The sequence below is a fragment of the Pseudoruegeria sp. HB172150 genome (assembly GCF_013184805.1).
Lineage (GTDB): Bacteria > Pseudomonadota > Alphaproteobacteria > Rhodobacterales > Rhodobacteraceae > Psychromarinibacter.
In genome coordinates, this window is record NZ_JAATNG010000002.1 from 440,169 (window position 1) to 495,849 (window position 55,681).

At 63.7% G+C, this 55,681-nt stretch carries 55 protein-coding genes (2 of these 55 only partly in view); 23 read left to right on the forward strand and 32 right to left on the reverse strand.

Annotation, left to right across the window (positions count from 1 at the left end; translation table 11 throughout):
• The 5 genes in view from HCO70_RS13930 to HCO70_RS13950 are tightly spaced (at most 34 nt apart) and all read left to right on the forward strand, a layout consistent with a single transcriptional unit that may run on beyond the window.
• Positions 1-21: the end of an ABC transporter substrate-binding protein gene (locus HCO70_RS13930; RefSeq protein ID WP_172297103.1), read on the forward strand. The gene continues 1,164 nt to the left of window position 1, outside the view; 21 of the gene's 1,185 nt are visible here — the last part of the coding sequence; its start codon lies beyond the left edge, outside the window; the stop codon is at positions 19-21.
• Between the two features lie 34 nt (positions 22-55).
• Positions 56-922, forward strand: coding sequence for a branched-chain amino acid ABC transporter permease (locus HCO70_RS13935; RefSeq protein ID WP_172297105.1), 867 nt, complete (start codon positions 56-58; stop codon positions 920-922).
• Complete coding sequence (locus tag HCO70_RS13940) at positions 922-1,959, forward strand: branched-chain amino acid ABC transporter permease (protein ID WP_172297107.1); 1,038 nt, start codon at positions 922-924, stop codon at positions 1,957-1,959. Before HCO70_RS13935 ends, HCO70_RS13940 begins: the two co-directional genes overlap by 1 nt.
• The gene (locus tag HCO70_RS13945; protein ID WP_172297109.1) at positions 1,956-2,696 is read left to right on the forward strand and encodes an ABC transporter ATP-binding protein; all 741 of its coding nucleotides are present in this window, start codon (positions 1,956-1,958) and stop codon (positions 2,694-2,696) included. The genes HCO70_RS13940 and HCO70_RS13945 overlap by 4 nt, the downstream gene beginning before the upstream one ends.
• Complete coding sequence (locus HCO70_RS13950; protein ID WP_172297129.1) at positions 2,693-3,472, forward strand: ABC transporter ATP-binding protein; 780 nt, start codon at positions 2,693-2,695, stop codon at positions 3,470-3,472. Before HCO70_RS13945 ends, HCO70_RS13950 begins: the two co-directional genes overlap by 4 nt.
• Before the next feature lie 5 nt (positions 3,473-3,477).
• Here HCO70_RS13950 and HCO70_RS13955 read toward each other — a convergent pair whose 3' ends face one another.
• The 4 genes from HCO70_RS13955 to HCO70_RS13970 all read right to left on the reverse strand — a co-directional run bounded on the left by HCO70_RS13955 (position 3,478) and on the right by HCO70_RS13970 (position 8,362).
• Complete coding sequence (locus HCO70_RS13955) at positions 3,478-5,043, reverse strand: class I adenylate-forming enzyme family protein (protein ID WP_172297131.1); 1,566 nt, start codon at positions 5,041-5,043, stop codon at positions 3,478-3,480.
• Positions 5,036-6,247 carry a CaiB/BaiF CoA-transferase family protein gene (locus HCO70_RS13960; protein ID WP_172297133.1) on the reverse strand — a complete coding sequence of 404 codons (1,212 nt, stop codon included), beginning with the start codon at positions 6,245-6,247 and terminating at the stop codon, positions 5,036-5,038. The genes HCO70_RS13955 and HCO70_RS13960 overlap by 8 nt, the downstream gene beginning before the upstream one ends.
• Before the next feature lie 220 nt (positions 6,248-6,467).
• Positions 6,468-7,259, reverse strand: a complete 792-nt coding sequence (locus HCO70_RS13965; protein WP_172297135.1) for an SDR family oxidoreductase — start codon at positions 7,257-7,259, stop codon at positions 6,468-6,470.
• The gene (locus tag HCO70_RS13970) at positions 7,256-8,362 is read right to left on the reverse strand and encodes a CaiB/BaiF CoA-transferase family protein (RefSeq protein WP_172297137.1); all 1,107 of its coding nucleotides are present in this window, start codon (positions 8,360-8,362) and stop codon (positions 7,256-7,258) included. The genes HCO70_RS13965 and HCO70_RS13970 overlap by 4 nt, the downstream gene beginning before the upstream one ends.
• Positions 8,363-8,671: 309 nt before the next feature.
• Here HCO70_RS13970 and HCO70_RS13975 point away from each other — a divergent pair, with 309 nt between their 5' ends.
• Positions 8,672-10,240: an AMP-binding protein gene (locus HCO70_RS13975; protein WP_172297139.1), complete on the forward strand. Its 1,569-nt coding sequence runs from the start codon at positions 8,672-8,674 to the stop codon at positions 10,238-10,240.
• Between the two features lie 19 nt (positions 10,241-10,259).
• Here the strand turns inward: HCO70_RS13975 and HCO70_RS13980 are convergent, their stop codons facing one another.
• From HCO70_RS13980 to HCO70_RS14000, 5 genes are read right to left on the reverse strand one after another with little or no spacing between them, the layout of a single operon-like run.
• The gene (locus HCO70_RS13980; protein ID WP_172297141.1) at positions 10,260-11,006 is read right to left on the reverse strand and encodes an enoyl-CoA hydratase/isomerase family protein; all 747 of its coding nucleotides are present in this window, start codon (positions 11,004-11,006) and stop codon (positions 10,260-10,262) included.
• Positions 11,003-11,830, reverse strand: a complete 828-nt coding sequence (locus HCO70_RS13985; protein ID WP_172297143.1) for an SDR family NAD(P)-dependent oxidoreductase — start codon at positions 11,828-11,830, stop codon at positions 11,003-11,005. The genes HCO70_RS13980 and HCO70_RS13985 overlap by 4 nt, the downstream gene beginning before the upstream one ends.
• Before the next feature lie 9 nt (positions 11,831-11,839).
• Positions 11,840-12,820 (reverse strand): acyl-CoA dehydrogenase family protein, encoded by a 981-nt coding sequence (locus HCO70_RS13990; RefSeq protein WP_172297145.1) that lies wholly within the window; start codon positions 12,818-12,820, stop codon positions 11,840-11,842.
• Positions 12,821-12,823: 3 nt separating this feature from the next.
• Complete coding sequence (locus tag HCO70_RS13995; RefSeq protein ID WP_172297147.1) at positions 12,824-13,945, reverse strand: acyl-CoA dehydrogenase family protein; 1,122 nt, start codon at positions 13,943-13,945, stop codon at positions 12,824-12,826.
• 7 nt (positions 13,946-13,952) lie between these two features.
• Positions 13,953-14,651: an SDR family NAD(P)-dependent oxidoreductase gene (locus tag HCO70_RS14000; protein ID WP_172297149.1), complete on the reverse strand. Its 699-nt coding sequence runs from the start codon at positions 14,649-14,651 to the stop codon at positions 13,953-13,955.
• 207 nt (positions 14,652-14,858) lie between these two features.
• On the opposite strand from HCO70_RS14000, the gene HCO70_RS14005 reads away from it, so the two are divergent.
• The 12 genes from HCO70_RS14005 (at position 14,859) to HCO70_RS14060 (ending at position 25,713) form a co-directional block, all read left to right on the forward strand.
• Complete coding sequence (locus tag HCO70_RS14005) at positions 14,859-16,019, forward strand: acyl-CoA dehydrogenase family protein (protein WP_253913308.1); 1,161 nt, start codon at positions 14,859-14,861, stop codon at positions 16,017-16,019.
• Positions 16,019-16,939 (forward strand): acyl-CoA dehydrogenase family protein, encoded by a 921-nt coding sequence (locus tag HCO70_RS14010; protein ID WP_172297153.1) that lies wholly within the window; start codon positions 16,019-16,021, stop codon positions 16,937-16,939. The genes HCO70_RS14005 and HCO70_RS14010 overlap by 1 nt, the downstream gene beginning before the upstream one ends.
• The gene (locus HCO70_RS14015) at positions 16,936-17,727 is read left to right on the forward strand and encodes an enoyl-CoA hydratase/isomerase family protein (RefSeq protein WP_172297155.1); all 792 of its coding nucleotides are present in this window, start codon (positions 16,936-16,938) and stop codon (positions 17,725-17,727) included. Before HCO70_RS14010 ends, HCO70_RS14015 begins: the two co-directional genes overlap by 4 nt.
• Positions 17,728-17,760: 33 nt before the next feature.
• Positions 17,761-19,011 carry an ABC transporter substrate-binding protein gene (locus HCO70_RS14020; protein ID WP_172297157.1) on the forward strand — a complete coding sequence of 417 codons (1,251 nt, stop codon included), beginning with the start codon at positions 17,761-17,763 and terminating at the stop codon, positions 19,009-19,011.
• Between the two features lie 72 nt (positions 19,012-19,083).
• Positions 19,084-20,682 (forward strand): AMP-binding protein, encoded by a 1,599-nt coding sequence (locus tag HCO70_RS14025; protein WP_172297159.1) that lies wholly within the window; start codon positions 19,084-19,086, stop codon positions 20,680-20,682.
• The gene (locus HCO70_RS14030) at positions 20,679-21,554 is read left to right on the forward strand and encodes a branched-chain amino acid ABC transporter permease (RefSeq protein ID WP_216665433.1); all 876 of its coding nucleotides are present in this window, start codon (positions 20,679-20,681) and stop codon (positions 21,552-21,554) included. The genes HCO70_RS14025 and HCO70_RS14030 overlap by 4 nt, the downstream gene beginning before the upstream one ends.
• Positions 21,551-22,531 carry a branched-chain amino acid ABC transporter permease gene (locus HCO70_RS14035; protein ID WP_172297161.1) on the forward strand — a complete coding sequence of 327 codons (981 nt, stop codon included), beginning with the start codon at positions 21,551-21,553 and terminating at the stop codon, positions 22,529-22,531. The genes HCO70_RS14030 and HCO70_RS14035 overlap by 4 nt, the downstream gene beginning before the upstream one ends.
• Positions 22,528-23,289: an ATP-binding cassette domain-containing protein gene (locus HCO70_RS14040; RefSeq protein WP_172297163.1), complete on the forward strand. Its 762-nt coding sequence runs from the start codon at positions 22,528-22,530 to the stop codon at positions 23,287-23,289. The genes HCO70_RS14035 and HCO70_RS14040 overlap by 4 nt, the downstream gene beginning before the upstream one ends.
• A complete protein-coding gene (locus HCO70_RS14045; RefSeq protein ID WP_172297165.1) occupies positions 23,282-23,986 on the forward strand; it encodes an ABC transporter ATP-binding protein in 705 nt (234 codons plus the stop codon). The genes HCO70_RS14040 and HCO70_RS14045 overlap by 8 nt, the downstream gene beginning before the upstream one ends.
• Before the next feature lie 35 nt (positions 23,987-24,021).
• A complete protein-coding gene (locus tag HCO70_RS14050; protein WP_172297167.1) occupies positions 24,022-24,807 on the forward strand; it encodes an IclR family transcriptional regulator in 786 nt (261 codons plus the stop codon).
• A complete protein-coding gene (locus HCO70_RS14055) occupies positions 24,800-25,303 on the forward strand; it encodes a MaoC family dehydratase N-terminal domain-containing protein (protein WP_172297169.1) in 504 nt (167 codons plus the stop codon). Before HCO70_RS14050 ends, HCO70_RS14055 begins: the two co-directional genes overlap by 8 nt.
• A complete protein-coding gene (locus HCO70_RS14060; protein ID WP_172297171.1) occupies positions 25,303-25,713 on the forward strand; it encodes a MaoC/PaaZ C-terminal domain-containing protein in 411 nt (136 codons plus the stop codon). Before HCO70_RS14055 ends, HCO70_RS14060 begins: the two co-directional genes overlap by 1 nt.
• A gap of 74 nt (positions 25,714-25,787) precedes the next feature.
• On the opposite strand, the gene glpD is transcribed toward HCO70_RS14060, so the two are convergent.
• Positions 25,788-27,359, reverse strand: a complete 1,572-nt coding sequence (gene glpD, locus HCO70_RS14065; protein WP_172297173.1) for a glycerol-3-phosphate dehydrogenase — start codon at positions 27,357-27,359, stop codon at positions 25,788-25,790.
• 691 nt (positions 27,360-28,050) lie between these two features.
• Between glpD and HCO70_RS14070 the strand changes: the two genes are divergently transcribed.
• Together HCO70_RS14070 and HCO70_RS14075 are read left to right on the forward strand one after the other, a co-directional pair.
• Complete coding sequence (locus HCO70_RS14070; protein WP_172297175.1) at positions 28,051-29,064, forward strand: GlxA family transcriptional regulator; 1,014 nt, start codon at positions 28,051-28,053, stop codon at positions 29,062-29,064.
• 276 nt (positions 29,065-29,340) lie between these two features.
• Positions 29,341-29,973: an esterase family protein gene (locus tag HCO70_RS14075; RefSeq protein WP_172297177.1), complete on the forward strand. Its 633-nt coding sequence runs from the start codon at positions 29,341-29,343 to the stop codon at positions 29,971-29,973.
• A 263-nt stretch (positions 29,974-30,236) separates the two neighbouring features.
• Here HCO70_RS14075 and HCO70_RS14080 read toward each other — a convergent pair whose 3' ends face one another.
• The 7 genes from HCO70_RS14080 to phnC form a co-directional block, all read right to left on the reverse strand.
• Positions 30,237-30,863, reverse strand: a complete 627-nt coding sequence (locus tag HCO70_RS14080; RefSeq protein ID WP_172297178.1) for a DapH/DapD/GlmU-related protein — start codon at positions 30,861-30,863, stop codon at positions 30,237-30,239.
• Entirely contained in the window at positions 30,860-31,726 is an 867-nt protein-coding gene (locus HCO70_RS14085) for a transglutaminase-like domain-containing protein (protein ID WP_172297180.1), read from the reverse strand. The genes HCO70_RS14080 and HCO70_RS14085 overlap by 4 nt, the downstream gene beginning before the upstream one ends.
• Positions 31,727-31,821: 95 nt before the next feature.
• Positions 31,822-32,367 (reverse strand): histidine phosphatase family protein, encoded by a 546-nt coding sequence (locus tag HCO70_RS14090; RefSeq protein WP_172297182.1) that lies wholly within the window; start codon positions 32,365-32,367, stop codon positions 31,822-31,824.
• Positions 32,364-33,224 carry a phosphonate ABC transporter, permease protein PhnE gene (gene phnE, locus HCO70_RS14095; protein ID WP_172297183.1) on the reverse strand — a complete coding sequence of 287 codons (861 nt, stop codon included), beginning with the start codon at positions 33,222-33,224 and terminating at the stop codon, positions 32,364-32,366. The genes HCO70_RS14090 and phnE (HCO70_RS14095) overlap by 4 nt, the downstream gene beginning before the upstream one ends.
• Positions 33,221-34,165: a phosphonate ABC transporter, permease protein PhnE gene (gene phnE / locus HCO70_RS14100; RefSeq protein ID WP_172297185.1), complete on the reverse strand. Its 945-nt coding sequence runs from the start codon at positions 34,163-34,165 to the stop codon at positions 33,221-33,223. The genes phnE (HCO70_RS14095) and phnE (HCO70_RS14100) overlap by 4 nt, the downstream gene beginning before the upstream one ends.
• Before the next feature lie 58 nt (positions 34,166-34,223).
• Positions 34,224-35,144, reverse strand: coding sequence for a phosphate/phosphite/phosphonate ABC transporter substrate-binding protein (gene phnD / locus HCO70_RS14105; RefSeq protein ID WP_172297187.1), 921 nt, complete (start codon positions 35,142-35,144; stop codon positions 34,224-34,226).
• A 36-nt stretch (positions 35,145-35,180) separates the two neighbouring features.
• Positions 35,181-35,993 (reverse strand): phosphonate ABC transporter ATP-binding protein, encoded by an 813-nt coding sequence (gene phnC, locus HCO70_RS14110; RefSeq protein WP_172297189.1) that lies wholly within the window; start codon positions 35,991-35,993, stop codon positions 35,181-35,183.
• 336 nt (positions 35,994-36,329) lie between these two features.
• Here phnC and HCO70_RS14115 point away from each other — a divergent pair, with 336 nt between their 5' ends.
• Positions 36,330-37,553, forward strand: coding sequence for an alpha-D-ribose 1-methylphosphonate 5-triphosphate diphosphatase (locus tag HCO70_RS14115; protein ID WP_253913281.1), 1,224 nt, complete (start codon positions 36,330-36,332; stop codon positions 37,551-37,553).
• A 108-nt stretch (positions 37,554-37,661) separates the two neighbouring features.
• Here the strand turns inward: HCO70_RS14115 and HCO70_RS14120 are convergent, their stop codons facing one another.
• From HCO70_RS14120 to phnF, 8 genes are read right to left on the reverse strand one after another with little or no spacing between them, the layout of a single operon-like run.
• Positions 37,662-38,831, reverse strand: coding sequence for an alpha-D-ribose 1-methylphosphonate 5-triphosphate diphosphatase (locus HCO70_RS14120; RefSeq protein WP_172297191.1), 1,170 nt, complete (start codon positions 38,829-38,831; stop codon positions 37,662-37,664).
• Positions 38,821-39,564 (reverse strand): phosphonate C-P lyase system protein PhnL, encoded by a 744-nt coding sequence (locus HCO70_RS14125; RefSeq protein WP_253913282.1) that lies wholly within the window; start codon positions 39,562-39,564, stop codon positions 38,821-38,823. Before HCO70_RS14125 ends, HCO70_RS14120 begins: the two co-directional genes overlap by 11 nt.
• Positions 39,527-40,327 (reverse strand): ATP-binding cassette domain-containing protein, encoded by an 801-nt coding sequence (locus tag HCO70_RS14130; RefSeq protein WP_172297192.1) that lies wholly within the window; start codon positions 40,325-40,327, stop codon positions 39,527-39,529. The genes HCO70_RS14125 and HCO70_RS14130 overlap by 38 nt, the downstream gene beginning before the upstream one ends.
• Positions 40,324-41,238: an alpha-D-ribose 1-methylphosphonate 5-phosphate C-P-lyase PhnJ gene (locus HCO70_RS14135; protein ID WP_172297194.1), complete on the reverse strand. Its 915-nt coding sequence runs from the start codon at positions 41,236-41,238 to the stop codon at positions 40,324-40,326. Before HCO70_RS14135 ends, HCO70_RS14130 begins: the two co-directional genes overlap by 4 nt.
• Entirely contained in the window at positions 41,235-42,308 is a 1,074-nt protein-coding gene (locus HCO70_RS14140; RefSeq protein ID WP_172297195.1) for a carbon-phosphorus lyase complex subunit PhnI, read from the reverse strand. The genes HCO70_RS14135 and HCO70_RS14140 overlap by 4 nt, the downstream gene beginning before the upstream one ends.
• 4 nt (positions 42,309-42,312) lie before the next feature.
• Entirely contained in the window at positions 42,313-42,855 is a 543-nt protein-coding gene (gene phnH, locus HCO70_RS14145; protein WP_172297197.1) for a phosphonate C-P lyase system protein PhnH, read from the reverse strand.
• A complete protein-coding gene (gene phnG, locus HCO70_RS14150; RefSeq protein WP_172297199.1) occupies positions 42,855-43,298 on the reverse strand; it encodes a phosphonate C-P lyase system protein PhnG in 444 nt (147 codons plus the stop codon). Before phnG ends, phnH begins: the two co-directional genes overlap by 1 nt.
• Complete coding sequence (gene phnF, locus HCO70_RS14155; protein ID WP_172297200.1) at positions 43,291-44,022, reverse strand: phosphonate metabolism transcriptional regulator PhnF; 732 nt, start codon at positions 44,020-44,022, stop codon at positions 43,291-43,293. Before phnF ends, phnG begins: the two co-directional genes overlap by 8 nt.
• Positions 44,023-44,587: 565 nt before the next feature.
• Between phnF and HCO70_RS14160 the strand changes: the two genes are divergently transcribed.
• Entirely contained in the window at positions 44,588-45,256 is a 669-nt protein-coding gene (locus tag HCO70_RS14160) for a sugar transferase (RefSeq protein ID WP_172297202.1), read from the forward strand.
• A 224-nt stretch (positions 45,257-45,480) separates the two neighbouring features.
• On the opposite strand, the gene HCO70_RS14165 is transcribed toward HCO70_RS14160, so the two are convergent.
• The 7 genes from HCO70_RS14165 to HCO70_RS14195 form a co-directional block, all read right to left on the reverse strand.
• Entirely contained in the window at positions 45,481-46,143 is a 663-nt protein-coding gene (locus HCO70_RS14165; RefSeq protein WP_172297203.1) for a sugar transferase, read from the reverse strand.
• A 382-nt stretch (positions 46,144-46,525) separates the two neighbouring features.
• Positions 46,526-49,147 carry a calcium-binding protein gene (locus HCO70_RS14170; RefSeq protein ID WP_172297205.1) on the reverse strand — a complete coding sequence of 874 codons (2,622 nt, stop codon included), beginning with the start codon at positions 49,145-49,147 and terminating at the stop codon, positions 46,526-46,528.
• Positions 49,148-49,353: 206 nt separating this feature from the next.
• Positions 49,354-50,205 (reverse strand): metal ABC transporter permease, encoded by an 852-nt coding sequence (locus HCO70_RS14175; protein ID WP_172297206.1) that lies wholly within the window; start codon positions 50,203-50,205, stop codon positions 49,354-49,356.
• Positions 50,202-51,089 carry a metal ABC transporter permease gene (locus tag HCO70_RS14180; RefSeq protein WP_172297208.1) on the reverse strand — a complete coding sequence of 296 codons (888 nt, stop codon included), beginning with the start codon at positions 51,087-51,089 and terminating at the stop codon, positions 50,202-50,204. Before HCO70_RS14180 ends, HCO70_RS14175 begins: the two co-directional genes overlap by 4 nt.
• The gene (locus HCO70_RS14185; RefSeq protein ID WP_172297209.1) at positions 51,086-51,973 is read right to left on the reverse strand and encodes a manganese/iron ABC transporter ATP-binding protein; all 888 of its coding nucleotides are present in this window, start codon (positions 51,971-51,973) and stop codon (positions 51,086-51,088) included. The genes HCO70_RS14180 and HCO70_RS14185 overlap by 4 nt, the downstream gene beginning before the upstream one ends.
• Before the next feature lie 96 nt (positions 51,974-52,069).
• Positions 52,070-52,969 (reverse strand): metal ABC transporter substrate-binding protein, encoded by a 900-nt coding sequence (locus HCO70_RS14190; RefSeq protein ID WP_172297211.1) that lies wholly within the window; start codon positions 52,967-52,969, stop codon positions 52,070-52,072.
• A gap of 180 nt (positions 52,970-53,149) precedes the next feature.
• Positions 53,150-54,454, reverse strand: coding sequence for a UDP-glucose/GDP-mannose dehydrogenase family protein (locus HCO70_RS14195; RefSeq protein WP_172297213.1), 1,305 nt, complete (start codon positions 54,452-54,454; stop codon positions 53,150-53,152).
• A 628-nt stretch (positions 54,455-55,082) separates the two neighbouring features.
• On the opposite strand from HCO70_RS14195, the gene HCO70_RS14200 reads away from it, so the two are divergent.
• On the forward strand, positions 55,083-55,681 hold the beginning of the coding sequence (locus tag HCO70_RS14200) for an ABC transporter ATP-binding protein (protein ID WP_216665435.1). It continues 1,228 nt past the right edge of the window; 599 of the gene's 1,827 nt are visible here — the first part of the coding sequence; its start codon is at positions 55,083-55,085; the stop codon falls past the right edge of the window.

Here is a 55,681-nt window from a genome sequence, read left to right on the forward strand (position 1 = left end):
ATCGGCAAAGGCACGGAATAACCGGGTCCTTCGAACGGAGAGAAGGAGGCGCCAGATGGATATCCTGGTCGGTACGCTCTTGCTGGCGTCGATGTACGCGCTGGTGGCCTTCGCTTGGGTGCTGATGTTCAAGACGACGGGCATTCTGAACCTGGCCACTGGTGCCCATCTGGCAATCGGCGCCTATCTCTTCGACACCTTCGCGACCCGTTGGGAGCTGCCTTGGGCGATAACGATCGCGGGCTGGCTGGTCAGCGGCCTTGCGATCGCCTGGGTGACACAGATGGGGCTGTTCCGCCGGCTGGCGGGACAGCCCGAATTCGTGCTGGTCATCGCGACGTTGGGGCTTGCCAGCCTGCTAAAGGGCGTGCAGTCGCTGACTTGGGGGACCGACAGTCGCCTGATCCGCGAGCCATTTCGCGACGAGTTCTACTTCCTGCCCGGAGACGCGGTGATTTCCGCATATGGGATCGCCACCATCGGGGTGGCGGTGGTGGTGTTCGTCGCGTCCGGCATCTTCTTTTCCCGCACCAAGATCGGTGTTGAGATGCGGGTGACCGCGGAACACGCGATCCTTGCGGCACAGAGCGGCATCCGCGTCGACCGGATCTACATCATCGGCTGGTGGATTGCGTTCAGCATCGCGTCGCTGGCGGGCATCCTGTACGCCTATAACACCGCACTGTCGCCGAACATGGGGGATGCGCTGGGTCTGCGAGGCATCGCGCCGGCGCTGGTGGGCGGGCTGGATTCAATCCGCGGGGTCATTCCCGGAGCGCTGATCGTCGCGTTCGCCGAGGTCGTCGGCGTGCGCCTGCTCGGCGGACAGATGCAGGACGTGACCGCGTGGATCGTCATCCTCGCCGTGCTGCTGATCAAGCCGAACGGGCTGTTCGGGTCCGCCTCTGTGAACCGGGTCTGATGACCACGACGACAGAGATCGACCGGCCGCGAACGCCGCCACGGGCTATCGGCCTTGCCAAGACTGGGCTGGTGCTGGCAGCGGCGCTGGCCCTGCCGCTGATGCTGCAGCGATATCAGCTTGGCCTTGTCAGCAACGCGATGATCCTGGCGCTGGGCGCCATCGCACTGAACGTGGTGATGGGGTTGGCAGGGCTGGTTTCGGCCGGAAACGCGGCGCTGTTCGCGGTGGGTGCTTATGGCGCGGCCACCTGCGCTGTGTTCCTCGGGCTGCCGTTTCCGCTGACACTTCTTGTCTGTGCCGCGCTCGGTGCGTTGGTGGGTCTGCTTGTCGGGCTGCCAGCATTGCGGGTCAGGGGGATCTACCTGGCCATCGCGACGCTGGCACTGCACTACGTTGTGATCTTTGTGCTCAGCCGATACCAGGCCGGTACGGTAGGGCCGATGGGCTTTGTCCTGCCGAAGGCGAACCTTTTCGGGTTTGTGCTGAACGAGGAATGGAAGTGGTACTATCTCATCCTCGTTTCGCTGGTCCTGTGCTTTGTCGCTGTCAACAACATCAAGGCGTCGCGCATTGGCCGCGCGTGGATGCTGTTGAGGGATTCGCCCATCGCGGCCGCCAGCCAAGGCATCGCTGTGTCGCGCTACAAGCTGCTGGCCTTCGTCTTTTCTTCGGCCATCATCGGCTTTTCCGGCGGGCTTCATGCCTATTACCACAGCAACGTCTACATCGAGGCATTCCCGCTGGAATTGGCGATCCAGGTCATTGCGATGATCGTGATCGGTGGCTGGGGCTCGACCGGGGGCGCAATCGCTGGGGCATTCTTCATCTCGCTTCTGCCGACTGCATTGTCGCTGCTGCTGTCCGTGCTGCCGCGCAATGCGGCCGCAACTGAGTTCCTGGCGCGCAATGTCGGGGACGTGCAGCTGATCGTCTATGGCGGGTTGATCATCGGCTTTCTCGTGCTGGAGCCGGACGGGCTGGCCGGGCTGTGGAAACGGTGGGAGAAACGGCTGCTGCGAGGGTTGGGCACATGAGCGCGATCCTTGAGGTCGAGAATCTACACGTAAAGTATAAGGGCTTGGCGACGGCAGTGTCTGACGTTTCCCTCGTCGTCAACGAGGGTGAGGCCACCATTGTCATCGGTGCGAATGGGGCCGGAAAGACGTCGCTTCTGCGTGGGATCGCGGGGTTCTGGCGGACGGAAACGGGGACCGTGTCGGAAGGGCGTATCCGGTTCGAGGGGCGCGACATCACCCGCCAGTCGCCGATTGATATCGCGCGCGGCGGCATTGCGATGGTACCGGAAACGACGAAGATCTTTGCCACCGCCAGTGTCCGCGACAACCTGTATTCAGTCCCCCGGTTGGGGTCGCATCACGACTACCGTGTGCGGCTCGACACCGTGATGGACCTGTTCCCGATCCTGCGCGAACGGCTGTCGCAGCAGGCGGGCTACCTTAGCGGTGGCGAACGCCAGATGCTTGGGCTGGCGCGGGCGTTGCTTCTGAATCCGCGGCTTCTGCTGATCGACGAGGCAACACTGGGTCTCGCGCCCATCGCGGTGGACGCGGTGTTCAACCGGCTGGAGCATATCATCGCCGAGCTGCGCACGACCGTCCTGCTGGTGGAGCAAAACATCGGAGCCGCGATGCGGATCGCGCAGAAGGTCCACGTGATGGAGACAGGGCGGCTGACCTTCAGCGGTACAAAGGAGTCGCTGCTGGCGTCCGGCATTGTCGAGGAAAGCTACCTGGGACGGCGGGCATCATGAGCCACGACAGCGCCATCGTCCTGCAGGATGTCTCGGTGACGCTGGGTGGCAACCGGATCCTCAAAAACGTGTCTCTGGACTTCGCGCAAGGCGTGACATCGGGTCTGATTGGTCCGAACGGCGCCGGGAAGACGACGCTGCTGAACTACATCTGCGGCATCGTTCCGGCCGTGTCCGGGACGCGGCGGATCCTAGGTCGCGATGCCACGCGGCTCGGCACACATGACATGCTGACCGCGGGACTGGCACGGACCTTCCAGGGGGCGCAGTTCGTCGGGGACCTGACAGCGGTGGAGAATGTGATGCTGGGTGCGCATCTGCGGACGCGGGTCAACATCCTTACCGCCGCTCTGCGCACTCCGGCGGCGATGCGCAGCGAGGCGGAGATCCGAGCGCGGGCGCGGGTGGCGCTGGAACGGATAGGGGTCGCGGCCCTGGCGGACAGGCAGATTAACGAGCTGAGTTTCGGCGACCAGCGCAAGGTGGATCTTGCCCGCGCGCTGGTGACGGAGGCGGAATGTATCTTATTGGACGAGCCGATGGCAGGACTGTCCGCCGAGGAGAAGGACAGCCTGTGCGAAGTGCTCCGGGAGTTGCGGCGCGAGGGCGGTCCGACCATTGTGCTGATCGAGCATGACATGCGGGTGGTCAGCGAGCTGTGCGCTTGGACTGCGGTGCTGGACGCGGGCGAGTTGATCGCGCAGGGGCCGACCGACGAGGTGCTGAGCGCCGATGTGGTCATCGAGGCGTATATGGGGACCGGGCAGACTGCCTGATCGGGTCAGGTGCCGCACAGTTGCAGCAGCTTGCGTAGCGCCAGTCGGTCGATCTTTCCGGTCACGTTCCGGGCGAAGTCCGACAGGGCGATGATGTGGATCTCGCTGGGAATCTTGTAGCCGGCGATATGGCCGCGAAGGTGCTGTTTCAGCGCGTCCGGTCCGCAGATTGCGCCGTCGCTCAGCGAGACGAAGGCCACGGGTGTTTCGCCCCATTTCGGATGCGTTACGCCGATTGCAGCGGCTTCGGTGACGTCGGCGTGGGCCAGCAGGGCGCGTTCGATCTCGGCGGGATAGATGTTCTCTCCTCCCGACTTGATCATCCCGCTGACGCGTCCGACGAATTGCAGCGTGCCGTCCGCGTTTCGGCGCAGCACATCGCCGGAGTGGTACCAGCCGCCGGCAAAGGCTTTGGCTGTCGCCTCGGAATTGTTCCAGTAGCCGGAGGCAAGGGTCTGGCTGCGGATCAGGAGTTGACCCGGCTCGCCGTCAGGCACGTCCTGCCCGGCCTCGTCGATCAGGCGGATACTGCACATCGCGCTCTGCATCTTGGGGAGCGTCTGGCCGATGCCTTCCGAAGATTCCGTCACCGATGGTACGCATGGGATGAGCCCGGATTCGGTCATCCCGTAGCTGTTGAGGTAACGGGCGCCGGTGACGGCGCAGATGCGCTGCATCTCTGCAGGGGGTATCAGGTCCGCCATGACACCGACAAGCTTCATCTGACCTCCCGGAAGGGGGGCGGAACCCAGAGCTTCGATCAGCGGTTCGACGGTGCCGGGGACGAGGAACAACCAGCCGATTTTGCGCGCGCGGGCGGTGTCGGCGATCACCTCGGCGCGGAACCCGTCGACGACGACATAGGTGCCGCTCATCACCATCGTGGTGAATACGTAATCGGAGGCGGCGATGTGGAACAGCGGTGCCCAGCCGACAAAGGCGTCTCCCGGTTCCAGTAGCCAGTCGATCCCGATTACCGCGGCCCGGGCAAGCAGCGCCCGGTGCGAGATCGCCACGGCCTTGGGGTGGCCGGTGCTGCCGCTGGTGAAGGTGATCGAAACGATGTCCTCGGATTGGATTTCGAACCGTTCGGGCGAAGTGTTACTCAGATCGCCGAAGGACAGGGTCGAGCCGCCGGTTTCGTAACGGTCCATCAGGATCCGGGGTATCTCGACCCGTGCGCGGTCGAGCAGGGTGCCACATTCCTCGGAGACGGCGATATAGGCCGGTTCCACAACGCTAATCGCGTGTTCGAGTTCGGCGGGCGCGAAGCGCCAGTTCAGCGCGGCGATGGCAATGCCGGCCTTTGCGGCGGCGTGAAACAGCAGCACATATCGGATTGAGTTGTGCGACAGCACCGCTAAGCGGTCGCCTCGACGCATGCCCGTTTGTCGGAGACCCGTGGCGAGACGGTCCGTGATATCGTTCAACTCGCGGTAGGTCAGGGAGGACTCGCCCATCACCAGCGCCTCGGCATCGGGGCGGATGGTGGCTTGGGTCCGCAGGACGTCGGCGAGTGTCAAATCGGTGGCGGCTCGAATCAGAGCGCCCGGGGTCGGGTCGTCATGCATCGGCGGCGCTCCCTGTCTGTCCGTCGGCGGTGACCCCGGTTGAGATCGCGCCGGAGTTTTCGAGGATGGAGATTTCTGTGTCGTTGAAGCCGAGTTCGATGAGAATTTCAGTGCTTTGCTGGCCCAGGGCCGGAGCAGGGCCCATTGCGAACTGGCGCCTGCCATCGTGGTGGAATGGGCTTCCGATGGGAGGCATGTTCTCGCCCTCTGTGGACGTTGCCAGGTAGTCGCGTGCCTTGGCGTGGTCCGAGACCAGCATGTCGCCGTAGTTGTTCACGGCCGTTACGCAGGTGTCGGAGCTGCGGAACAGGGTTTCCACTTCGGCGCGCGTCATATTGCGGAACTTCTCGGCGATCTCTGCCCGCATCACGGCGTCGGTACTGGCGGAAGGGTCCAGCTTCATGATCCGGCAGAATTTAGTCCAGAACTGTGGTTCCACTGCGCCCACCGCGACATGGCCGTCGCGGAGTTCGTAAGTGGTGTAGTTGGCGGCGCCGCCGGAGAATGGTGCCTTTTCCCGGTCCGGCTCGGCGAGGCCGAGTATTGCGGCGGAGAGGATCTCGTTCGGCAACATCGGCAATGCGTCAGCCATGGCGGTGTCAGATAAGCCCCCGCGACCGATTGTCCGCGCGCGCAGCAGCAGCGAAACGGCGCTGAGCGCCGGGACGAGGCCGCCGCCGATCAGGTCGACCAGAGGGGTCTCCGGCAGGCCGTCGCCATGGTGGAGCGGGCGTGCGATGGCGCCGGAATAGGCGAGGTAGTTGATGTCGTGCGCAGCTGTGTCGCGGAGAGGGCTGTTCGCGCCGAAGCCGCTGATCGAGATGCAGACGAGTTCGGGACGATCCGAGAGCAGCTTGTCGAAGTCGAGGCCCAGCCGGGCGGCAACGCCGGGTCGGAAACTTTCGACCAAGATGTCCGAGGTGGCCACAAGGCGCTGCAGGACAGGGGCGGCGGCGGGGTTTTTTAGGTCTAGGCCGAGCGAACGCTTGCCGCCGTTGACATGTTGGAAAACGGCGCCACCGCGCGGACCGGCCTGCAGGCCGAGGTCGCGCTGGTAGTCGCCTCGGCCGGGCTGCTCGACCTTGATCACCTCGGCGCCGAGCGATGTCAGCAACCAGGTGCAATAGGCGCCAGGAAGGAGGCGTGAGAAATCCGCGATGCGCACCCCATGGAGGGGGGGAGTCGGGTCGGTTCCGCCGGGCATTATCGGAAGGGCCGTTGTGGGACCAAGTAGGCTTCGGCGGTGCGGACCGAGTATGTCCTAAAATGTGGATTCAAACTATGCCCTCCCTGACCTGAGGGTTGCTGGACAAACTCTAATTGTCAAAGAAATTCAGAGTTGTTTTGTGGTTGTGGTGAGACGAAGATAGAAATGTTTATACCATAATGTGGTACATCTTTCGTTTGCCTGGTGAGATTACGGTTCATTTCCGCACTGCACCGAGAAAATCGAGCCCCGGTCCCAGATGTCCTCCGCCGTCGATCTGGATCAGTTGGCCCGTCATCATCTCTGCCGCCGGGCTGGCGAGGAAGGCGGCGAGTTCCGCCACCTCCTCTGGCCGGGTGGCGCGTTGCATCGGGGTGGCCGGCTGGATCTTCGCCTGAATGTCGTGGGTGTAGTTCGCGGCGGCGGCTTCGGTTACCACGATGCCGGGTCCGATGCAGTTCACACGGATCCGGTGCGGAGCCCATTCCAGCGCGAGGCTGCGGGACAGGCCCAGAACGCCAGCGCGGGCGGCGATGGAGTGCGAGACCCCGGCCGTTCCTCGTTCTACCAGCGAGAGCGACATGTTGAGAATGCTGCCGCCGTTGCGGGCGAGAAAAGGGAAGGCCGCCGCGACCGCAGTGTGTACCGTGTTCAGGTTCAGGTCGATCACTGCTTCCCAGCCACGGCGCGAGATGTCCTCCGCGCGGCTAACGAACTGCCCGCCGGCATTGTTGACCAGAGTGTCGATGCCGCGCGCGTCACCGATCTGCTTAATCAGGTTCGCGAACGCCTCGTGGTCGCGGATATCGCACGCGGTGTAGTCGTAGAACCCGGTGTAGGTGGCGCGTTTCCCTGTTTCGCGGAGCGCGTCATTGCGGCGGCCGACACCGTGAACACGCGCGCCTAGAGCGTTCAGGCGCAGCGCGATTGCGCGGCCGATTCCGCTGCCGGCGCCGGTGACAATGCAGGACTGTCCACGCAGGCAGCCGTCGGCGAGAACGCCGGTCACGGCGCCTGGTCCGCGTCAGGCAGGCCAAGTTCCGCGCGGATCTCGCTGCCGTGCTCGCCGCGTTGGGGGATCGGCGGCGGTGACCAGGGGCTGGCGCCTACGAAACGTGGGGCGGGCGCGGCTTGCAGACCGCTCTCGGGCACATGCCAGGTCTGCCGCGCGGCGTTCATTTCATGGCCGAGGGCTTCGTCGGGGCTGAGAACCGGCGCGACGCAGGCGTCACTGCCTGCAAAGTGTTCCGCCCAGCTATCTCGAGTGTGTTGGGCAAACAGTGCGGCCAGCCGTTTGGTCAGCGCGGGCCAGCGGGCGCGGTCGAATTGATCGGCGAAGTCCGGGTCCTGCGACAGGCCCAACCGGTCAAGGAGGGCGGCGTAGAACTTCGGCTCCAAGCATTGCACCGAGATGTGGCCGCCATCGGATGTGCGATAGCTGCGCGCCCAGTGCGGGCCATCCAGGATGCCGGTGCCACGTTCTGCCGGCATTCCGCCGGCCTGCCGCAGCGCCATCAGCAAGTTCATCATATGTGCCGAGCCGTCATAAATCGCAGCATCAACCACAGTGCCCTTGCCCGTTTCGCGCGCCTTCATGATGCCGGCCAGCAGGCCGGCCACAAGGTATAGCGCCCCACCGCCGATATCGCCCACCATTGTGGGTGGCGGAAACGGCGACTGACCTGCATTGGAGGCGTACCAGGCGGCGCCGGAGAGGCTAAGGTAGTTCAGATCGTGGCCGGCCCGATCTGCGAGCGGGCCGGTCTGGCCCCAACCGGTCATCCGACCATAAACGAGTGCGGGATTGACCGCGTGGCAGTCTTCCGGGCCGAGGCCGAGCCGTTCCATGACGCCGGGGCGGAAGCCCTCTATCAGGCCGTGGGCGGTGGCGATGAGGTATTTTGCGGTAACGGTATCCTCGGCGGATTTCAGGTCCAGCGAGATTGAGCGTTTGCCACGGTCAAGAATCGAGCGTTCCGGCATGCCCGGTGTGACAGCGCCGCCCTTGCGATGTACGACGATCACGTCAGCGCCTAGATCCGCTAGTAACATGCCGGCGAAGGGGCCGGGGCCGAGACCTTCAATTTCGACGATCCGGACGCCATCGAGCATAGTGCTTCCTCCCGTCTCAGGTGTAGCGGTGATGCGGTTGCTTGTACAACGGGTTTGAAAAAAGGTCAGCCAGCTTGTGCCACTATGCGGGAGAAGCGGAGTCTGAGAAGAATGGCGCTCGAGTCGGTAGCTGTGCCTCGCTAATCCGGCTTGTTGGCTTTGTTTTTGCCGTTTACTATTTAAGGTGTAAACGGAGGATTTTGCCGGTAGTTAGGAAAATATATCCCACAATACGGACAATATGCCTTGTTCGCTTCAGAATCTGGCTGCGCGCCGGGGAAGCGGTATACGGCACGGGGGAAAACTCGCATGACGACGATGCATAACGTGCTCCGGAACGGCGCTGAATTGTACGGCGACAGGGCGGCCATCCTGTTCGGCGAGGACATCCTTTCCTACAGCGCCGTACTGGAGATGGCTGAGCGGTTTGCTGCGGGACTGGGCGCGCTTGGGGTCGGGCCAGGGGACAGCGTCGCCTGCTTGATGGACAATTCGATGGATGCGATCCGGGTGTGGTTCGGTGTCGCGCTATTGGGGGCGGCGGACGTGCCGATGAACCCGCAATACCGAGGAGACCTGCTGGCCTATCTGCTGTCAGATTCCGGGGCAACGGTCGTGATCTGCGATGCTGAGTACTTTCCGGGCGTGCTTGAACTAACGGACCGATTGCCGGAACTGCGGCTGATGGTGATACGGGGGGAGATGCCACGCGATGTGCCGGAGCGCCCTGCGCTCGTTCCGATGGCTGAGGTGGACGGTTCCGAGAGTGCCGAGGTGAACGGGGCGGAAGAGCGGGTGATCCTGTACACCTCGGGCACAACCGGGCCGTCGAAAGGGGTCGTCCACACGCAGGCTTCGAGCCTGGTTCTGTCCGAGTACAACGCGGCGTGCCTGGAATACGGGCCGAAAGACCGGCTGCTGAACTTCTTCCCGTTGTTCCACCAGAATGCGCGCTATACCGGAGTGCTGCCGGCCCTCGTCAGCGGTGGAAGTATCCGGATGCAGCGCAAATTCAGTTCCAGCCGGTTTTGGGATGTCGTTGGCGAAGACGGGATCACGGCGTTCAATTATCTGGGTTCAGTCCTGCGGCTGATCCTGAACGTGACGCCGGAGGGCTGGGGGAGAGGCGATCACACCCTGACAAAAGCCTTCGGGGCGGGGGCGACACCGGCCCTATGGGAGGAATGCGAGCGGCGGCTGGCGATCCGGCTGGTGGAGACGTACGGACTGAGCGAGGCGCCGATGGCCACGCTGAACTCCGGGCTGGCGGGCTGTGCGGGGCCGGTGGGTTCAGCGGGCCGAGCGAGTGAGTTGTTCGAGGTGGCGGTGGTAGACGAAGCCGACCGCCAGGTGCCGGCCGGCACAATCGGCGAGATCGTGATGCGGCCGCGCCGGCCAAACGCGTTGATGCAGGGCTACTTGAACAAGGACGCAGCGACTGTGAGGGCATTCCGGAACCTTTGGTTCCATTCGGGCGACCGGGGCCGTCTGAATGAGGAAGGTTTCCTGTACTTTGAGGCGCGTGACAAGGATTCGATCCGCCGGCGAGGCGAGAACATTTCTGCCTGGGAGGTGGAGAGCGTGCTGGACCGACACCCGGATGTGGCCGAAACGGCGGTGTTCGGGATCCCGTGCGAAGAGACCGACGAGGAAGTTGCGGCGGCGGTAGTGTGGAAGTGCGGCAAGGGCGATTTCGCAGCGCTGCTCGCGCATGCGGAGGCGAGGCTGCCGGAATACGCGGTGCCGACGTGGTTCCGCGTAATGGAGGACCTGCCGCGCACCTCGACGGAAAAGGTGCAGAAGGCGGAATTGCGTAAGGCAGGCCGCGACGCTTGCGTCGCTGCGGCCGAACTGAAGGGTGCGGTGGCCGAGACGTAATCCGCCGGTCGCGCGGCGCTCAGCGGGCGCTGAACGCCTTCAGACGCATCAGCACATCGGGCTTCATCAGCGACAGGTTGGCATCCGTCATCGGCGACAGGGTGCGAGTTTCATTTATGATCTTCTTGCAGGCCGCGATGGCTTCGAGCGAGCTGGCCTTGAGCTCGGACAGGACCCTGTCCAGCGTCGCACCCAGTTCAGCCTGAGGAACCACCTTGGTCAGCATGCCGACGGAATCCGCTTCGGCCGCTGGGAACAGGGCGCCGGTATACATCCAGTAGCGCAGTTTCGCGGGCGGGATTTCCTGCCGCAGAAGGCGGGGCATGTGGCCGTCGACGATACCAACCTTCGCCTCGGGGATTGCGAACCGCGAATTCTCGGTCGCGATGCGGATGTCGCACATCAGCGCCAGGGTCAGACCGCCGCCGAGACAGAGGCCGTCGATGGCGGCGACGGTGGGTTTCGACATGGAACGCAGGGCTTCGAAGGGCAGGTAGTCTTCGTAATCGAAAATGTCGGTTGGCCGCTCGCCGTCCAGCACCTCAAGGATCTCCTTTAGGTCGCCGCCTACTGCGAATGCGCCGTTCGAGCCCTGCACGACCAGAGCATCGACCTCCGCATCGCAGTCCGCGGCTTCGCAAGCCGAGCGGATCGCGGCATACATCGACTTGGTCATGGCGTTCTTTGCTTCGGGGCGGTTCAGGGTGACATAGGCCACCCGGTCGCGCACTTCGTAGAGAATACGGGCGTCGGTCTGCGCGTTCATTCATTGTCCTTTCGTTTCGGCGGTTTACCGGAATGGGTCCAGTCGGTTGGCGCGAGCGCGCGCTCCGCCTCGAGGGCCGATTCGGTGAGGAATTTCGTGGTGGTCCAGCCGCCGTCGACGGCAAGAGTCTGGCCGTTGATCCATCCGGACTGAGGAGAGGACAGGAACCAGATCGCCTGTGCCACGTCTTCGACCGTGCCCATGCGCGCGGCGGGAGTCATGTCGTAGTTCATCCGGCGGAAGCCTTCGACCTCCAGCCGGTGCTCCGTCATTGGTGTCGGTATCACGCCAGGCGCGACGGAGTTGCAGCGAACACCGGAGGTGCCGTATTGCGCCGCCATGTGGCGGGTAAGCCCGTCGAGCCCGGCCTTGGCCGCCGAATAGGCGCCGCCGCGCAGCCCGCCGAGGATGGAATAGGTGGAGGATACGTTGACGACAGTTGCCTCGTTTCCGAACGCCTTCAGCGCCTCGCGGCACATCCGGAACGGTGCGCGCAGCATGAGGCCGAGGAAGTAGTCGAGAGTTTCATCATCAGTCTCGTGCACCGGCTTCGGGCTACCGATGCCCGCGTTGTTCACAAGGTGATCAAGCCGGCCGAAATGCTCCAGAACGGAAGCAACCGCACACTCCGGCGCATTGTCGGCCATGACGTCGAGGGCCGCTGTTGCAAGCGGGGAGTCAAGGTCGGCGCAGGCGTCTTTCATCGCAGCGAGTTTTGCGGGGTCGCGGGCTACGCCGAGGACGGCACAGCCGTTCTGCAGGAAGGTGCGGGCGGTGGCGAGACCGATGCCGCTCGACGCACCGGTGATCAGGGCTGCACGCAAAGTGTCCTCCTATGCCGGTTGATAGGGCGCAAGCGCCGCGGCCAGATCCAGCAGCGGCGCGGCGGCGCCAAGGCGGGACAGAACGTGCGCCTGTTTCAGGTAGTGGTGGGCGTCGGCTTCGGCGGAGAAGCCGATGCCGCCGTGGATCTGGATGCAGGTGCGTGCGTTGAATAGCGCCACGCGCGGCGCCAGGCGACGAAGCGCGGCAATCTGGAAAGCTGCATCGGCGCGGCCGTCGCGCGCGGCAATAGCGGCCATGTCGAGCTGGGTCGATAGCATCTCCGCCTGGATCGCCATGTCGGCCGCCTGGTGCTTGATCGCCTGGAACGCACCGATGGGTTTTCCGAACTGGCGGCGCACCTGGGCGTAGTCGACGGCGAGATCCAGTGTTGCCTCGGCTATTCCGAGGAGCTGAGCGGATACAAGCAGGTCGGCGATTTCGAGGAGTGGGCCGCCGTTGCTGGCGGCAACTGTTTTGCCTGCGCCGAGAGCGAGGCGGCGTGTGGTGACGCTGCCATGGCCAAGGCCTTCGACCACCGTTGTATGTGTGTCGGCGAGATCGAGGATCGACAGGTGCCGGTCGCCGAAGAGCAGGGCGTAGCGGCAGCCTTCGGACGCGATCAGCAAAGTGCCTTCTGCGGCGGGGATCGCCGCGCAAACGGTTTCGGTACCATCAGCGAAAGCACTGGCCAGATCCGCCGCACCTTGTCCGGCCGCGACACGGGCGGCGATTGGCGCCGCCAGCGCCCTGACCGAAACGACATGGCGACCGAGGAGAACGTGGAGCAGCGCCTCTTCGACGAGGGTGAAACCGGTGCCGCCCTGGTCCTCAGGCAATGCAAGGTTGAAGCCGCCGAATTCGGCGATGGCCGTGACTGTGTCGTCCTGCGAATCCCGCAGGCGCGACACAGGGTGGCCCTGACTTAGCATTGCGGCGGCGGCATCGAGGATCTGGCGCTGGTCTTCACTGAGATTCAGGTCACAGGTCATCGGCTACTCCCGCGGCAGGCCGAGAATGCGCTCGGCGATGATGTTGCGCTGGATCTCGGCGGTGCCGCCGGCGATGGTTTCGGAATAGGCCTCCAGATAGTCGTGCGTCAGCGCTGTGTCGGTCAGCGCCTCCGGCCCGAGCACGTCCATCGATGCCTGCGCGATCCGTTGCGCCAGTTCGGCGAAGTAGAGGCGCATCAGCGAGCCTTCGGACGGGTTTGCGGGTTCGCGGAAGATCGTGCGGTAGGTCATTGCGCGGAGCGCCGCACCTTCCGCCCGCAGGTCGGCGAGGCGTTCGGCCATAGCGCTGCCGGGAGTGGGTTCGGCGCGGGCGATCAGGTCCTCGATGCGGATGGAGAGGGCGAGCTGGACGCCCATCGCCGCGGTCTTGCGCTCGAAGCCAAGCGTTGTCATGGCGGTGCGCCAGCCGTCGTGGAGTCCACCGACGACATTAGAAAGAGGGATGCGGACGTCGTCATAGAAAACTTCGGCGAAATGGGTGACTCCAGCCATGTTGCGGATTGGCCGGACGGTGATGCCAGGGCTTTCCATATCGCAGATCACCCAGCTCAACCCGCGGTGGCGCTTCTGCTCGGGGTCGGTTCGGATCAGCAGTTCCTGATAATCTGCGATGTCGGCAAAGCTAGTCCAGATTTTCTGACCGTTCACGACGATCTCGTCACCCTCCACGCGACCCGTGGTCGACAGCGAGGCGAGGTCGGAGCCGGCACCGGGTTCCGAGAAGCCCTGGCACCAGACCGATTTGCCCTCGAGGATGCGGGGCAGGTGGAACGTCTTCTGTTCGTCGGTGCCGAGGGCGATCAGGGTAGGGCCGGCGTGGTTCACCGAAACGAAGGTGCAGTCGAGGACCGAGGGCGCACGGGCGCGGACATATTCCTCGTACCAGAGGATCAGTTTCGACGGCGCCAGGCTCTGGCCGCCGTACTCTCTTGGCCAGCCGATACCGGACCAGCCGCCCGCGTGGCATTTCGCGAGCCAGGACAACGCATAGTCACGCGCCGGCTGGCCGTCGTAAGGCGGCGTGTCTGTTGGTGCATTGGCGGCGAGCCAGTCGCGGGCGGCCTGGCGAAAGCGTTCGTCGTCTTCTGAGAATTCTAGCTGCATGTCCCTCTCATGACATCCATCCCCCGGCCACGTCGACAACGGCGCCGGTCATGTAACTAGAGGCGTCGCTGGCGAGGAAGGCGACGACGCTTGCGATTTCCTCTGGTTCGCCCCAGCGATCCATAGGCACATTGTACATCTGCCGCTCCATCTGTACCGGGTCCACACCTTCGGCCATCGGGGTGCGTATGGTGCCGGGTGCGATGGCGTTCACGCGGATACCGTACGGTGCCAGAGTCTTGGCAAGGCTCTTGGTAAGGCCGATCAGCCCGGCCTTGGAGGCGCCGTAGGGCACCATCGGGCTGCCGAGCTTGCCATTGATCGACGCGATGTTGACGATGGCGCCTTGCCCTACCTTCGCCATTCGGCGTGCGACACGCTGGGAGAGAAGGAACGGCGCGCGCAGGTTGACCGCGAGTACGCGGTCGAAGTCGTCGAGCGACAGGTCGAATATTGCCTTTCGTTCGTAAAGGCCGGCGCAGTTGACCAGGCAGCCGACGGGTTCGTCTCTGTCGAATTGCGGCAGGAGCTCGGCCACGGCGCCGAGGTCTGACAGATCGCAGGGAAGGAATCGGTCGGGCCCGTCGGAACCAGCAGAGGTATCGGGGTGGTCTATGCCAATCACATGGTCGCCCGCGGCCTTTAGCGTGGCGCAGATCGACCTGCCCATTCCGCCATGACAGCCGGTGACCACCGAAACGCGCATGTTCTCCTCCACAGAAAGTGTCCCAATATATGGACGAATCTTTCCTGCTCGCCTTGATGTCGGGACCCGCTTGGAGCGTAGGCTTTGGTTTGCAAATGTACAATGGTGAATTTTACATCGAAAGCTTGACAAAAAATGCCGCTATCGGCAGCTTTGCTGCAGGAGTCGTTGTATATAGAATCCCGAATAATGGGACAAATGGGGAGGATGGGATTGGATTTCGACTGGACCGACGAGGAGCGCGCCTATCGTGCGCGCATCCGGGACTTCCTACGCAGGGAGCTTCCACCGGAATGGGGCGACATCGCGCGTCACGGTCCCGGGTCGAAGGAACAGACCGACTTCAGCCGCACCTTCTGTCCGAAGCTTGCAGAAGCGGGCTTGCTGGTGCCGCACTGGCCGGCGGAATGGGGCGGCGCGGACCGGCCGACATGGGAACACTTCATCCTCGGCGAGGAGATGTGGGCCTCAGGGGAGCCGCGCGGCGCCCAATACATGAACGTTAACTGGATTGGGCCGACGCTTATGCGTTACGGCTCGGACGAACAGAAACAGCGATACATCCCGCCGATGGCGAAGGGTCAAGCGATCTGGTGCCAGGGGTTTTCCGAGCCGAATGCCGGATCTGACCTGGCTGCGCTGCGCACTCGCGCGGTCCGCGACGGCGACGACTATGTGATCAACGGAACGAAGATCTGGACCTCCTATGCCGGGCTGGCCGAGACCTGTTTCCTGCTGGCCCGTACCGGTGGCGCCGATACGGGCAAGGCCGGCATCGCGATCTTCCTCGTACCAATGGATACGCCCGGGGTCGAGGTGCGGGCGATTCCCAGCCTGATCGGACACGGCGACATTCATGAATGTTTCTTCACCGATGTACGCGTGCCTGCCAGTTCTCGACTTGGCGCTGAAGGCGAAGCGTGGTCGATCATCCGGTATTCTCTGGCGAACGAAAGGGTGGGCATTCCCCGCTATGAGCTGTCGGCGAGGGTGCTGGAGGAAATGGTCGAGGATCTGAAGCAGCAGGGCCGTTTCGACGATCCTGCGATCCAGATCCGCGCTGGAGAGGCGGCAGCTGCCTGCGAGGCGGCGCGGCTACTGACCTACCGGGTTGTGGACCAGAAGGCGCGCGGCGGTGCACCCGGGCCGGAGGCGAATGTCGCCCGGTTCGCGGTTGTGACGGCTGACAATTCGGTGACGGACTTCGGGTTGGATTTCCTGCCCGATTTTTTCTCGGGCCTGAACCGCCCAGGCTATCTTGCCCACCATGAACGAGCCATCGTTGCAGGCATTGCGGCTGGCGCGGCGGAAATCCAGCTGAACCTGATTGCCCACCGCTTCCTCGATCTCCCGAAGGTGGCGTCCTGATGTATTTCGAGCCGAACGAAGATCAGGCGACGTTTCTGTCCGTCCTCGATCAGATTGCGTCGGGAGACGGTTCCGGTTGGAAGGTGCCGGCCGACTGGTCCCGGTTTCACTGGGCTGACGAGCTTGACCGGACGCTGGAAGACAACGGTTTCTACGATTGCGCAATTGAGGAGACGCTTGGTCCGGTGACGGCTGCCGCGATGATCCATCGGCTGGCGCGGCTTTCGGTCACGATGGAGTTCGCCGCCTCGGCGATGCTGCGCCCGTTTCTGCCGCCGGACCTGCCACGCCCAATTGCTGTAATTGATGGTGATCCGGCGGCGGCCATCCGCTACCTGCCGGTGGCGCGGTCTGTGCTTTCCATCGGCGAGTATGAGGTGCGCGCAGCGATGCTCGACGACGGCGATGTGCAGCCGGTGGAGAGCCTGTTCGCCTATCCGATGGGCGTCTTCTCGGCCACTATCGGCCGGTGGCAGAGAATTGATGTCGATCCGCGTCGGGTACGGGAAAGCTGGCGCGTCGCCGTGGCGGCAGAGCTTGGCGGTACGCTTCTGGGCGGACGCGACGCAGTGCTGGCACATTTGCGCGAACGGCGGCAGTTCGGGCAGGCGCTTGGGAGTTTCCAGGGGTTGCAGCACCGGCTTGCTGCCTCTGCCACAAAGATCGAGGCGGCCTACTGGCTGACCCTGAAGGCAGCACAGGGCCTTGAGGCAGCGGATTCGGCGGTGGCGCTGGGCTATGTCCAGAATGCCGCGACCACTGTGGTCTACGATCTGCACCAGTTCATGGGCGCTATGGGGCTGACACTGGAGCATCCGCTGCACCGCTGGACCTACCGCGCGCGCTTGCTGAAATCGGCACTTGGCGGGGCGGGTGAGAACCTGAAACTGGCGGCCAGCCGTAAATGGAGGGCCGCATGACAGATTTGCCGTCATTCGAGATGCTGAAGCTTACCCGCAAGGGACGGCGGCTCGACATCATGCTGAACCGGCCGGAGGTGCTGAACGCTTTTGGCAAGGTGATGCATATCGAGATCATCGACGCGCTTAGGTTCGCCTCTGCCGATGAGGGTTCCGATGTGATCGTGCTGACAGGCGCAGGGAAAGCTTTCTCGGCCGGTGGGGATCTGGTGCGGATGGAGGAATTTCAGGTCGACCCGACCGAATTCGACCGCGAGGCGGAGGATGCCAAGCGTATCATCTTCACCCTGCTCGATATCGAGAAGCCGGTGGTCGCGCGGGTGAACGGCGCTGCCGTCGGGCTCGGCGCGACCGTGGCGCTGTTCTGTGACGTGATCTTTGCCGCCGAACGGGCCAAGATCGGCGATCCGCACGTGAAGGTCGGCCTTGTCGCCGGTGATGGCGGGGCCGCGATCTGGCCACAGCTGATCGGCTTCGCCCGGGCGAAGGAATACCTTCTGACAGGAAGGCTGCTGACAGCCGCCGAAGCGGTGGAGATCGGGCTGATCAACCACGCGGTTCCGGCAGAGGAGCTGGACGCGCGGGTCGATGCTTTTTGCGAGGAGCTTATCGGCGGCGCGGCACAGGCGATCCGCTGGACGAAGGTCGTCGTCAATCTCGAACTGAAGCGCATCGCGCATGCGCTGATGGATCCGGGCATCGCATATGAATCTCTGGCCGTACGGACAGAGGATCACCGCAAGGCGGTGCAGAAGATGAAGGAAGAGATCGCGAAGAAGAAGGAATAGGTCCGCGACGGGCCGACGATCAGGGAGGAAAACATGAAGACCAACAGACGCCAATTCATCGGCGGCGCGCTCGGCGCCACCGCACTTTCCGGACTGGCTAGCCCGATGCTGGGTCAGAACGCCCCGATCCGGATCGGCTGTATTACCACGCTATCCGGTGGCTACAGCCTCTTCGGCGAGGCGCAGGCACTGGGCATGCAGATGGCCATCGACGAGATCAACGCGAATGGTGGCGTCGGCGGCAGCCAGCTTGAGCTGGTGGTGCGCAACGACGACATCAAGCCGGACGTCGCGCTTGCCGCGGCGCGGGAGTTGCAGGGAGAAGGCGTGCACATCTACGCGGGCGTTCTTGCCTCCGGCGTGGCGCTGGCGCTGAGCGGGGTGATGGAGGAATTGGACAGTGTCTTCCTCAACGCCGCCTCGCATGGAAACAACCTGACCCACGAGGACTTCAACAAGAACTACTTCCGCGTCACCGATTACTCGGCGATGCGCATCTGGGCTGCCGCCAACCTGATGGCGGACCGCTATCCGGACAACACAAAGTGGGGCGCAATCCTGCCGGACGCAGAGATCGGACGCTCGACGCTCGAGGTGTTCTCGGCCCGGCTGCCGCAGGAGCATCAGACGCTCAACGGGCACGGCGCCACGATCGATGAGCCGGTCTGGACCAAGTTCGGTTCCACAGACTTCCGCGCACCTATCGCGCGGCTGATGAGCCAGGATATCGACGGCCTGTTCGTGGGCCTGGGCGGGGCCGACGAGGTGACCTTCCTGCAGCAGGCAGGGCAGCTTGGGCTGACGAACAAGGTCGGCGCCATCATCACTTCCGGCAGCGAGTTCCTGACGCCCATCGCCCTGAAACAGCGCACGCCCCCGAACTACTGGAGCGGCTTCCACTGGTATTATGGCGCCTACTACGGTGAGAACCCGGTCGCTACCAAGGTGGTCGATACCTATCGCGCCGCCGGGCACGGTCAGCATCCCGACGGCTTTGTGGGCATGGGTCACACCGCGATCCAGGCTATTGCGGCGGGTCTGGAGATATCCGGCAGTACCATGGCCGGCGACCTCGTTCCTGCGCTCGAAGGGGTGACCTTCGAGACGGTGAAGGGGCCAGTCGAGCTACGGGCCGAGGATCACCAGGCCCTTTGCGACGTCAATTACGCGTTGATTGCCGGAGCTGAGAACGAGGACGGCTGGGAAGTTCTGGAAGCCGCCAAGGTCGATGGCCGCCCGTTGGCGGGGGAGCCTTCTCCCGGTGAGGAAATGAGCTTCGGCTGATGTGAACTGAACCACCCGCCGGCCGGAACTGGCGGGTGGCGGACTGTCGCCGTGGCGGCAACGGGAAGCGAAATGACACGACTGGATGACAGGCTGGCGGCGCTGAGGGCCGCGGGGCGGGCGGGACAGGCGCGCGGCCAGGGGCTTGGCGCCATCGCACTGCGGCGGACAGCGGAAGCGCCGGAGCGTGTGGTCGTGATCGACGGCGACCGTGTCGTTACCCGGGGCGAGATGCTGGACATGGCATTGCGTCTTGGCGGCGCGCTACGCGAGCGAGGGCTGCAGCCCGGCGCTGCCATCGCTTTTCAGCTGCCGAATTGGTGGGAAGCCTGCGTCATCAACCTGGCCGCGGCGCTTTTCGGCTACCGTCTGGCACCGCTGATGCCGATCTACCGCTCAGCGGAACTTGGCATGATCCTGCCCGCCTGCGAGGTGCAATCGATCTTTGTTCCGGAACGGTTCGGGACCACTGACTATCCGTCCCTTGTCGCCGGTCTCGCGGAACGGCCTGCGCATGTGTTTACTGTCCGTGGCGCGCCGTCGGATGACGATTTCAAAGCGTTGGTGAGCGGCGCGCCGGCCGATCCAAAACTGCCCGAGGAAGATGATATCAAGATCGTCTTCTTCACCTCGGGCAGCACCGGCCATCCCAAAGGCGTTCTGCACAGCCATGCGGGCGTCGATACAATGATCCGGACCACCGCGTCGTTCTGGGGCGTTGGCGATGCGGACACGCTCTATGTGCCATCGCCGATCGGGCATATTGGCGGCTCCATCTATGCCTTCGAGTTTCCGTGGATCACCGGATGCCGCGCGGTTCTGGCGGAGCGCTGGGATGCGGCGCAGGCTGTGCGGGATATCGACCTGCACAATGCAAGTTTGATGGCCGGCGCGACCCCGTTCTTGGTGAACCTGATCGCTGCGGCCGAGGCGGCGGGGACAAGCCTCCCCAGTCTCCGCCGCTACATCTGCGGCGGCGCTAACGTGTCGCCGGAACTGGTCCGGCGGGGGCTCGCGGCCTTTCCGAATGCGGTGGTGTCGCGAGCCTACGGTTCCTCCGAGGTGCCGCTGGTCTGCCCTGGCATCTCTACGCGGGAAGAAGCGATGCAACGGGCCGATACCGACGGCGAATGTACTGCGGACCTGAAGTTGATCGGAATGGACGGATCGGATGTGTCCGAGGGTACAGACGGCGAGATCGCCGTGCGCGCGTCGCGCATGTTCCTGGGCTATCTCGATGCTTGCGACGAGCAGGGAGCTTTCACGCCCGACGGCTATTTCCGGATGGGCGACCTTGGACGACTGATCGGGGGGCGTTTTCTGGAAATCACCGGACGGATCAAAGACATCATCATCCGTAAGGGCGAGAATATCAGCCCGCTGGAGATAGAGAACGCACTGGCACGGCATCCGGCGGTGCGGCAGGTGGCGGTAGTCGGCATTCCCGATACCGAACGCGGCGAGATGGTGGTGGCTTTCGTTGTGCCGGCAGCGCGGAAGAGTTTCGAATTCGCCGCCATGACCGCGCATCTGACTGCGTTAGGGCTCGCCAGGCAGAAATTTCCGGAGAGGCTGGAGATCGCCGAGGCGCTGCCGCTGACAGCCATCGGCAAGGTGCAAAAGGCCGAGTTGCGCCAACTGGCGATGGCGCGGGCGGGAGAGACGGCATGATGTCGCTTTATCTCTTCTCGCTGTTCAACGGGCTGGTGATGGGGCAGGCGATCTTCCTCGTCGCGGCCGGATTGACGCTGGCCTTCGGAATCATGAAGATCTTCAACTTTGCCCATGGCGCCTTTTTCATGATCGGCGCCTATGTGGCACATGCACTGACCGGACAGGAGGCGGCGAGCCTGCCATTGTTCCTTGGTGCCGCATTCGCCGCCGCGATCGTGGTCGGCGCGATGGGCGTGGCGACGGACCTGGTCGTGTTCCGGCGGTTGGCGGGAGTGCCGACCGAGTACACTCTGATCGCCGCCTTCTCGGTCATGCTGCTGGCCAGCGGCGGGGCGGAGCTGGTGTTCGGCCAGGGCATCCACGCAATCTATCCGCCGGCGGCGCTGGGCGGGCTGATCCAGATGGGTATCCCCATTTCGGTCTACTCGATCTTCATCGTCGGCGCTGGGGTCGTGGCCTTCTTGGTGCTGGAGATCGGGCTGAATCGGCTGTGGTTCGGCAAGCTGATCCAGGCAGTGGCGCGCGACCCGTGGATGTCGGATGTGGCGGGGTTGCGGGTGCAGCGGATCAAGCTGATTTCTGTCGCAATCTCCTTTGCGCTGGCGGGGTTGGCGGGGGGACTATTGGTGGCGAACCAGTCGCTGTCGCTGGATCTTGGCCATTCCTACCTGCTGCTCGCCTTCTGCGCGGTGATCGTAGGCGGGCTGGGATCGGTCAAGGGCGCTTTCTTTGCGGCGATCCTTTTCGGACTGGCGGACAGCCTGAATTACATCCTGCTGCCGACGATGCCGGGCGTCGCGGTCTACGCGCTGCTGATCGTGCTGGTGCTGATCCGGCCGCAGGGCTTCTACCCGGAGCTTTCGCAATGAAGCGCCTGATTGCCTATGGGCTGGTGCTCCTGTTCCTGCTGTTCGCGACCGCTCCCTACACCGTCAATGCCGGATTGGTCTTCATCGCGGGGATCGCGATGACCGAGATCATTTTTGCCCTGTCGTGGAATATGCTGTTTTCCTACGCCGGGCTCGCCTCTTTTGGCCATGCGGCTTTTTTCGGGGTCGGGGCCTACACGGCGGCAGTCTTCCTGAAGTACGATTATGGCCTGCATTTTCTGCTGGTGATCGCGCTGGGAACGTTTCTGGGGGGCGTCTCCTCTTTCGTTGTAGCGATCATCGTGCTGCGTCGGGCGAGCGGTATCCAGCTGGCGATCCTGACACTGGCTTTGTCGCAGCTTGTCGTCACGCTGATTGGCTACTCTGCCTTCCTGGGCCGTGACGAGGGAATCCCGTCGATCCCGCGGCCGGTGATGGAATTTGGCCTGTTCCGGATCGATATGAACGACCAGGTGCAGGCCTATTACTTCCTCTTCGTGATGTCCCTGCTGGCGGTCGCGTTGATGTGGCTGCTTCTGCACGGGTATGTCGGGCGCCGCATGAAAGCGGTGGCCATCGATCCGGAGCGCGCCGCGTTCGTCGGGATCGATGTCTGGCGGGTGCGTGTGTTTGCCTTCACCATCGGCGGCGCGTTTGCTGCCTTCGCCGGCTGCCTGCTGGTGCCCTGGGCGCAGATTGTTACGCCGGACTTGGTAATGTGGCTGCATTCGGCGCAACCGATGCTGGCGACGCTGCTCGGCGGGGCCGGGTTTTTCTGGGGGCCGATCATCGGCGTGCTGGTGCTGAGCATGGTGAACTACGCAACGCGCACCTTCGCGGGTCTCAGCGAGGTGCTGGTGGGCGGCATCCTTCTGATCGTGGTGCTGTTGGCGCCACAGGGGATCATGGGTTTCCTGCGCAGGATCGTCGAGCGGAGCAGCACCGGCAAACCAGCCATGGTGGAGGAACAGGCGTGATCCTCGAAGCCAATGGCATCGAAAAGAGTTACGGGGCGCTGAAGGTGTTGCACGGTATCGACCTGTCGGTGGACGAAGGCGAAACCTTTGCGATCATCGGCCCTAACGGCGCGGGGAAGACCACACTATTCAAAGTGCTGACCGGCGAAAGTCCGGCGAATTCTGGTGTGGTCCGATTCCGCGGGCAGGATGTGACGAAGATGTCCGATTTCCGCAGGGCGCGGCTGGGATTCGGGCGCACGTTCCAGGTGGCGCGGATCTTTCCCGAGGTCGATGTCTTCACAAATGTCGCCATCGCCGTAGAGGCGCGGCTCTCTGCCGAGGGTCGCTCTCCCGGACGCTGGTGGGACTGGCGTGCTTCGTCTCAGGTGGCGTTGGAGGTGGAGGAGATCCTCGAACGGTTCGGTTTTGCCCGCGCGCGCTGGCGGACCGAAGCGCGTTACCTTTCGCACGGGGACCGTAAGCGACTGGAATTCTGCATCGCCCTGGCGACGCGTCCGGCACTGCTGATGCTGGACGAACCAACGGCGGGCATGTCGCCCTCGGATCGGCGCGAGATGACAGGTCTGCTGGCGAGGCTTAAGCGGGACGGCGGAGTGTCGATCGTGATGACCGAGCACGACATGGACATCATCTTCGAGCTGGCAGACCGACTGATGGTTCTGAACTATGGCGAGGCGCTGGCGACGGGCGAACCGGCTGCCGTGCGACGGGATCCAGTGGTGCGCGAGGTCTATCTTGGGCAGCATCATGCTTGAACTGAACGGCATCGAAGCCTTCTATGGCCAGGCGCATATTTTGCATGGCATCTCGCTGGCCGTGGGAGAAGGTGAGCGGGTGGCAATCGTCGGCCGGAACGGCGCCGGCAAGTCGACATTGCTCAAGAGCGTCATGAATGCTGGGCCAAAGGTACGGGGCGAGATCCGTTTCGACGGGATGTCGCTCGGGACGATCAGCGCCTGCGATCGGACTCGGCGTGGCATGACCCTCGTGCCGGAAGACCGGCGCATCTTTACCCATATCACCGTAGCGGAGAATATCCGGCTGGCGCAGCACGGCGCGGGGCCGGGCCGAGACCTGCCGGCACTCGATGAAGTGATCCGCGCCTTCCCGATCCTGAAAGACCTGACCCAGCGGCCCGGCGGCCAGCTTTCCGGCGGGCAGCAGCAGATCCTCGCCGTTGCGCGCGGCATTGCAACGCGGCCTCGGCTGATGCTGCTCGACGAGCCGACAGAAGGCCTGGCGCCGGTGATCGTCGAAAGCCTGGCGCAGGAGGTGATAACCGCCTGCGATCGTTTTGGCATCGCACTATTGTTGGCGGAACAGAATCTTTGGTTCGCCCGGCAATGTGCGACGCAGGTCGTGATCATTGATTCCGGCCAGATCGTCTTTTCGGGCGACTGGGCGGCATTCGATGCGTCTGCGGAACTTGTCGAGCGATACCTCGCTGTCTAGTGATGTCGGAACGAAATGAACCGGAGCCTATCGCCATGGCGCAAGACGGAACACAGGCCATCCGCCGCGCCGCTGCCATCCTGCAGCGCATCGCGCGCGTGTCAGAGTCGTCGCCGCCGACGCTGCGCGAGATCTCCCGTGCGGTGGACCTGCCGCGTTCCACGACGCACCGGATCCTGAAATGCCTGACGGATACCGGGTTGGCGGCCTACAACCCGGAGAGCCGTGAGTACGAAATCGGGCTGCTGAGCTATGAATTGGGTCTCGCGGTGACCGACCGTGTCCTCGACATGCTGCCGCTGCGCGCTGCTGTCGACCGCGTCGCGGCGCGGACCAAGGTGACCACCTATCTGATGCGGCGCTCGGGGATTGAGGCGGTGTGCATCTACAAGGCAGACGGCACTGCCGTGATCCGGGTGATCCCGGTTGAGGTCGGACAGCGTCGGTACCTGGGCGTGGGGGCCGGCGCAACTGCGCTTCTGGCCGAGCTGGACGACGCGACCATTGAGCGGATACTCGCGGCGATTGAGCCGGAGCTGGGTTGTTACGCCGACCTGAGCATCGACAACATTCGGCAATCGGTTCGCAGCACGCGGGAGAGCGGTTTTGCCGTCAGCGAAAAGCGCGTCTACAATTCCACATTCGGCCTGGGAGTCGCGGTCCGCACCGATCACGGCACGGCGGATTTTGCGATTTCCATCGCCGCACACGCACCGGAAGTCCAGGATCAACACGTCAGCGAATACAAGGCGATCATCCAGGAAGAGATCGGCCGCGCTACGGCCGTGACCGGATACGGTTCGAAGGCAAGTCATGGATAGAGCACCGGCGACGCCGCGCGGATTGTTCGACCGGTCCACCGCTGGGCTGCGGATCAAGGCTCCGTCCTATCCGGTTGAGCGCGGACGCATAGCCTTTCTCTGCTCGGTTATCGGCGAGACGAATGCGATCCATTTCGATGCCTCGGCGGCGCGAGCGCGGGGTTATCCGGGCATCGTCGCCCCGCCCACCTTCGCTCAGGTGATAGAGCAGGAGTCCACCCGCATTGCCGAGTTCAATGGAGAACGGACAGTGTTCAATGCGATCCGTGCTGATTATCGCTACCTGCTGCACGGCGCCGAACGTTATGATTTTGCCGGTTACATGCTGGCCGGCGATGAACTGACTGTTTGCCACGAGGTGGTTGGATTCGAATTCAAGAAGGGTGGGGTGCTGGAAATGGCGTATCTGCACACGGTAATCGAAAGTCCGGAGCGTGGGCCTGTCGTGGAGATTGCCCGCACGGTGATCCATCGCCTTCCGGAGCGTGCCGAGTGATGCCCGGTCCCCTGCACGCGGAGCCGGGAATTGGCTTGCCGCCGCTCACATTCGGCCCGGTCACGCGGCGTATGCTCGCACTATTCGCCGGTGCCTCCGGCGATCATAACGCAGTGCATATCGACAGCGATTTCGCGATGGAATCTGGGCTTGAGGACGTATTTGCCCAGGGCATGCTGATGATGGGTCCGCTGACGCGGGTCGTGACGGACTGGGCCGGTCTGCACCGTCTAGAAAGCATCAGCGTCCGGTTCCTAGCGATCACGCCGGTCGGCGCCGTCTGCCGTTGCGAGGGTCAGGTAGAGGAGCGTTTCGAGACCGATGCGGGTCCGCGGCTGAGGGTCGCGCTTTCATCCGTGATCGAAGGCGGCGCCCCGAACCTTTCGGGTGAGGCTATCGTCCGGCTTTAGCCTCTGGTTCCTCGCCGCTGTGAGAGGCGGGATTGCAGCGTTGCGGACAACTCAAATGGCCGCAGCATTAGGGTTTATTTCTGGGCGGTTCTGGCCTCGATATGAGCGGCGATTTCCGCCGCCTGCGCCTCAGTCAGCTGAAGGCCCAGTTTGGTGCGTCTCCGGAGGAAATCTTCCGCCGTCCGCACCCATTCATTCGCGACTGTCCAGTCAATTTCCCGAGCCGTAACCGTCGCGCCAAAATCTTGGCCGAGATCGTCCAGCGATTTCGCCCCGTCCAGGATCGTCAGCGCCTCAGTGCCGTAGGTTTTGACCAGCCTGCGTGCCCACACGCCCGTCAGGAAAGGATAGGCCGCGCGCAGGTCGTCCGCCAGGGCCGGTGCGCCGTGCACTGGGAAATCGCCACCGGGCAGTGGCACGCCTGCGGTCCAGGCGGCACCAATCGCGGGCAGCGCCGTCGACAGCTTTTCCAACGCCGCCTCGGCCAGCTTGCGGTAGGTCGTGATCTTGCCGCCGAAGACGTTCAGCAGCGGCGCGCCTTTCCGATCGAGCTTTAGCACGTATTCCCGCGTCGCCGCGGTGGCGGAGGCGGCGCCGTCGTCGTAGAGAGGGCGGACCCCGGAATAGGTCCAGACGATGTCTTCCTTCCCGATGGGGGTCTTGAAGTAACCGCTGGCGAAGTCGCGCAGGTAGTCGGCCTCTGCCTCGGTGCAGACGGGCGGCGTCCAGGGATCTTCGTGTTCGGCATCTGTGGTGCCGATCAGGGTGAAATCCTCCTCGTAGGGGATCGCGAAGATGATGCGGCCGTCGGTGCCCTGCAGGAAGTAGGCCTTGCCGTGGTCGAAAAGCTTATTCACCACGATATGGCTGCCCCGGACGAGGCGGATGTGCTCGGCAGCGTTGAGGCTCAGTGTTCCGGTGATCACGTCGGAGACCCAGGGGCCGGCGGCATTGACGAGGGCGCGCGCGATGTGGGTCCGGGTAATGCCGGCAGTTTCGGTCTCGATCCGCCACAGGTCACCGTCGCGGGTGGCGGAGGTGACTTTGGTGCGCGTCAGAATGGTCGCGCCGCGCTGGGCGGCATCGCGGGCGTTGAGGACGACGAGGCGGGCGTCCTGGACCCAGCAGTCGGAATACTCGTAGGCGGTCTCGAAGCGGTCCTGCAGGGGCGCGCCTTCCGGCGTGCCCTTCAGGTCGAGTGTGGTGGTTGATGGCAGGATCTTGCGCCCGCCGAGGCTGTCATAGAGGAACAGGCCGAGCCGGATCATCCAGGCTGGGCGGCGGCCCTTCATCCAGGGCATGACCGTGGTCATGAGCCTGGAGGCCGGGGTGCTCCCGTCGAAGCGCATGTCCTTGTGGTATGGCAGGATGAAGCGCATCGGCCAGGAGATGTGGGGCATGGCCTGCAGCAGGACCTCGCGCTCGCGCAGGGCTTCGCGGACCAGCCGGATCTCGAAATATTCGAGGTAGCGGAGGCCGCCGTGGAACAGCTTGGTGGAGGCCGAGGAGGTGGCCGAGGCGAGGTCGTTCATCTCGGCCAGGGTGACGCTCAGGCCGCGGCCGGCGGCGTCTCGGGCGATGCCGCAGCCATTGATGCCGCCGCCGATGATGAAGAGGTCGACAGGGTCGGTCTCGGGCGTCGTCATGGATGCTCCTCAAGGGTGGTCGGGGGCAGGATAGGGGGAGCCGGGGGCGGGGTAAAACCGATAGTTCTGAGGAGTGTTTCGGGGCGTCCCCATGGGGACGCCTTTCAACTGGCTGACTTTAAACAGTAAAAGTATGACTGCGATATTAACCTATTGCGGGGTGGCCAAACGAGCGATCCGCCTCTTTGCTGGCTGGGAGTATCCCGCGTCCTAAATTCCAGACCGAACCGACCGTCCTGCCACATCGCGGAGCCGGTCTGCGGTGCGCGGCCGAGGAGTGGCGAATGCGTCAGACGCATCGAAGGACGGCATTGGGCCCAAAGTGGACCTCGATAGCGATCGCAGCATCCGTCAAGATGCGCCGGTTCAGACGGTCGATCTCAGTGTGTTCGCGGGATACTGCCCCCAGGGCCTATATAGACGAAGGCGTCCCAAACACCGCACGCCACGCGATCATCCCGCGGCGCGATGGATGCGGCCTCGCTCGTCGGCAGCCCGGAGCTGCCGTTTGTCGTCTCGGTACTGCGCGGCTCGTCGGCGGCTGACCGCATACCCAGGAATGCTGCTAGTAGCATCGGACGCTCCTTCGTTCACCTGACGCCGGAGCATGGAGCTATTGGTCGTTGAGACGTGATAGACGAAAACTGTATAATGGTGACGGATTCACCATCTCCGGGGACGCTTTGTGCCGATGTCGACATCAGTCTTGATCATGGCACCGCCACAGGCGAGCACATCCAGCTTATTCGGCCTCCAAGACACGCTCATGGCGGCTGGAAGAGACTGGGAAGCGCTCGTGACCGGCGAACACGAAACGCCGGTATTCGACGTGAAACTGGTAGGGCCAGACAGAGAGCCTTATCCATGCGGTCGATCCGTTCGGATTGCGCCCGAGGTCACGTTCGATGGGCCCCCGGATTGTGACCTCGTCGTCGTGCCGGGGCTCGAGCTTTCCCCCTGGGACCGGCCGGTCCGCGCCGACCACCCGGGGCTCGACTGGCTCGCTTCGCTCGACCAGGCGCGCACTCGGATCGTCTCGGCATGCACGGGTGCGATTTATCTCGCCGAGACGGGCCTGCTCGATGGCGTCGAGGCGACTTCCCATTGGGCTTTCGAGGATGTGTTCCGCCGGCACTATCCAAAAGTTCGACTCCGCCTCGACCGTGGTCTCTGCTTCGCAGAGGCTGATCGAGGCCCAGTGACATCCGGCGGCACCACCGGCTGGCAGGAGCTGGCGCTCTTTCTGATCGCTCACTATGGCGGCGCGCGCCGCGCCGCCCGGGCCGCCAAGATTTGGCTGATGGCTGATCGTGGAGAGCTTCAGGCGCCCTTCACCTCGATGATCCGGGCGACGCCGCACGAGGACGCGCCGATCCGGGCGGCTCAGATATGGATAGCGGATAACTACACGGCCGAGAACCCGGTTCGGGGAATGGCGGCAAGGTCCGGCCTGCCGTCCACGACGTTCGCCCGAAGGTTCCGGAGCGCGACAGGTAGGAGGCCAATGGACTATGTTCAGGCAATCCGGATAGAGGAGGCGCGGCAGCTGCTGGAGACGTCGCCGGCATCGGTCGCCGAGGTCGGCGAACAGGTTGGATTCGAGGACGCGGCATACTTCCGACGCCTATTCAAGAAGAGGACTGGGCTCACGCCAGCGGAGCATCGTCGTATGTTTGGGGCCACGCGCTTCGCGCACTTCGAATGATCCGGACGCGGCGGTTGAGGCGACGAGGACAACGGTCCGGAAGGTCCGCCCTTCCGCCATTCACCAGATGTCCAGCCCGAGCCCGCTTCAAACACATCCCCCGCGCGAACAGCGGCGAAGGCGCGGTGGGCCGGCTTGACTCAAGCCCCCCAGAGCCTGAGACATTCCCTTGCTGCGGGAAGTCCTGCGAAGTCTTGCTTTCGACGGTGCGAAAGCAGGTCAAACCTTGCGAGACGGGCGGTGTGACTGTCGAACGCAAAAGAAGAGGATGTTCCGATGCTGGTAACAGAGACATTTCCCTTCGACGGCGGCCGACAGGTTTCGGCCTATGTGCCGGAGCGGCCGATCGAGGCGGTCGTGTACTGCGCAGATGGCCAGCTCATCGTGCCATGGGGCGCCGATATCGAGGCTGAAGACTTCCCCTCGACACTGGTCGTGGGAGCCCATCGGAACCGCGACGAAACCCTCAGGCTGCACGAGTACTCTCCCAAGTTCGACCCGGCAGCATTCGGACAGCACGAAGAGTTCTTCATCGGGGACCTGTGCGCATGGGCCGGCTCCCGGTTTGGACTGAAAGTCCCGAGGGAGCGAACGGCGGTCTTCGGGGTGTCGGCGAGCGGGGAGTTCGCCCTCGCGATGGGCGCCCGCCATCCGGACCAGTTCGGAGCGGTTTTTTCCGCGTCGCCCGGGGCTGGTTTCAGGCCGTCTGAGGATACGATCAGTTCGATGCCGCCAACCTACATGGTGGCCGGTCGCGAGGAACCGTTCTTTCTTGCGAATGCGCGGCGGTGGGCCAATTCACTGCGTGACAACGGTGTCGAGGTTGTCATGACCGAACGCGATGCAGGGCACGACGATGCGATGTGGCGGGCGGAATTTCCCCGGATGATCTCGTGGGCGTTTTCCTGAGGCTGTCGGCTGGACGGTTGGAACCTTTTGCCGGCGCGAATAGCGGCGAAGCCGCCGCGCATCGACGGGCCGTCCCTGGGCCCGGCGATTTGGGTGCCGCAAGCGAATATCTCCATGTGTAGAGGGGTGTGGCCGGCATGAAGCGCCTACGCTTTCCGGTCGGATCGCCGCGCCGCGGCACGTCGATGCGCGGTCCGGGTTACTCTGTCCGAAGCGTCCGCAAGCCCAGCCTTTCTCGGGCCACGACCGGAACTCCGCGCTGCCTACTCCGCCGCCTGCCTGACGCCGTATTTCTCGATGAATTCCTCGATCGACAGCTTCCGGATGTCCGGCAGCGCCGCGCGCAGCGCGTCGTGCGACCAGTCCCACCATGCGATCTGTTGCAGCGCTGCGGCCTGCGCCTCGGTGAAACGCGGCTTGATGGGTTTCGCGGGCACGCCGCCGACGATGGTGTAGGGGGCGACGTCCTTTGACACCACGGCCCCGGCGCCCACAACGGCGCCGTCGCCGATGGTGACGCCGGGCAGCACGGTGACGCCGTGGCCGATCCAGACGTCGTTGCCGATAGTCACCCAGTGATCCTTGCGCCACTGGAAGAACTCGGCGTCGTCCTCGCCCAGGTCGAACATTTCCGCCCGGTAGGTGAAGTGATGCTGTGCCGCGCGCCAAGTGGCGTGGTTGCCGGGGTTGATCCGGGCACCCTGTGCGATGGAGCAGAACTTGCCGATGGTCGACCACACAGCCGAGCTGTCGGTGACGATGTAGGAATAATCGCCGAACTCAACCTCGCGCAGGGTGACACGCGCCTGGATGTCGGTCCAGCGGCCGAGGGTGCAGTTGGTGACCTTCGCCGTCTCGTGGATGGTGGGGGCTTCGGAGAGTTTCTTCACAGGGTGGCCTCGGTTGGCTGGATGTCTGTCAGCGCGGGGTGGCGCAGGCGGATGCTGGCGGATTCCCGGCGTTCGGCCCGACCGTCGCGGAGCAGGATCGGTTCGGAGAGCAGCTTTACCTCGCGCACTCCCAGTTCCGGAAAGTCGAGACCCATCGAATGCGCCAGCGCAGCGCGGAAGCCGGGTTTCGGATTCAGCGCCGGTGCGATGTCGCGGCTGCCCAGTTTGAGGTAATGCGCGATGTCCCATTCCTGAAACACATCGTCGATCCGGGTGACGACCCAGCAGTGCATGTCCTCGCACCAGTCACGTTTTTCGGCGGGGAAGAAGCAGCCGGTGATGTAGCCCGCTTCGATCCCGGCGGCGCGCAGCGATGCGATGAAATAGGTGTTGATGTCGACGCAGGAGCCCTCTGTCAGGCCGCAGCCGAGCAGGGGCACCTCGTCCATGCCATCGTTGAACCGGATATCGGGGTGGCCGTAGGTGAAACGTTCTGCCACGGCGCAGGCGATGCGGCGGGAGCGCTCGTCGTCTGGCCCGGTTCCGGCGATGTCGGATGCCTCGGCCAGCAGGGCCTCGGCGGCGCGGGTGTAGCGCGAGGCGGTCGGGTGGAACATCGCCTCGGGATAGGTTCCGTCTTTGCTTTCCTCGTAGCGATAACGAAGGGTGAGGGCAGGGCCAGCGGCGCTGATGGCAAGCGCGGGCAGGCCGGTGGCGGCCTCGGTGACGTGGCGGACCTGACCGCCGGAGACGTCGCAGCCGCGCGATACGGCATGGGGCGTCGACTGGCCGCAGGCGGCCAGCACAAGTGCGCCGGGAGGCAGGTTGTCGACGGTGACGGTGATCTCGAATTCGGAGGTCATGTGCGCGCTTTCTCTCCGGAAGGCGGGATTGCGGTGCCGCGGTGGGAGGGGCCGGAGGTGTTCGGGAGTTCTGCGGTGGTTCGTGCCATCCCGGATCACTCCAGCGACAGGCGGGTGAAGGTCATGGGCCGGTCCCCCGAGAAGGTCAGATCGAACAGATCCGGGTTGGCCAGCGCGAACATTTCGTCCGGACCGAAGGCGGGGTCGATGCCGCTGAGGAGCGCCGCGATCAGGCCGCCATGGGACACCACCGCGGGGCGGTCGCGACCGAGGGCTGCGATGCGGGCTAGGGCCCGCAGGGCGCGGGATTCGGTTGCTGCAAGGCTTTCGCCACCGGGCAGGTACATCTGCCGGTCGGCAAAGCCCAGGCGCAGCTGCTCGCGCCAGTCGTCGCGGGGTTCGGCGGTCAGCACACGCTCGCGCAGGTCGTCGTCGGTATCCACCGCCGCGCCGATGCTGGCGGCGAAGGGTTCGGCGGTTTCCACGGCCCGCCTGTACGGGCTCGAATGGATGGCGCAGGCGCCGAGTGCGCGCAGGCGCGGGGCGAGCGCCTGCGCCTGGGCGCGACCGGACGTGGTCAGCAGGGCCTCGGGCGCCTGGCCGGTGGTTTCCGCGTGGCGTATCAGCAGGATGGTGTTCACTTCGCCCCTTCGTGCCGCCCGATGATCCGCGACCGGATCAGCCCGGACAGGTAGTCGATGACGTAGACCATAGCGATGATCAGAAAGATGATCGACCAGGCCTCGTCCCAGCGGTAGGCGGCGATGCGGTCGGAGAGCATGAAGCCGATGCCGCCTGCGCCGACGATGCCGAGAATGGTGCCGGAGCGGACGTTGGATTCGAAGTTGTAGAGCAGGATCGACAGGATCACCGGCATCACCTGCGGCAGGGTTCCGAAACGGATCTGCTGCAGGCGGGACCCGCCGGCGGCCTTGACGCCTTCGACCGGTTTCTCGGAGGTGTTCTCGATGGCCTCCGAGAAAAGCTTGGCGAAGGTGCCGATCTCGGACACCGCGATGGCGAGGATGCCGGGCAGGGGACCGAGGCCGAAGGCCCGGATGAAGATCAGCGCGAGGATCAGCGTCTCGAAGGCGCGGATGACATCGTAGCCGCGGCGAACGGTCAGCCGCAGGAAACCCAGCCGGTTGATGTTCTTGGCGCCGAGGAAGGACAGCGGGAAGGCGAAGACGGCTCCGATCAATGTGCCGAGGAAGGCCATGGAGAGGGTTTCGCCCAGCCCCTCGAGCACCGGCTCGAACTCTTCCCAGGTGGTCCAGATATGCGGCGGGAACATGAAGGAGAGAACGTTGCCGAAACGCTCGATGCCGGTCCAGATCCGCGCGGGCGAGAAGTCGAAGGCCCAGAGGCAGTAGGCGAAGAGTCCGAGGAAGCCGGTCCAGAGCACGGCGCGCCTGATGCGGACGGGGAGCGGCGCTTCGAAGGCCAGCGGGTGGTCGGAGCGGGCGGCGGCGATGCGGGCGTCGGTGATGTCGGTCATTCCCGGTCTCCCAGTCCGATGACGCGGTGGCGCAGCTTTTCCGAGCCGTAGTCGATGATTACAACGGTCACGAAGATGATGATGAACAGCGCCGAGAGGTCGGTGTATTCCTGGAACGACATGGCGGTGCGGATCTCCTGCCCCAGTCCGCCGGCGCCGACATAGCCGATGATCGAAGAGGAGCGCACGTTGATCTCGAACCTGAGCAGCGTGTAGCTGATCACATTCGGCAGCACCTGCGGCACGGCGCCATAGCGGATCTGGTCGAACCAGTTACCGCCGGCGGCCTTTACACCTTCGAGCGGGCGCATGTCGATGTTTTCGATAGCTTCGGAGTAAAGCTTGCCGAGCGCGCCGGTGGCGTGCAGGCCGATGGCCATGACGCCTGCCATCGGGCCGACCGAGAAGCAGAACACGAAGATCAGCGCCCAGACGAGCTCCGGTACGGTCCGGGCGATTTCCAGGTAGCGGCGGGTGATCCACAGGATCCACCGGTTCGGCGCCAGGTTGCGCGAGGCGGGAAAGGCCAGGGTAAAGCCGCCGATGACGCCGAATGTAGTGGCCATGAAGGCGATCAGGATGGTTTCGATCAGCAGGCGCAGCCATGTCTGCCAGCGCCAGAACCAGTTTGCGAGATCGGCGCCGAGGGTTTCCCAGTGCAGATCCGGGAAGGTCTGGACGATGTATTCACCCAGCCGCGGCAGGCCGGCGGGAATGATCCAGCGCCATTCGCGGCTGCCGTCGGGCATGGTCACCTGGGTGACCTTGAAGAAGTCGCCGAGCCAGGCGGTGAGGCAGAATGCGGCGAAGAAAAGAATGGTCCCCACGGCCCAGGAGATGCGGGCGGAGCGGCGTTTTTCGGCGTAGTCGCGCTCGAAGGCGGCGATCGCGCTTGGTCCGGAGACCGGCGGGTTGGTGGTGAACTCGGCGGTTATGGTCATGGGATCGCGCGCATGAAAAGGGCGGGCAACGGCGCCCGCCCTTCATGGCCTGTTTGTCTTACGAACCGCGGCGCTGTTCTTTCAGCCACTGGCGCATGTCGACGATCCACTGGTAGCGTTCGTGATCGACGCGCTTGAAGCCGGCATCGGGGTTCGGATCGTTCGGATCGATGCGGTTGTAGGCGGCCCAACCTTCGGGATCGGCAGTCGGGAAGGATTCGAAGGCTGCAGTGATCTCTTCGATCATTTCCGGCGGCAGATTGGTGCGGAAGGCGAGCGGGCCGCTGGTGATCTCGGGGCTTTCCCAAATCTTGCAGACAACACCCTTCTCGATCATGCCCTTGTTTTCCATGTTCTGGAAAACGCCGTCGAGGTCGCTCGACTGGTTGGTGGAGGCGGTGTCGAAGGTGCCGTTCACCACGCCCTGCACGCCGGCTTCGTGGCTGCCCGAGAACGGAGTGGCAGAGAAATACTCGGCCGGGTCGATCCCTTCTTTGGAGACGAAGTTGAAGTAGGGCACGGCGTAACCCGAGGTCGAGTCGGGATCGGCGAAGGCGTGAACCTTGCCCTCGGCATCGGCCAGCGATTTGATGCCGCTGTCGCAGCGGGTGACCACGATGGAGTTGTAGCCCGAGTTGCCGTCTTTCTTGACCGTGGTCAGGGTCGGCACGACGCCGCCTTCGGTGGCGGTATAGGCGGCAGCATAGGAGGAGGAGCCGAAGCGCGCCGCTTCGATCTGGTTGGCGGCGATGGCCTGGATCACGCCGTCGTAGTTGCCGGCGGTAAAGATCTCGACCGAAACGCCGAGCGTGTCCTCAAGGTAGGCCCGCAGCGGTTCGTTGCGTTCCAGCCGGTCCTTTTCGTTTTCGCCCGACAGGACGCCGAACTTGACGACCTGATAGTCGTCGCGCCAGCCCTCGGCAAAGAGCGGGCCGGCGGCGGTCAGCGCCACGATGGCAGCGGTGGTGAACAGTTTCATCGAGTGGTCTCCCTTGGTGTCAATGTCGGGGTGGCCTTACGCCGGAACCTTTTCGCGGTGCCGGATCGAAGTGGAGGTGACGGCCTCGTTGAACTCCTCGAGTCCCTCGGAACCGTAGATGTCGCGCACAACCTCGTCGGTGAGCTGCGGCGCGGTGCCGTCGAACATGACCCGGCCGTCGCGCATCGCGATGACGCGGTCGCAGTAGGCGCGGGCCGTATCGAGGGTGTGGAGGTTGACCAGAACGGTCAGTCCGTCCTCGCGGTTGATGGATTTCAGCGCTTCCATCACGCGGGTGGCGTTGCCCGGGTCGAGCGAGGCGATGGGTTCGTCGGCCAGCATGATGCGCGGGTTCTGGACCAGGGCGCGGGCGATGGCGACGCGCTGCTGCTGGCCGCCGGAGAGCGTGCCGGCGCGCTGCAGCGCCTTCGGCGCCATGTCGAGCCGGTCGAGCGCTTCGATTGCCATCGTCCGTTCGGCGTCGGAAAAGCGCATCGCCATCGAGTTGACGAAGCTGTGGTCGGCGAGGCGGCCGACCAGCACGTTGGTCAGCACGTCGAGCCGTTCCACCAGGTTGAACTGCTGGAAGATCATCGCGCAGTCGCGGCGCCATTCCCGCAGCGCCTTGCCGCGTAGCGATGTTATCGTTCGCTCGCCGAAGCTGACCTGCCCCTCGGACGGGTCTATCAGGCGGTTGATCAGGCGCAGAAGCGTGGACTTTCCTGCGCCGGAGCGACCGATGACGCCGACGAACTGACCGGGCAGGATCGTCAGTGATACCTGATCCACCGCGGCGACACTGCCGAAACGTCGGGTGAGGTTCTGGAGCGTGAGTTCGTGTCTGTTCATGCACTCCGTTCTGGAGCGATTCCGTAACCCGGGATTTTCATTCGGATGAATTTTCTGCTGCCTCCCTGCGACGGGAATGTGACGCCTGGCGGGTGCCGCATCCGGGGATCGCGGGGGGCGGAACGGGTTTTGATGCAGCCTTGTGCAAAGTCATCCGGAGGCTTCGCGTTCCCGTTACATTTCCGCAAAGGAACCGTCATGAAAACGATGGCCCCGTGTCACTCCGGCCAGTTGCGAGGGCGTCCGGCCCGCCGTGATGGAGAGCGACGGTCTTGCCGTCATGGCGCGGCGGTCCTATTCGGACGCTGAGGCGAATCCAGCACAAGGGGCAGGGACATGGACGGGACGGGCATGATGCAGGCGACCGTGTTCGAAGGCGCGGAGGTTGTGCTGGGCGACCGGATCGAGAAGGTCTCGGTCCGGGTGGAGGACGGGGTGATCACCGGGCTCGACGTATCACACGATGGGGCGCGGGTGGTGGAGGCGAAGGGGCGGTTGCTGGCACCGGCGCTGGTCGATGTGCACGGCGACGCTTTCGAGCGGCAGCTGATGCCGCGGCCGGGTGTGTTCTTTCCCATCGACGTGGCCGTGCTGGAGACCGACCGGCAGCTGGCCGGGAACGGCATCGCCACTGCCTATCATGCCATGACCATGGGCTGGGAGCCGGGGCTGCGGTCGATCGACCGGGGCAGGGAGCTGGTTCAGAAACTGTCGGACATGGCGCCGCGGCTGGCCGTGGAGAATCGGGTGCAGTTGCGCTGGGAGACGTTCTGCCTGGAGGCGGAGGACGCGCTGGCCGACATGCTGGCCTCCGGGCTGACGCCGTCGGTCGCGTTCAACGATCACACCTCGATGGGTCTGCTTGCGCCGGACGTGCGGCTGCAGGACCGGCCGTTCGAACTGTCGCCGGATTTTCCGGTGGTCGATACGACTTCTGCCGAGTTCCGCCGAAAGATGGAGAAGCGGGCGATGCGGTCGGACATTCCGGTCGACGCGTTCATTTCGCTGATGCTGGGTGTCTGGGAGCGGCGCCCGCAGGTGGCCGATGGCATTGCACGGGTGGCCGAAAAGGCGCGAGCCGTGGGGGCGCCGATGCTGAGCCATGACGATACGCAGATCGAGACGCGGGATTTCTATCGCGGACACGGCTCGCGTATCTCAGAGTTTCCAATGAACGACACGGTGACAGAAGCGGCGCGCGAGGCGGGGGACTGGATCGTCTTCGGATCGCCCAACGTGGTGCGGGGCGGCAGTCACATCGGGTCGCCCTCGGCGGCGGAGATGGTGGAGCGGGGCCTCTGTGATATCCTCGCGTCGGATTACTATTATCCGGCGGTGCTGGCAGCGGTTGCACGGCTGCACGCAGAAGAACGCGCGCCTCTGCATGAGCTGTGGAAGCTGATTTCCACCAATGCCGCGGCCGCCTCGGGCCTGACCGACCGGGGCGAGATCGCGACAGGGAAGCGGGCCGATCTGGTGCTTGTCGACTGGCCCGACAGTGCGGCGCCGAAAATCGACATGACGCTCAGCGCCGGGCGCGTGGCACACAGCGCGTTCTGAACCGGGGCCCGGATCCTCTATTCTTCTGGCTGAAAGTATCCCAAGGGGCTCCCGGGGGACAACGCCCCCGGCAGGTCGGATTGCAGGCTTCAATCCGAGAGCCTGCGATCAGGCCGCCGCGTGCAGCAGCAACGAGCCGTCCGAGAAGATCTTGCGCCCGCCGCGGAAGGTGGCGCGGACATGTCCCACGCCCTCGTCATCGGCGATGACCAGATCGGCGCGCTTGCCCAGGGCGATCTCGCCGCGGTCGGCGAGACCCAGGGCGCGGGCCGGATTGGCGGTGGCGAGGCGGGTTGCGCCGGCGAGGCCCTGCGGGTCGGCCCGGCCGAGGATCAGAATAGCTGGCAGGATCGCTGAAGGGTGGTAGTCGGCGGCGAGTATGTCGAGCAGGCCTTTCAAATGGGCCTCCCGGGCCGAGAGATTGCCGGAATAGCTTTCGCCGCGCAGCGCGTTGGGCGCGCCCATCGCGGTCAGGAGACCGCGTGAACGCGCGGCGCGCGCGGCTTCCTCGGTGACCGGGAATTCCGAAATCGTGGCGCCGAGGGAGTGCATCAGCGCGACCTTTTCGGGGGTATCGTCATCATGGCTTGCCAGAGCGATGCCATGTTCGGCGCAGGTGGCCGAAATGGCGGCGAGGGTGGCGGCGACGTCGCCGGCGGAGCGGCGTTTCTCGTCGATGCGTTCCTGCACGTCTGCGACGGCCTCGGCCTCGGTCATGCCCTTTTCCTTTACGGTGCGGGCGGTCAGGCGCTCGATGTCGCGGTACTGGCCCTGGCCGGGTGTGTGGTCGGTCAGCGAGACCAGATCGACCGTGCCATCGGAAATCAGTTCTTCGACCACGGCGAGGGCGTTGGGGTAGTTGATCTCGAACCGCGCGTGGACGCGGTGGTCGACCTTTAGGACCTGGCGCATCGTCTTCAGCGCGCGGAGCATCTCCTTGGAATGCTCGTAGCTGCGCAGGTGGCCGTAGGCGGATTTCGGGTTGAACGAGACGGCGGCGTAGCCGGTCGTGACGCCGTTGACCTTGAGTCGGCGGTCGAGGTCGCGCAGGCCAAGCTCCATCGGCATCTTCACGTTCGGGCGCGGCTCGACTTCGCGCTCGATCATGTCGCCGTGCATGTCGATGAAGCCGGGCATCAGCAGCAGGCCGTCGCCGTCGAGGGCGGGGTTGTCGACCGGGTGACCGGTGATTTCGGCGATCCTGCCGTCCTCGATGCGCAGCGCGCCTCGGTTCAGTACGGCTTCGGGCAGGACGATGCGGAAATTGCTAAGCCACATCGGAAAGTTCCTTGGGTTTGAGCCGGATATCCCGGTCGATCAGGTGGGCCACGTCAGCGGCGTGGTGGAAGACGCCGATCATTGCGACGCCCTGGGACTTGAGGTCGGCGAGGCGGGTGACCAAGGCCTCGCGCGCACCCACGTCCAGAGAGGCGGTCGGCTCGTCAAGGAGTAGCAGGCGCTGCGGCAGGATCAAGGCGCGTGCGAGGTTCACCTTCTGCTGCTCGCCGCCTGAGAAGGTGGTGGGATAGGCGCGCCAGAGGTCTTGCTTGACGCCGAAGGTTTTGAGCCAGTGGCAGGCTTCCTTGAGCGCATCGTCGCGGGAGTGGCCGGCGAGGCGGAGCGGTTCGGCGACGATATCCTCGGCCGGCACGCGCGGGCGGGCGGTAAGGAACTGGGTGACAAAGCCGATCTCTGTCCGGCGCAGGTGGGCGATATCGATATCGGCCGCCTGCGCGAGGTCGATGACGCCCTCGCGGCTGTCGTACCGGATCTGGCCGGCGACGGGCAGGTAGCTGCGGTAGAGGGTGCGTAGCAGGGTGGATTTTCCGACACCGTTGGGGCCGGAGAGCAGCAGAAACTCGCCGGGAGAGACGGTGAAGGACAGGTCCTCGAAGGCCATCAGGGACTGTCCGAGGTGGTGCATCTGGAAGGTCTTGGTCAGACCTTCGACGGTGAGGATGGGAGGCATCTGGTTACAGTTTCGCGTGGACGAGTTGCTGGGTGTAGGCATGCTGCGGATCCTGGAATACCTGATCGACGAGGCCGTCCTCGACGACTTGACCGCGACGCATGACCATGACACGGTCGGCCATGGTGCGGATGACGCCGAGGTCATGACTGACCAGTACCATGGTGATGCGACGTTCCTGTTGCAGGCGCTTGAGTGTGTCGAGCACCAGCGCCTGAACCGAGACGTCGAGACCGGTTGTCGGCTCGTCGAGCAGCAGCACCGCCGGTTCTAGTGCGATGGCCTTGGCGAGCTGGACGCGTTGCTGCATGCCGCCGGACAGTTCAATCGGCGGGGCGTCCATGCGGGGGATCGGAAATTCGGAGGCTTCGAGGGCTGACTGCGCCTTTTCGCGGAGGACGTGGAAGCGGCGTTCCCCGGCGATCAGCAGCCGTTCGGCGACGTTTCCGGATGAGGAATGCGTCATCAGCAGGCCCTCATGCGGATTCTGGTAGACGATGCCGATCTGCCGGGCGCAGAGCATCCGGCGCTCGAACCGGTCGAGGGTGAAGAGGTTATCGGGCAGGTCCGGCAGGTCGAGGTGGTAGCTGCCGCTGTCGGGGGTTTCCTGCAGGTTCATCAGGCGGAGGAAGGTGGACTTGCCGGAGCCGCTTTCGCCGACGATGCCGAGGACCTCGCCGGGGTAGACCTGGGCGGAAACATCGTCCAGCGCCGTCACGTCGTCGTAGGTTTTCGAGATACCATTCAGGGTCATCAGCGGCCGGGTGCGGACGAGTTGCGGCGGCTGTTTTGCGAGCGCGGTCATTGCTGCATCTCCCCGTCCTTGTACCAGGTCTCGCCGAACTCGACCTGTTCGCCAGAGGTGCGGTCGATGGCCTTGATGCCGAGATGGCTGTCGGACACCTCGTGGGCCGCTGTGCCGTCCTCCTGCGGGATCTCGTTCATGAAGAAGCCCTTCAGGCCGGACCGGATGCAGGTGAGGTGGCCGTGATCCTCGACCTTGTACGGCACGTCGTCGAAGACCAGCGGCTCGACGGAGGTGTGGGGCGGGACGGCGTAGATGCGCTTTTCGCGGCCCGCCGAGAGGATCGTCAGATGCTCGGCCATGTTGAGCTTCGGCACGTCCCAGCGGGGGATGGGCGACGGGGCCATGACATGGCGGCGATTGACCATCGAGGGGTAGGCGGCGCCCTGCATGATGCGCCCGGAGCGGACGATCTGTTCGTAGAGCGTCAGCCAGAGGCGGCCGTAATCTGCATCCGCATGCATCTGGCGCGCGACGGACATGTTGGGTTCCACCGGGCGCAGCGGTTCCGGGTTCGGAACCTGCAGGATCAGGATCTGGTCGGACCGCAGCTTTTCCTCGGGCACGCGGTGGCGCGACTGGATCAGCGTGGCATCGAGCGTGTCCCATGTCGCCTCTGCGCCTGAGACGCGGGTGAGGAAGCGGCGGATCGAAGCGGCGTTGACGCTGTCATCGGCGCCCTGGTCGATGACCTTCACGACGGACGCCTTGTTGAGCAGTGTCAGCGTGACCTGCAGGCCGCCGGTGCCCCAGCCGCGTGCGATCGGCACTTCCCTGCTGGCATAGGGCATCTGGCAGCCGGGGACGGCGACTGCCTTTATCATCTTGCGCCGCATCTCGCGCTTGGCGGATGCGTCGAGGAAGCCGTAGGAGAAGGCTTTCCAGTTTTCGGTGAGGCTGGCGAGGGTCATGCGGGTTCTTCGGTCTGGACGGGGGATTTGGCGGGCTCGCGTTTAGCCCTGGCCGCGCGAAGGTTGTCGAGGGCGGACTGGAAGGTCACGTAATGCGGCAGTTTGAAGTGGATGCAGAAGCCCGAGCTTTCGACCGGTTCGGTGTGGTAGAGGAAGAATTCCTCGTTCACCGGCGAATTCTTCGGCGCGCCGGGAGCGTTGAGGTCGAGCGTGGCGCCGGCGATGACCTTGACCTCGTTCCAGCCAAGCGTGGCGCAGAATCCGATACTCAGATCCGTCTTGCCCCGCGCGGTTACTACCTCTGCCTGCGAGGTCTTGACCCGGCCCGCCGAGAAGGTGGCGCCGCCTGGGTGCCTGACCATGACTTCGACTTCGGACAGGCGCAGTTCGTTCACCGTAGGGTGGGCGTTGCCGTAGCCGCGCATGGCGGAATAGCCGAGCGCGAGCATGCCGCCGGTATCGGCACGTGCGAGGCTTTGCAGGCTGTGGGCGCGTTTGGCCGGGAACAGCAGCGGTTCGCGGGTTAGGTCGGGGATATCGTCCTTTTCGACCGGCTGCAGGGGCTTGTCGGCTATGAGCCCCTGCTCCTTCTGCCATTCCGCGAGGGACGGGTGCCGGGCCGGTGCCGGTTTCCTTGCTGGTTCCACCGGGGCGGGCGAGAAGGTGTCGCCCTGCAGCACGTCCGTGGCCAGCAGGCGGTGCGCGTAGTCGAGTGTCGGACCAAGGATCTGGCCGCCGGGAATGTCCTTGAAGGCGGCGGATATGCGGCGGTGGGTGAAGCCCTGGTCAGGCTCGACCACCTCGGCGATCTGCAGGCGCGGCTGGGTGGTGCGCCAGGCGCGAAGGAGCAGCAGCGCTTCGTAAAGGTCGCCGCCGGATTGTGCCAGTGCCAGGGCGGCCAGGTCGGGGGCGTAGAGGCTGGCCTCTCCCATCACGCGGTCGATAAGGGAGGGGAGCGCCGCTTCGATCTCGGCGACGGTGCCGGCATCGATGGGACCCATCTGGGCGCGGTAGAGGCGCTCCGCCTGTTCGATGGCGCGCTCGCCACCGCGGGTTGCGACATAGGCCATGCGGTCAGCCTTCCGTAACTAGAGTGGAGCGGGGGATGGCGACGAGGCGGCGGCCATCCACGAAGATCAGTTCGATGCCCAGCGGGTAGCGGCAGAGGCCAGCGCGTACGCGCCAGATCGCGGGGTGCAGGTTGCCAATTGCGATGGTGGCGCTGCCGGGGGTGCCGGGGCCGGAAAGGGTGATCTGCGGCCCGGTGTCCAGTGAGGCGGGGACGGTCACGGTGGCGCCCTGGTCGGGGTAGAGCTGCGAACCGGCAGTGACGCGGGCGAGGTGGTCGATGGCCTCTTCGCTGTCGAGCGACATCAGCAGATGGTCGGCGAGTTCCGGTGGGACTAGCGTGGCACCTGTGGTCTTCAGCGTGGCGGCAAGTTCGGGGTCGTCGGCGAAGGCGCGGCATTCGCGGTCGATCAGGGCGAGGGCGACCGGCAGAAGGCCCGGTTCCGGCATTTCGTGGATCGTGCCGGGGCGCGAGAGGGCGTTGAGGAGCGCGGAGAAGGTGGCGTTGTCGCGGTGTTCCTCGGCGTCGGGTTCGGGAGTGGTGAGCATCAGAAGGTTTCCATGTCGACGCGCGTCGCTTCGATATTGCGAAGGGTGTCGCGGTCTTCTTCGGCCTGGGTGGCGGCCATGCGGGCAACGAAGGCGGTAAGGCTGTCGGTTTCGATCCCGGCGGTGAGGGCAGCGTCGATCAGCGCCATCGCCATGGCGCGTTCGAGGTCGCGGCCGATGATCATGCCGTAGCCTTCGACGCCGTGGGCTGTGAGACGAATATGGGCTTCGGCGACAAGGACTTCGCCGAGGTGGAAATCGGTGCCTTCGACGGTGTCGCGCATCGGAAGCATGACGAGCCCGGTGCGGCTGTTGACCACCTCGATGTCACCGAGCATGGGGAGGATGGCTTCAGCCTCCCCCTTGATGGCTGTCGCATCGGCGCGGGCGAGGACGGTCAGGCGGTCCCCGTGATCGCGCGGGGAGGTGTTTTCGTCAAACATCGATAGTGCCTTGCGAACTGTCGAAGAGGAAGCGGATGCGGCCGGCGACCCAGGCGGCTTCGGAATAGCCGATGGGAATGCCTTCGAGATCGACGTCGAGCTTGCACATGATGAGGACCGGCTGGTCTGCCGGCATCTCCAGCAGGCGCGCTTCCCATTTTTCGGGCAGGCGGGCGTAGATCGACGTCTCGCGGCGGCTGTAATCGGAGATGCCGTGGTCGGCGTAGATGGCGGTGACGGATTCCTCCTTGCCGCGGCGCTCGCCCAGATCGGGGAAGCGAGCGGCGGGGTGGAAGCTTTGGCTGAGGCTGATCGGGCGACCGTCGGCATGGCCGCGGCGCTGGATACAATGGACTGCCGTGCCGGTGTTGACGGCCAGTGCCTCGGCCACGTCGGGCCGAGCCTCGACGATATCTTCGGTGATCGACTCACCGCCGGGGCGGACGCCTTGCGACAACATGTTCTCGCGGTAGCGCGTGCGGCTGCCGATGCGGTAGGTGATCTTGGGCAGACCGCGCACGAAGGTGCCGCGTCCCTGCTCAACGCTCAGCACGCCTTCTGCCGCGAGCGCGGCGACGGCGCGGCGCAGCGAGTGGCGGCCGACGCCGATCTCGCGCTGCATCTGCGGTTCTGGGGGGAGCTTATCGCCCTCGGCCAGCGCCGCATTGGCAATGCTCTCCACGATCCAGTCGCGGGCCCGTTCCCAGTTGCTGGTTCCAGACAAGATACTCTCCGGCTGATTCATCCGAATGACTTTTGATAGGCCGCGAATTTTTCCGCCCGATGACAGGATGGTAAAAGTGATGCGACAATCGCGGCGGCCAGGCGAACTGCTATCCGAAGATTCGAAAGACCCGGATATCACAGGCGATGTGGGTTCACGGAAACTGACGAGCAGTCAGGCCGTGGCAGTATTTCGCCGAAACGCAGTACTCGCGTCAAAACCAATACTGCAACTGCGAAATCGCGCTATAGTTGTAAATAGTGATGTCTGCGGAGCCTGGGGCCGATGGACGATGCGCGACAATGCTCCTCTCCGGGGCGGTTCGGTACTGCCGGAAATCTATCTCCGATTAATTTCTGTGCGACTGGCCCCAGCCAGCGGAATCCTTCCAACCTAAACGAGATGCCGCAGTGCAACAAAGCCATGTTGCAAATGTTTCACATGCGAAACTTGAGGTTCTGAGTTGACGACAGGTTAACCTTAACGAATTCTGGACGTGCTTGGGTGAGTTATCAACAGCAGACTCCACAACTTGTGGATAGTTTGCGAAGCATGATGGATGCGAATGGAAGTGTTCGATTTCAGTGCCGTAGATAGCTCCGCCCTCGCGGAACGGAGCAAACCTTCTCGCCATTCGGCGGAGAATCGCAATTTTTTCAATACGTGCAAACGTGCGTTTGATATCGGGATGTGTATCCTTCTCATCCCATTCTTTCTGACGGTGGCCGCTGCGCTCGTGCTGCTCAATCCCTGGCTGAACTCCGGTCCGTTGTTCTTTGTCCAGAAGCGCATGGGACGGCATTGTGAACCGTTCGGAGCGATCAAGTTCCGGTCCATGAGCGAGGCGGAGGTGATCGAGCGGTCGCCTGAATGTCCTCTTGAGGTACATCGGATCACCGTGCTTGGCCGGTTCATTCGCCGGATCCGTATCGACGAGCTGCCGCAGATCCTGAACGTGCTGCGCGGGGAGATGAGCCTGATCGGTCCCCGACCGGATTGTTACGAACATGCGGAGCACTATCTGCGCGAGGTTCCCGGTTACAGGTATCGCCACAGCGTACGGCCGGGTATCAGCGGGCTGGCACAAACCGAGGTTGGCTATGTCGAAGGATCCAACGCGACCCGCCGCAAGGTCAGCGCCGATCTGTATTACATATCTCACACCGGGTTCCTCATGGAAGCCTGGCTGGTGTGGAGAACGCTTGCGGTGATTCTGGGTCGGCAGGGGAACTGACCCGCCAGCAGGTAGGTTCCACGAGCGATCGTTGCGTTGCCCGGCTTTGGCCGGATTTTGTCGTTGAGAGACCGCCAGACTTTTCCCCGTGTTACAATGTCGAACGACCGGACGATGGATACGCTGCCCGTTTCTGTTTCGTTGTTTCGTACCGGTTCATGATGTTGGCGGTCTGCCGCGTGTTCGTCCGCATGGTGAGCGCGATCACTATCGAATTGGATAGGTCAGCTGCCCTTGAAGGCGCCGCAGATGAGTATTGAGCGCCAGAGGATCCACGCTTCGAGCCCGAGGCTGGCATTGCTGATGTAATGCAGGTCGGCTTGGACCTTTCTGCGGGTTTCCTCGGTGCCGACGACGTAGCCGATCTCTGTCTGCGCCAGGCCGGTGATCCCGGGGCGGACGGAGTGGCGTTCGCGGTAGCCGGGGATATCACGCAGGTACTGTTCCGCCAGTTCGTACATGTCCGGTCGCGGGCCGATCAGGCTCATTTCGCCCCTCAGCACGTTAATCGCTTGCGGAAACTCATCGATGCGGCTGCGTCGCAGAAACCGCCCGAGGAGCGTTATCCGGTCGGTTTCCAGTGGGCTGTCGGCGGTTCGATTGCAGAAGGCCGTCTCGCGCATGCTGCGGAACTTGATCATCCGGAAGGCAGTACAGCCCTGACCCATTCTCGTCTGGCAGAAGAACAAGGGGCCGCGGTTGAGCCAGGGATTGAGGAACCAGAGAGTGGCGGCGATGGGAACTGTAGTCAGGAGGATTAGGAGGCTTCCGACGATGTCGAAGCTGCGCTTTGCCTTCTGGTAGGAAATCGGTCGGGGCGATGGCGCGTCGGAATAGGCCGGCAGGCCCGGACAGGGTGCGGGCCCTGTATTGCTGAAGTCAAACATGTCGCTGGTGAACCCAAACTGAACTCGTGGACGCGGCAGGGACGCGTGTAGGAGACCCAACTGACAGGAGGCGTCAACATCGTGGTTATCGAAATGATAATGGTTAACCTAATGCCGGGAACATATTGTGTCTGACGGGGCTGTCGGCGCAACGACGTTAAGGAAATTCGCCGCTGTTTTGCCTAATGAGTAGGCATGCACATTTTGGATTAACAATTTGATTCGAATAGTTAAATTGGCACAGCTGCGGTAACAGGTTGTTAGGTTCCGTTAACACGGGTGTCCTCGGGCCGCTGGGCCGGAAGCGACGTTCCCTACCGGTTCCTCACAAGGGTTTCCGTCGCCGGCGAAGAGTCCGAATGGTAATCGGGGCTCATATTCCTCAGAACTGCTGTGCCTCGATGTCGGAGAGTGTATGCCCCTCTATCCGGAGGCTGCAGATCCCGAAGATGTCGATGAGCACGTCATCGCCATCCTGCACCGCAACCTCGTCCCAGAGCGCGGATTGCGGCGACAGGCCGTGGATGATGAGGCGGTCCGTGCCGATCTCGAAATCGGTGATGGTGTCGCGGCCCGCGTCGCGGCCGAGGTTGAACAGGAAAATGTCCGCGCCGCCGCCGCCGGTCAGGATGTCATCGCCCTGGCCGCCGTTCAGCAGGTCGTCGCCGTCGCCGCCGTCGAGGATCTCGGCATAATCGCCGCCGTGCAGGGTGTCGTTGCCAGTGCCGCCTGCGGCGATGCTGCCGGTGCCGTCCACGGTAATGCGGTCGTTGCCGTCGCCGCCGTCCGCAAGGCCGTCTGCGCCGTGGAGGTCGATGCTGTCGTCGCCGCCTTCGCCGTGGGCGATGGCGCCGTCGGACTGTACCCGGATTGCATCGCCGCCGTCGCCCGCGTGGATCTCTGGCGCGGGGCCAGTAAAGACGAACTGATCCGCGCGGACGGTGCCGGCGATATGATCGATGCCGTCGAAGGTGAGCGGCAGAGGGTTCTGCGGCGGGATCCACGCGGAGCCGTCGCGGACGTGCAGGCTGAAATCGCCGTCGGCGTTGGAGAAGTCCAATGTGTCGATGCCGTCACCGCCATGGACTTCGCCCGCGCCGGACTCAAAGCGGATCAGGTCGTCGCCGCCGCCGGCGAAGACAACATTGGTGCCACCGTCGAGGTGAATCAGGTCGTTGCCGTCGCCGGCGCGAAGAGTGTCGTCGCCGGTGCCGCCGGAGAGGGTGTCGTTGCCGGTGCCGCCATCGAGCAGGTCATTTCCGGCACCGCCAAACAGCAGGTCGTCGCCGTCCAGCGCAGTGATCGTGTCGTTGCCGTTACCACCATGAATGGTGTCGGTGCCGTACCGGCCGGCCTGGGCGATATCGAGGAAGGTATCGTCGCCGTCGTCGAGGTAGACGAGATCCGGACCGTAGCCGCCCTCGACATAATCATTTCCCGAGCCGCCGTGGATGGTGTCGGCCTGACCGCCGCCCAGGAGCGTGTCGTTGCCCGGGCCGCCGTCGATGAAGTCGGCGCCACCGGAACCATCAATGCGGTCGTTGCCGTCGAAGCCTTGGAACGTGTCTGCATTCATGGTGCCGGTGAGGTCGTCCGCGAAGCCGGCGCGGTCGGAGACGTTGGCGCCAAAGGCGTTCTGGCCGGCGATGGTTACACCGGTACCAGCGGCTGCGAGAGTGACCATTGCGATTTCGTAAGGTTGCAGGTCGAGGCTCAAGGTGCTGCTGCTCAGGTCTAGCCCAGTTTCCAGGTGCAGGCTTGCGAGGGTGTTCTTGTGATCCGGGATGCCGTCCGCGCCGAGCACGAGGGACCAGCCGAAATCGCCCGTTTCTGCGGTGGTGCCTAGATCGAGCGTGAAGGTTTCGGCACTGGCTGTGCGGTTGACGACGTAAATCACGTCGGACTTGCCCACCGTGAAATGATAAAGTGCGTGGTCCGTCGCGTAGTCCCGGCCACGCAAGTAGGCGCCGGAGAGGTTTTCGCTGATGAGACGGAACATCTCGCCGCCGGTGGTCAGGAATGTCTGGCCCTCGTTGCCAAAAAGGTCGTTCGTGGTGTTCTGCTGGACCGGCCAGGCCCAGGCGCCATCGACACCCAGCGCGACCATTTCCGAGAACATGTGCAGCATGGTCGCGCTTTGGCGAAGGCCGAATTCCTGCGTATGCGCGTGGTCGGTGTTCCATTCGGTCACGATGGCGTCGAGGCCGGAGAACTTCGCGTTATCATTCCACTCGTCCATGCGGTCGAAGAACCAGTTGGTCTGGGTGACCGAGTCGAAACCGCCACCGTTGTAGTAGTGGCCGACGATGGCATCGACGGCGGCGGCCTCTGCCGTGCTGAACTCGGCCATGATCAGTTCGTTCTGCTGCCAGCCAGGACGGGTGTCATGTTTGCCGTACTGGCCGATCTGGACGGCGATGGAGGGCTCGGTCCAGTCGGCGCCTGGCTGTGCCGTTGCGACGAAGTTGTCGACCTCGCGCTGGATCGCGAGGGCGAAAGCGCTGGAAACGCGGCCGTATTCCTCGGCGGTCATGGCGCCGCCGAGCCAGTATTCGTTGCCGATCTCGAACGTGTCTACGGTGACGTCTCCGTAGTGGCCTTTGAGGATGTCGCGGACGAAAGCGCGGATCGCGGTGACAGCTTCAGGGTCCACCATGCGCTCGCCCTGAGCGCCAGAAAGCAGCGCGGTGCGTGTGGGCAAAACAATGTCGGCGGTCAGGCCGTTGGCAGCGCAATGCGCCATGAATTCGGAGAAAGGAAGCAGGTCGACCGTAGCGCCGGTATCCGGGTGCTGGGCGGTGGTAGCGTCGGGGTTGGTTACGTCGAAGTAGAGCTCGGTGACGGTGCCGCCGGGATAGCGCACGGATTTCAGGCCGAGCGCCGCGATGGCCTCGTCGAAGGTGCCGACGCCAAGACGGTCGCGGTCGATCAGGATGTTGCCGCCGAACATGCGGTCGGAGACGGCGGCAGCGTAGCTCGTGATGGTTTCGAGTGTCAGGTCCATGGGTCTCACAGCGTCGTTTGCTGCCCGCAGGTCATGCCTGTGAAGGGCGACTATCTGGTTGCTAGGACCTTCGCGCCAATCATTGCTGCGCAGGTGGTGAGACTGCGGCGAAACCGGGTTCTAACTGGAGGATTCAAGATTAACGCAAGCGATGCTGCAGGATTTGGCGTGCCGCATGGTTTGCCATTGTCATCGGTGGCAGGCGATTAGGCAGGATCTTCGGCAGCTATTTGCGCCGAGGCGCGCCTCGTAATGTGGATGCGCCGGAGGAAGGCCAGGACGAAAAGACTGGTCAGGATCAGGATGATCGTGGGGGCCGGGGCGCTGTCTAGGAAGAAACTGAGATAGGTGCCGCCGAGCATGGCGGTGAGGCAGGTGAGGCAAGCCACGATCATCATGTGGCCGAAGCTGCGGACGGTTAGGAACGCGATGGCGCCGGGGGCGATCAGAAGTCCCACCGCAAGGATCAGGCCGGTCGCGGAGAGGGTGGCCACGATAGTCAGCGACAGGATCGTCAGCAGCCCATAATGCAGCAGGTTGACCGGCAGGCCCGAAGCGCGGGCCTGTGCGGGGTCGAAAGTGTGGAGGACGAGATCCTTCCATTTCAGTACCAGTGCGGCGGTGACGAAGACGGAGATCAGCCCAGCGGTCCACAGGTCTTCGGTCCCGACGCCGAGCATGTTGCCGAACAGGATGTGGTCGAGATGTGCGTTGGTGCTGATCGAGGTGTAGAGGATGATGCCGATTCCGAACATGCCGGAGAAGACGACGCCCATCACGGTGTCCTGTTTCACGCGGCTGTTCTGCGACAGGTAGCCGGTAAGGAGCGCCGTGGTCATACCCGCGCCGAAGGCGCCGAGGATCAGCGGGAAGCCGAAGATGTAGGCCAGCACGATGCCCGGTAGGACGGCGTGGCTGATAGCGTCGCCCATCAGCGCCCAACCTTTGAGGACGAGGAAGCACGAGAGCAGGGCGGTCGGGAAGGCGACGAGGATGCAGATCAGGAAAGCGCTCTGCATGAACGGGAACTGGAACGGGAAGAGAAGGGTCTCGATCATGCGGCGGCCTCCTCTGCCTGCGGTTCGGTGGTTTCCTCGCGCAGGGCCTCGGCGGCCTTGCGTTTCGCGGCTACCAGCCCGTGCTTTGGAGCGAAGACGAAGGTGATCAGGAAGATTGCTGTCTGGAGAGTGACGATGACGCCGCCGGTGGCGCCGTCGAGGAAAAAACTGACATAGGCGCCGACGAAGCTCGTGACGGTGCCGATCACGACCGACAGGGCGATCAGGCGCGGGAAACGGTCGCAGAGCAGGTAGGCGGTGGCGCCGGGCGTGACGACCATGGCGATGACGAGGAAGGCGCCGACTGTCTGCATCGCTGCGACGACGGAGGCGGAGAGCAGGACGAAGAACACCGCTTTCAGCAGATCGGGGCGAAGGCCGATGGACCGGGCGTGGCTTTCGTCGAAGAAGGTCACCATCAGGTCCTTCCACTTCGCCAGCAGGACGGCGAGCGAGACAAAGCCGATGATGGCAAGCTGCAGCGTGTCTTCCGGTGTGATGGCGAGGATGTTGCCCATGGTGATGGTCTGGATCGAGATCGCCATCGGGTTGATCGAGACCATGAACAGGCCGAGCCCGAAGAAGGAGGTGAAGATCAGGCCGATCACGACGTCGACCTTCAGGCCCGAGCGATCCGACAGGAACAGCATTGCCCCTGCGGCCAGTCCGCCGGAGATGAAGGCGCCAAGCGCGAAGGGCAGGCCGAGCATGTAGGCGCCGGCGACACCGGGGACCACGGAGTGGGACAGAGCGTCGCCGATCAGGGACCAGCCCTTGAGCATCAGGTAGGAGGACAGGAAGGCGCAGACCGCGCCGACCAGCGCCGAGACCCACATGGCGTTGGTCATGTACGCGTAACCGAAAGGTTCCAGCAGGTAGCTCATTCCTCTTCCTCGGATTTCTCCGCGGGTTCGCCGTACTGGACGAACGGCCGTTCATCGTCCGTCAGGATCGACACGCGGCGCGGGTCGTCGTCGTCGTGGAGGTCCTGACCGCTGAGAGTGAACTGGCGCAGGACGCCGCCGAAGGCGGTTGCGAGGTTTTCGTGGGTGAAGGTGGTCTCGGTCGGGCCGTAGGCGAGGACGGTGCCTTTCACCAGAATGGTGCGGTCGCAGAATTCCGGAACCGAGCCGAGGTTGTGGGTCGAGACCAGCATCACCCGTCCCTCGTCGCGCAATTCACGCAGGAGGGCGATGATCTGTGCCTCGGTTTTCACGTCGACTCCGGTGAATGGTTCGTCGAGCAGGATCACCTGGCCATCCTGGGCCAGTGCGCGTGCGAGGAAGACGCGTTTCTTCTGCCCGCCGGAAAGCTCGCCGATCTGACGGTGGCGGTAATCGAGCATGTTCACGCGTTTCAGTGCCGCGTCGACGGCGGCGCGGTCATTGTCGGATGCGCGGCGCAGGAACCCCATATGGCCGTAGCGGCCCATCATCACCACATCCTCGACGAGGACGGGGAAGGCCCAGTCAACCTCTTCCGACTGCGGAACATAGGCAACAAGGTTCTTTTTCAGAGCTTCGCGCACCGACATGCCGAGCAGGGTGATCGCACCGGCGGCGACGGGGATGAAGCCCATGATCGCCTTGAACAGCGTCGATTTGCCAGCGCCATTCACGCCGACGAGGGCAGTGACGGTACCACGAGGGATTTCGAATGTGGCGTGGCGCAGGGCGGTGTGGCCGTTGCGGTAGGTGACTGTGACATCGCGGGCGACGATCCCGTCGAATTTGGTATGCAGAAGACTGTCCGGAGTGGCGTCCATCATGTTTATCCTTGCTTGCCGGGCCGTTAAACGGCCCGGCATGGCTATCATTGCGGTCCGGCTGCAGGCGCGGCAAGCCTCCGCGCGTGGCACGGCCGGTTACTTCATCGCACTGGTCAATCCTTCAGCAACCGTGGTGGCGGTGACGCGCAGAAGGTCGAGATAGGTTGGCACCGGGCCGTTCGCCTCGCTCAAACTGTCGACATAGAGCACGCCGCCGTATTGGGCACCCGTTTCGCGCGCTACCTGCTCGGCCGGGGCGGTGTTGACGGTGCTTTCGCAGAAGACGACAGGGATCTCGTGTTCGCGCACACCGTCTATGACCGTGCGCACCTGCTGCGGCGTGCCCATCTGGTCTGCGTTCATCGGCCAGAGGTACAGTTCCTCCATGCCGAAGTCGCGGGCGAGATAGCTGAACGCGCCTTCGCAGGTGACCAGCCAGCGGCGGTCTTCCGGGATATCAGCGATCTGGTCGCGCAGCGGTTCCAAAGTCGCGCGGAGCTCATCCTTGTAGGCTTCGGCATTGGCGGCATAGGTTTCGGCATTGTCCGGATCGTACTCGGCAAAGGCGGCTGCGATATTGTCGATGTAGATCAGCGCGTTATCGAGACCCATCCAGGCATGAGGGTTCGGCTTGCCCTCATAAGCGCCGAGCGCGATCGGGATCGGGTCGATCCCTTCGGTGAGCGTGGCGGAGGGAATGTCGCCGAGGTTCGTCAGGAACTGTTCGAACCACAGCTCCAGGTTCAGGCCATTCCACAGGATCAGGTCGGCGTCATGGGCACGGACAATATCGCGCGGTGTGGGTTCGTAACCGTGGATCTCCGCCCCCGGCTTGGTGATCGAGACTACCTCTGCCACATCGCCGGCGACGTTCTGGGCCATATCGGCAAGAACGGTGAACGTGGTGACGACCTTCATCTTGTCGGCGGCCATCGCTGCCGGTGTGAGCGCGAGCGATGCTGCGGCGGCCAGAAGGAGTTGAGGGAGGGAGTGCATGTTAATCTCTCTGTTGCATGTGCCGTCGATATAAGAATGAAAATCATTCGCAAAAAGTCAAGAGATGAGAATCATTCGCAAGAAGAATTCTTCATGACACCACAATGCTGCCGGTCGAATGAGCGGGCATCCCGGCTCGAACGTTAATCTGGGCTGAAGTGCGGGCGCGGCCGCCGGTTGCTAGCGTCCGACCGCGCTGTAAGCGACGAACCCGGCGTCCTTGACGACCTTTGCGTTGTAGATGTTACGCAGGTCCGCCATGCGGGGCGTCGTCATGTTCTCGGCCATCCGGTCGAGATCCAGCGCGCGGAATTCGTTCCATTCCGTCAGGATGACGACTGCATCGGCCCGATCGGCGGCCTCGTAAGGATCCTCGGACCATGTGACGCCCGGCAGCAGCGCCTCGCCTTCGCGGCGGCCCTGCGGGTCGACGACGCGGACCTTCGCGCCGCCGCCGACCAAAGCAGGAACGATGGTGAGCGAGGGCGCGTCGCGCATGTCGTCGGTGTTGGGCTTGAAGGTAACGCCAAGTACGGCGATGGTTTTGCCGTTTACCGAGCCGTCGCAGAGGTCGAGGATCTTGTCGATCATCCGGCGCTTGGTCTCTTCGTTGACCTTGATCACGGACTCGACGATCTGGATCGGCGCCGCATGTTCCTGCCCGATACGGGCGAGTGCCATCGTGTCCTTCGGGAAGCAGGAGCCACCATAGCCCGGGCCAGCGTGCAGGAACTTGTTGCCGATGCGGCCGTCGAGGCCCATGCCCTTGGAAACCTGCTTGATATCGGCGCCGACCTTTTCGCAGAGGCGTGCAATCTCGTTGATGAACGTGATCTTGGTCGCGAGGAAGGCGTTCGCCGCGTATTTGATCATCTCCGCCGACTCGAGGTCGGTCGTGACGATCGGGAAATCGCGCAGGTAGAGCGGACGATAGATTTCTTCCATCACCTTGGCGGCGCGCTCGCTTTCGATTCCGACGATTACCCTGTCGGGTTTCATGAAATCGTCGATCGCCGCCCCTTCGCGCAAGAATTCGGGGTTCGAGGCTACGTCGAACTCGGCTTGCGGGTTGGCGGCGGCGACGACGTCGCGGACCTTGCGGTTCGTGCCGACCGGGACGGTGGATTTCGTGACGATCACGGCATAGCCGGTCAGGGCGTGCGCGATTTCTTCGGCGGCGGCCATAACGTAGCTCAGATCGGCATGACCGTCGCCGCGCCGCGTGGGCGTGCCAACGGCGATGAACACGGCGTCGGCGCCGTTCACGGCCTTTGCGAGATCGGTCGTGAAGGTAAGTCGGCCGGCCTCGACGTTGCGAACCATCAGGGAATCGAGACCCGGTTCGTAGATCGGCACCTGGCCGGCCTCGAGCATCTCTATCTTGGCGGGGTTCTTGTCCACGCAGATCACATCATGACCGAAATCGGAAAAACAAACTCCAGAGACGAGCCCGACATAGCCCGTGCCGATCATTGCGATACGCATGAAATGTCCTTCAGTATCACTGCCTGCATTCCGTCTGTGGGTTGGTCCGTCGCGGATGATCTGTCAACCCCAACGTTTCGACGCTGGCGGGACTGCTCACGAGATGCCCGCAATCCAAACGGTTCAGCCAAATAGAGTTACAGCCGTGGACGAATGCAATTCTCGGCAGAGCATCCGGCCGGCTTTGCCGAGCGGGTTCGCTAAACGGTCGCGGCGGTGCCCGGCGTGTGACTGTTCGAGTTCCAAGAAACCGGCGCTGAGGCTCATTCGTGTCATCCTGGTCCTTCGGCTGCGGTCGCAAACGGACGTAGCGGAAATCGGTGTCGGTGGCATTCGGACCGTGCTAAGCGCCGGTCGTAGATGATGAGAGTGCTCGGAACGTTGAATTCTGTGCGTCGCCCGAAATGCGAAATATTGTCTGTGTACCGTAGATTGGGCGTGTGACGTGGAAGGAACTTTGAAGTGCGAATTCCTGGCAGGGTACCAAGACGACTAGAAGGCGCGTAAGGCCATGGTAGAATTGCCGAGCGTCAATCCGATGCAGGAGCGTCTCGTACCGGCCATGGCGGACAAGTAAAGAAAAGGCCTTGAGTCGGGCTGGGCAGGGACAGCAGGTGAAGTGAAACCGATGACCAGAAAGCGGATTTGGCGGAAAGCATGGGAACTGCTCGACGACCGGGACCGGCGCAATGCAGGATATCTCTTGGTTGTCATGATCATTGCGGCGCTTTCATCCGCAGTGATGGTCGGGTCAGTTCTGCCCTTTCTGTCGGTCCTGGCGGAACCGGAACGGATCCAGACAGTACCGGCCCTGAAATGGGTCTATGACACCGGTGGTTTCGAGAGCGACTATCAGTTCCTCAAGTTGCTGGGTTATGCTTCTATTGGCATCATTTTGGCGGCCAACCTGATCCAGATCGTGCGGGTCTGGGCGGTATCGCGATTTGCGTTAATGCGGATTCACTCGTTGAGCCTGAGGCTGCTGTCGAGCTACCTGCGACAACCATACGAGCTTTTCCTTAATCGCCATTCGGGCGACATGGGGACAAAGATCCTCGATGAGACGCAGCAGGTCGTGAAACAGTATCTGTTGCCGGCCACGGAAGCCATTGCGTCGCTGCTGTCGATCATCTGTGTCATTGCGGTTCTGTTCATCGTCGATCCAATCGTTGCGAGCTTTGCCTTCGTAATAGTTGGCGGCATTTACGGGGGGGCTCTGCTCTACAG

Coding starts and splice junctions, on each gene's coding strand:
- HCO70_RS13995 (WP_172297147.1), bottom strand. CDS start 13,945: ATGCAGCTAGAATTCTCAGAAGACGACGAACGCTTTCGCCAGGCCGCC.
- HCO70_RS13960 (WP_172297133.1), bottom strand. CDS start 6,247: ATGCCCGGCGGAACCGACCCGACTCCCCCCCTCCATGGGGTGCGCATC.
- phnE (WP_172297185.1), bottom strand. CDS start 34,165: ATGACCATAACCGCCGAGTTCACCACCAACCCGCCGGTCTCCGGACCA.
- HCO70_RS14005 (WP_253913308.1), top strand. CDS start 14,859: ATGGGATTGGATTTCGACTGGACCGACGAGGAGCGCGCCTATCGTGCG.
- HCO70_RS13945 (WP_172297109.1), top strand. CDS start 1,956: ATGAGCGCGATCCTTGAGGTCGAGAATCTACACGTAAAGTATAAGGGC.
- HCO70_RS14170 (WP_172297205.1), bottom strand. CDS start 49,147: ATGGACCTGACACTCGAAACCATCACGAGCTACGCTGCCGCCGTCTCC.
- HCO70_RS13955 (WP_172297131.1), bottom strand. CDS start 5,043: ATGCATGACGACCCGACCCCGGGCGCTCTGATTCGAGCCGCCACCGAT.
- HCO70_RS14085 (WP_172297180.1), bottom strand. CDS start 31,726: ATGACCTCCGAATTCGAGATCACCGTCACCGTCGACAACCTGCCTCCC.
- HCO70_RS13990 (WP_172297145.1), bottom strand. CDS start 12,820: ATGACCTGTGACCTGAATCTCAGTGAAGACCAGCGCCAGATCCTCGAT.
- HCO70_RS14055 (WP_172297169.1), top strand. CDS start 24,800: ATGGATAGAGCACCGGCGACGCCGCGCGGATTGTTCGACCGGTCCACC.
- HCO70_RS14130 (WP_172297192.1), bottom strand. CDS start 40,327: ATGACCGCGCTCGCAAAACAGCCGCCGCAACTCGTCCGCACCCGGCCG.
- HCO70_RS13935 (WP_172297105.1), top strand. CDS start 56: ATGGATATCCTGGTCGGTACGCTCTTGCTGGCGTCGATGTACGCGCTG.
- glpD (WP_172297173.1), bottom strand. CDS start 27,359: ATGACGACGCCCGAGACCGACCCTGTCGACCTCTTCATCATCGGCGGC.
- HCO70_RS14025 (WP_172297159.1), top strand. CDS start 19,084: ATGACACGACTGGATGACAGGCTGGCGGCGCTGAGGGCCGCGGGGCGG.
- HCO70_RS14050 (WP_172297167.1), top strand. CDS start 24,022: ATGGCGCAAGACGGAACACAGGCCATCCGCCGCGCCGCTGCCATCCTG.
- HCO70_RS14015 (WP_172297155.1), top strand. CDS start 16,936: ATGACAGATTTGCCGTCATTCGAGATGCTGAAGCTTACCCGCAAGGGA.
- HCO70_RS14180 (WP_172297208.1), bottom strand. CDS start 51,089: ATGAGCTACCTGCTGGAACCTTTCGGTTACGCGTACATGACCAACGCC.
- HCO70_RS14195 (WP_172297213.1), bottom strand. CDS start 54,454: ATGCGTATCGCAATGATCGGCACGGGCTATGTCGGGCTCGTCTCTGGA.
- phnG (WP_172297199.1), bottom strand. CDS start 43,298: ATGTTTGACGAAAACACCTCCCCGCGCGATCACGGGGACCGCCTGACC.
- HCO70_RS14135 (WP_172297194.1), bottom strand. CDS start 41,238: ATGACCCTCGCCAGCCTCACCGAAAACTGGAAAGCCTTCTCCTACGGC.
- phnH (WP_172297197.1), bottom strand. CDS start 42,855: ATGCTCACCACTCCCGAACCCGACGCCGAGGAACACCGCGACAACGCC.
- phnC (WP_172297189.1), bottom strand. CDS start 35,993: ATGAACAGACACGAACTCACGCTCCAGAACCTCACCCGACGTTTCGGC.
- HCO70_RS14125 (WP_253913282.1), bottom strand. CDS start 39,564: ATGCCTACACCCAGCAACTCGTCCACGCGAAACTGTAACCAGATGCCT.
- HCO70_RS14115 (WP_253913281.1), top strand. CDS start 36,330: ATGGACGGGACGGGCATGATGCAGGCGACCGTGTTCGAAGGCGCGGAG.
- HCO70_RS13975 (WP_172297139.1), top strand. CDS start 8,672: ATGACGACGATGCATAACGTGCTCCGGAACGGCGCTGAATTGTACGGC.
- HCO70_RS13950 (WP_172297129.1), top strand. CDS start 2,693: ATGAGCCACGACAGCGCCATCGTCCTGCAGGATGTCTCGGTGACGCTG.
- HCO70_RS14010 (WP_172297153.1), top strand. CDS start 16,019: ATGTATTTCGAGCCGAACGAAGATCAGGCGACGTTTCTGTCCGTCCTC.
- HCO70_RS14030 (WP_216665433.1), top strand. CDS start 20,679: ATGATGTCGCTTTATCTCTTCTCGCTGTTCAACGGGCTGGTGATGGGG.
- HCO70_RS13970 (WP_172297137.1), bottom strand. CDS start 8,362: ATGCTCGATGGCGTCCGGATCGTCGAAATTGAAGGTCTCGGCCCCGGC.
- HCO70_RS14190 (WP_172297211.1), bottom strand. CDS start 52,969: ATGCACTCCCTCCCTCAACTCCTTCTGGCCGCCGCAGCATCGCTCGCG.
- HCO70_RS14060 (WP_172297171.1), top strand. CDS start 25,303: ATGCCCGGTCCCCTGCACGCGGAGCCGGGAATTGGCTTGCCGCCGCTC.
- HCO70_RS14035 (WP_172297161.1), top strand. CDS start 21,551: ATGAAGCGCCTGATTGCCTATGGGCTGGTGCTCCTGTTCCTGCTGTTC.
- HCO70_RS14185 (WP_172297209.1), bottom strand. CDS start 51,973: ATGATGGACGCCACTCCGGACAGTCTTCTGCATACCAAATTCGACGGG.
- HCO70_RS14020 (WP_172297157.1), top strand. CDS start 17,761: ATGAAGACCAACAGACGCCAATTCATCGGCGGCGCGCTCGGCGCCACC.
- phnD (WP_172297187.1), bottom strand. CDS start 35,144: ATGAAACTGTTCACCACCGCTGCCATCGTGGCGCTGACCGCCGCCGGC.
- HCO70_RS14045 (WP_172297165.1), top strand. CDS start 23,282: ATGCTTGAACTGAACGGCATCGAAGCCTTCTATGGCCAGGCGCATATT.
- HCO70_RS14000 (WP_172297149.1), bottom strand. CDS start 14,651: ATGCGCGTTTCGGTGGTCACCGGCTGTCATGGCGGAATGGGCAGGTCG.
- HCO70_RS14160 (WP_172297202.1), top strand. CDS start 44,588: ATGGAAGTGTTCGATTTCAGTGCCGTAGATAGCTCCGCCCTCGCGGAA.
- HCO70_RS14165 (WP_172297203.1), bottom strand. CDS start 46,143: ATGTTTGACTTCAGCAATACAGGGCCCGCACCCTGTCCGGGCCTGCCG.
- HCO70_RS14070 (WP_172297175.1), top strand. CDS start 28,051: ATGTCGACATCAGTCTTGATCATGGCACCGCCACAGGCGAGCACATCC.
- HCO70_RS14140 (WP_172297195.1), bottom strand. CDS start 42,308: ATGGCCTATGTCGCAACCCGCGGTGGCGAGCGCGCCATCGAACAGGCG.
- HCO70_RS14175 (WP_172297206.1), bottom strand. CDS start 50,205: ATGATCGAGACCCTTCTCTTCCCGTTCCAGTTCCCGTTCATGCAGAGC.
- HCO70_RS13940 (WP_172297107.1), top strand. CDS start 922: ATGACCACGACGACAGAGATCGACCGGCCGCGAACGCCGCCACGGGCT.
- HCO70_RS14120 (WP_172297191.1), bottom strand. CDS start 38,831: ATGTGGCTTAGCAATTTCCGCATCGTCCTGCCCGAAGCCGTACTGAAC.
- phnE (WP_172297183.1), bottom strand. CDS start 33,224: ATGACCGACATCACCGACGCCCGCATCGCCGCCGCCCGCTCCGACCAC.
- HCO70_RS13980 (WP_172297141.1), bottom strand. CDS start 11,006: ATGAACGCGCAGACCGACGCCCGTATTCTCTACGAAGTGCGCGACCGG.
- HCO70_RS14075 (WP_172297177.1), top strand. CDS start 29,341: ATGCTGGTAACAGAGACATTTCCCTTCGACGGCGGCCGACAGGTTTCG.